Raw genomic sequence first — 55,926 nt, forward strand, 5'->3', positions numbered from 1 at the left:
CGGCGTGCGCCTGTACGTCGACGGCATTCCGGCCACCTTGCCCGACGGCCAGGGACAGACCTCGAACATCGACATCGGCTCGGTCGACCGCGTCGAAGTGCTGCGCGGGCCGTTCTCGGCGCTGTACGGCAATTCGTCGGGCGGCGTGGTGCAGGCGTTCACGGCCTCGGGGGAGGGCGCGCTGCGCCTGTCGTACTCGCTGGCGGGCGGCAGCTTCGGCAGCTGGCGCCAGTCGCTGCAGCTGAGCGGTTCGCAGGGCGCGGTCGACTACCTGCTCGGCGCGAGCCACTTTCGCACCGACGGCTGGCGCGAACAGAGCGCCGCGCGGCGCAACATCGCGAACGGCAAGCTGGGCATCGCACTGGACAACGGCGACAAGCTCACGCTGGTGTTCAACAGCGTGCGCATCGAGGCACAAGACCCGCTGGGCCTGACGGCCGAGCAGGTCGCGCAGTCACCGCGCAAGGCACCGCTGGCGCTGCAGTACGACACGCGCAAGACGGTCGAGCAGACGCAGGTCGGCCTGCGCTACGAGCGGCGCCTGAATGCCGAGCAGGCGCTGCAGTTCATGGTCTATGGCGGCGAGCGAAAGACCGTGCAGTTCCAGTCGATCCCGCCGTCGGCGCAGCAGAGCCCGCTGCACGCGGGCGGCGTGATCGACCTCTCGCGCCAGTACGGCGGCGTCGACCTGCGCTGGACCGCCGCGCTGCAGCTGGCCGACCGGCCCTTCGACCTCGTGGCGGGCCTGGGCTACGACAGCCTGCGCGAGCGCCGCCGCGGCTACGAGAACTACCAGGGCCCGGTGGCCGCGCCCCTGCTGGGCGTGCAGGGGCGGCTGCGCCGCAACGAGCGCAACGAGGTCTGGAACCTCGACCCCTATGCGCAGGCCGCCTGGCGCTTTGCCGAGCGCTGGACGCTTGAGGCTGGCGTGCGCCGCAGCCGCGTGCACTTCGATTCGCACGACCTGTACATCGGCGGAGCGAACCGCGACGACAGCGGCAGCGCGAGCTACAGCAAGACCTTGCCCGTGGCCTCGCTGCGCTACCAGGCCACGCCCGATCTCGCGGTGTACGGCTCGGTCGGCCGGGGCTTCGAGACACCGACGCTCAACGAGCTGTCGTACCGTCCGGGCGGCGCCAGCGGGCTCAACTTCGGGCTGCGGCCTTCGGTGAACGACAGCCTCGAAGTGGGCGCGAAGGCGCGGTTGGGCGGCGGCCTGCTGACGGCGGCGCTGTTCCACACGCGCACGCGCGACGAGATCGTGACCGCCACCAACAGCGGCGGTCGCGCCACCTTCCAGAACGCCGGGCGCACGCGGCGCAACGGCTTCGAGCTGGGCTGGCAGCACGAGACGGCCGACCACTGGCGCACGCAGGTGGCCTACACCTGGCTGGACGCGACCTACCGCGATGCGTTCTGCTCGCCGTCGCCCTGCGCGGGCGGCAACGCGGTGAACGCGGGCAACCGCATCCCGGGCATCGCGCGGCAGTCGCTGTTCGCGTCGCTCGGCTGGGTGCCGCCCGAGGGCTGGCGCGCGGGTGTCGAGATGCGCGCGCTGAGCCACATCCAGGCCAACGACCTGAACACCGCGAGCGCGCACGGCTACGCCGTGGCGGCGCTGTACGCCGGCTACCTGAAGAAGTGGGAGCGCTGGGACTTCAACGCCTTCGCGCGCGTCGACAACCTGTTCGACCGGCGCTACATGGGCTCGGTCATCGTCAACGAAGGCAATGCGCGCTTCTACGAGCCCGCGCCGGGCCGCAACTGGACGCTGGGCCTGAGCGGCGCGTACCGCTTCTGAAGAACGCGCCACGAAAAGAAAAAGGCCCGCCGCCCCGAGGGGACGGCGGGCCTCGAGACCCGGTATCGCGGTGCTTACTTGAGGCCGGCCGCAGCGCGCAGTGCAGCGGCTTGCGTCGTGGCTTCCCAGGTGAACTCGGGCTCTTCGCGGCCGAAGTGGCCGTAGGCGGCGGTCTTCTGGTAGATCGGGCGCAGCAGGTCGAGCATCTGGATGATGCCCTTCGGGCGCAGGTCGAAGTGCTCGCGCACGAGCTCGGCGATCTTCTCGTCGGGGATCACGCCGGTGCCTTCGGTGTAGACCGTGATGTTCATCGGCTGGGCCACGCCGATGGCGTACGCCACCTGGATCTGGCACTGGCGCGCCAGGCCGGCGGCCACGATGTTCTTGGCCACGTAGCGCGCGGCGTAGGCGGCCGAGCGGTCGACCTTCGACGGGTCCTTGCCGGAGAACGCGCCGCCGCCGTGCGGGCAGGCGCCGCCGTAGGTGTCGACGATGATCTTGCGGCCGGTGAGGCCGCAGTCGCCCTGCGGTCCGCCGATGACGAAGCGCCCGGTCGGGTTGATCAGGTAGCGCGTGTTCTGCAGCCATTCCTTGGGCAGCACGGGCTTGATGATCTCTTCGATGATGGCTTCGTTGAACGAGGCCTTCATCTTGGTCGGCGTTTCGCTCTGGTCGGGGCTGTGCTGCGTGGAGAGCACCACGGTGTCGATGCTGTGGGGCTTGCCGTCCACGTAGCGCATCGTGACCTGGCTCTTGGCGTCGGGGCGCAGGAAGGGCAGGCGGCCGTCCTTGCGCAGTTGGGCCTGGCGCTCCACGAGGCGGTGGGCGTAGTAGATCGGCGCGGGCATCAGCTCGGGCGTCTCGTCGCAGGCGTAGCCGAACATCAGGCCCTGGTCGCCGGCGCCGGTGTTCAGGTGGTCGTCGGACGCGTGGTCCACGCCCTGGGCGATGTCGTTGGACTGCTTGTCGTAGCAGACCATCACCGCGCAGCCCTTGTAGTCGATGCCGTACTCGGTGTTGTCGTAGCCGATGCGCTTGATGGTGTCGCGCGCGACCTGGATGTAGTCGACGTGCGCGTTGGTCGTGATCTCGCCGGCGAGCACCACGAGGCCGGTGTTGGTCAGCGTTTCGGCGGCGACGCGGCTGCGGGGGTCTTGTTCGAAGATCGCGTCGAGGATCGCGTCCGAGATCTGGTCCGCGACCTTGTCGGGATGGCCTTCGGAAACCGATTCGGAAGTAAAGAGAAAGTCGTTCGCCACTGTAGTCACTCCTTGAGTTCAATTGGCGCGTTGCCAACTCTGCGGAGCCCTGGCGAACGCTTTAGCAGATGTCGACGTATCGACGGGACACAATCGCATTCGCGCTTGTGGGTGTCGCCCTGCAAGTTGTTCCGTAACTCGGCGACAATTTGCATTCTATTCGAGCCGCGCAATACCATGCGCGCGCCTCCGTCTTTTGACGCTCCCTGACTCTCTCTCCCTCCCCGCTCAATGATCACCCTGTTCCGCCTGCTTGCCCGCTTGCCGATGCCATTGATGCATCGGCTCGGCGCCTTGCTGGGGTGGCTGGTCTGGTGGTGCGCGCCGGACTACCGCCGCCGCTTCAAGGCCAACGCCGAGAGCGCCGGTTTCTCGCCCGCGCAGTACCGTCCCGCCATCGCCGCCGCCGGCCACATGGCGTCCGAGTTGCCCTGGCTGTGGTTGCGCCCGCAGGGCGAGAGCGTGCTGACGCGCGTGGTGCGCTGGGAAGGCGTCGAGGCCTTCGAGGCCGCGATGCGCGCGAAAAAGGGCGTGATCCTCGTGGCGCCGCACCTGGGCAGCTGGGAAATGTGCGGCCAGGCCATCGGCGAGCGCTTTCTCGCGGACTTCGGGCCGATCACCGCGCTGTTCCGTCCGGCGCGCAAGAAATGGATGGCCGACCTGATCGCCGCGGGTTCGCGCGACCGGCCCGGCCTGCAGACCCTGCCGACCAACAACACCGGCGTGCGCGGCCTGATCCGCACGCTGCGCAGCGGCGGCTACACCGGCATCCTGCCCGACCAGGTGCCGCCGCTGGGGCAGGGCGTGTGGGCGCCTTTCCTCGGCCGCCCTGCCTACACCATGACCCTGCTTCCCCGTTTGGCCCAACAGACCGGCGCCGCCTGCTTCCTCAGCGTGTGCGAGCGCCTGCCGCGCGGCGCGGGCTACGTGATCCGCTTCGAGCCGATCGTCGGCACAGCGCTCACCGACCCCGATGCGTCCATCGAGGACGCCGCCGCCGCCATGAACGACGGCATCGGCCGCCTGATCCACAGCCTGCCCGGCCAGTACGTGTGGGACTACGCGCGCTACAAGGAGCCGCGCGGCGAACCCGCCGTGGTGGCCAACGCTGCCGGAGGGGCTGCGCCATGAGCCTTAGCTCCCGACTCGGTATCGGCTTCATGCGGGTGCTGGCACCGCTGCCCCTGCCGCTCGTGCGCGGCTTCAGCAGGGTCCTCGGCCGCCTGCTGCACACCATCGCCGTGCCGCGGCGGCGCGTGGTCGACCGGAATCTGGCCTTGTGCTTCCCCGGGAAATCGGAGGCCGAGCGCCGCGCCATCGCGCGCGAGACCTTCGTCTTCGTCGCGCAGTCGTGGCTGGACCGCAGCTGGCTCTGGCATGCGCCCGAGCAGGTGGTGAAGAGCCGGCTGAAGATCGTCGGTTCTGCGCCGGAAATCCGCGAGATCGCCGAAGGCGACGCGCCGATGATCCTGTTCGCGCCGCACTTCTACGGCTTGGACGCTGCGGCCACTGCGCTCACCATGCACACGGCGCGCCCGTCGGCCACGATCTACACGACGCAGCGCGACCCGATGGTCGACGCCTGGATCCGCGAAGGCCGCACGCGCTTCGGCGACGTGGCGGCGCTCAACCGGGTGGACGGCATCAAGCCCATCCTCTCGGGGCTGCGCAAGGGCGGTTTGTTGTACCTGCTGCCCGACATGGATTTCGGGCGCGACCAGACCATCTTCGTGCCCTTCTACGGCGTGCAGGCGGCCACCGTGCCCTCGCTGTCGCGCTTTGCGCGGCTGGGCAAGGCCAAGGTGGTGCCGGTGGTGGCGAAGCTCACGCCCGGCGGCTACGAGATTCAGGTGCTGCCGGCGTGGCAGAACTTCCCGACCGACGACGTCGAGGCCGACACGGCGCTCATGAACGAGCGCCTGCAGGGCTACATCGACACGATGCCGTCCCAGTACTACTGGGTGCACCGGCGCTTCAAGACCCGCCCCGAAGGCGAGCCTCCCATCTACTGATTGCGGGCCAGGAAGCCCTCGATCTCGCGCGCGACCAGCTGCGGCTGCTCGTGCACGATCCAGTGGGTTGCGTTCGGCACCTTCTTGACCTCGAGCTTCGGCACGTACTCTTCCAGCCCCTCGAGCAGGCCCGGCAGCAGCGCGGCGTCGTCGAGCGCCCAGAACACGAAGGTCGGCATGGCCACCGTGAGGCGTTCGCGCGGCAGCACCGGAATGCTGTCGACGGTCTGGCCCGGCAGCGGCGGCTTCATCGGCGTCACGCGGTACAGGTTGCAGGCGCCCGTGAGGCCCGCGCTCCAGACCTCGCGGTACTGTTGCTTCACCTCTTCAGTGAGCCAGCCGAAGCCGTCCGGGCCGGCCTTCATCAAGAGGAAGAAGGGCCACATGCGCTTGAAGTCGTCGGCCGCGAGCAGGGCTTCGGCGTCGGGACGCGCCAGGAAGTGCATGTAGGCGCTGGCCTGCTGCTGCGCCGGGTTGTTGCGCAGTTCGCGCGTGAAGGTGCCCGGGTGCGGCGAATTGATGATGACCAGCTTGCCGACCTGCTGCGGGAAGGCGTTGGCGTAGCCCCAGGCGAAGGCGCCGCCCCAATCGTGGGCCACCAGCGCGGCCATCGTGCCGTCAGCGCTCTCGGTGGCCACGAGCTGCTGGATGTCCTGGATCAGCAGGTGGGCCTTGTAGTCGGCCACTTCCGTGGGTGCGCTGGACTTCTCGAAGCCGCGCAGGTTGGGCGCCACGCAGCGGTAGCCGCCGTGGGCCGGGTCCGAGAAGTAGGCGAGCAGTTCGTCCCAGATGAACGCGGCTTCGGGAAAGCCGTGCAGGAACACCATCAGCGGCTGGCCCGGCTTGCCGGCGGCGCGGCAACTCAGGGTGGTGCCGTTGGGCAGGCTGCGTTGGAAGGTCTCGATCATGCTTCGTGTCTCCTTGGGTTGACTGTCGCTATTGTTTTGATAGTGAACTTCGCAGGCGGGACGCTCGATGCAGCCGGTTCCTCTAGCGCATCAGGCGTCTTCGGCCGGTGGTGGCGCGGGCGCTGCCGGTGCTGCTGCGGCGTCGTCGGGATGCACCCAGCGCCACAGCAGTTCGGCCGCCTCGCCGACCCCTTGCTTCTTCAGGGCCGAGAACAGTTTGACCTCGCCGCCGCCGGCGTTCAGTCGCGTAATCGACAGCACCTTGGCAGCTTCGGTGCGCGTGAGCTTGTCGGACTTGGTCAGCAGCACCAGGAATTTCAGGCCTTGCTCGACACGCGGACGGATCACGTCGAGCAGGATCTCGTCGAGCTCGGTCAGGCCGTGGCGCGGATCGCACATCAGGACAACCCCGCGCAGACTTTCGCGCGTCATGAGGTAGTTGCCCATCACGCGCTGCCAGCGCAGCTTGGCTTCCTTCGGCACGGCGGCATAGCCGTAGCCGGGCAGGTCGGCCAGCACGGCGTCGTCGACCTTCTGCTTGCCGATGCCGAACAGGTTGATGTGCTGCGTGCGGCCGGGCGTCTTCGAGGCAAAAGCCAGGCGCGTCTGCTGCGTCAGCGTATTGATGGCGGTCGATTTGCCGGCGTTGGAACGGCCCACAAAAGCGATCTCGGGCAGGTCGACCGGAGGCAGGTGTTCCAGCTGCGGAGCGCTGGTCAGGAAGTGGGCGGTGTGCAGCCAACCCAGGGCCACGCGCTCGCGTTCAGCGACCTGCGGGTCCACGGCAGGGGCCGCGCGGGGAGGATAAGCGGCGGACTTGGCGCGCGGGGAGGTCATCTATGGGCTTTCGGAACGGGGCGCCATTGTAGAATCGCGGGGTTTTGCGCCATAAATTCGAAGCCCCCGATATGAAGTTGTTTGCCAATATTCTGCTTGCAGCCCTCATGGGCGTCGCAGCCAGCGCGAGTTTTGCAGCCGATGAGCATGCCGCTGCCCCCGCAGCGGCAGCCGCCAAGCCGGCCAAGCCCGATCCCGCCAAGGGCGACACGCTGTTCAATGCGACGCCGGCCAACAGCCAAAGCTGTGCTTCGTGCCACAACGCGGACGGCAACTCGGCCATCGCAGCCAACCCCAAGCTGGCGCAACAACACCCCGAATACATCCTCAAGCAGCTGCAGGACTTCAAGTCCGGCAAGCGCAAGAGCGCCATCATGAAGCCGCTGGCGTCGGCGCTGTCCGAAGACGACATGCGCAACATCGCCTGGTTCGTCGGCTCCAAGAAGATCAAGCCGGGCTTCTCGAAAGAGAAGGACACGGTCGCCCTCGGCGAAAAGATCTACCGCGGCGGCATCGGCGATCGCCAGATCCCCGCCTGCGCCGGCTGCCACAGCCCGAACGGTGCCGGCCTGCCGGCCCAGTACCCGCGCCTGGGCGGTCAGCACGCCGACTACACCGTGACCCAGCTCGTGGCCTTCCGCGACAACGTCCGCCTGAACAGCTCGCCCATGAACGGCGTGGCCGCCAAGCTCAACGACCGCGAAATCAAGGCTGTCGCCGACTACATCGCCGGCCTGCGCTGATTTCCGCTGTCGCGCTGTCCAGCGTGAACTAACCGCCGATAAAAATCCCAAACAAAGGGCGGGCCGATCCAGGAGGATGGCCCGCCCTTTTGTTTTTTTCTCCTTTCCTGGTTCCCTTCCGATGACCGTTTCCACCCATGGCCTTCGCGTGCATCGCGGCCCGCAGCTGCTTCGCGCCGCGGTGGAACTGCTGTCGTCGATGCGCTTCGCGATCGCGCTGCTGACGGTCATCTGCATCGCCTCGATCATCGGCACCGTGCTCAAGCAGCACGAGCCGATCAACAACTACATCAACCAGTTCGGGCCCTTCTGGGCCGAGCTGTTCCGCGCGGCCCGGCTCGACTCGGTCTACAGCGCCTGGTGGTTCATGCTGATCCTGCTGTTCCTGGTGATCAGCACGTCGTTGTGCGTCGCGCGCAACACGCCGCGCATCCTGATCGACCTGCGCACCTTCAAGGAAGACATCCGCGCGCAGAGCCTCAAGGCCTTCGGCCAGCGCGCCGAAAACCGCCTGGCGGAAACGCCCGACATGGCGGCCAACCGCATCGGCCAGTTGCTCGTGAGCGGCGGCTGGAAGGTCAAGCTGCAGCAGCGTCACGCCAGCGCCGACGGCAAGGCGGCGGCCGGCTGGATGGTCGCGGCGCGCGCCGGCGGCGCCCACAAGCTGGGCTACATCGCGGCCCACAGCGCGATCGTGCTGGTGTGCATCGGCGGCCTGCTCGACGGCGACCTCGTCGTGCGCGCCCAGACCTGGTTCAACGGCAAGAGCGTGTTCACGGGCGGCGGCATGATCGCCGACGTGGCGCCCGAGCACCGCCTGTCGACCGCCAACCCGACCTTTCGCGGCAACATCCTCGTGCCCGAGGGCGGGCGGGGCAACGTGGCCATCCTGAACCAGGCCGACGGCGTGCTGCTGCAGGAGCTGCCGTTCACCATCGAGCTGAAGAAGTTCATCGTCGACTACTACTCGACCGGCATGCCCAAGCTGTTCGCCAGCGAGGTGGTGCTGCACGACCGCGAGAGCGGCGAGCAGGTGCCCGCGCGCATCGAGGTGAACCATCCGGCCAGCTACAAGGGCGTGGAGATCTACCAGTCGAGCTTCGACGACGGCGGCTCCACGGTGAAGCTCAAGGCGGTGCCGATGGCGGCCGCGGCCAAGCCCTTCGAGGTCGAGGGCATCATCGGCGGCCCGAGTACCGAGATCACCAACGGCAAGGACAAGCTCACGCTCGAGTACGCCGCGCTGCGCGTGATCAACGTCGAGAACTTCGCCGACGGCGGTGCGATGGGCAGCGGCGCCGACGTGCGCAAGGTCGACCTGCGCCACGGCCTCGAGTCGCGTCTGGGCGCCGCCAACAAGACCAACAAGCCCAAGGTGCTGCGCAACATCGGCCCCAGCATCGGCTACAAGCTGCGCGACGCGGCCGGCCAGGCGCGGGAGTACCAGAACTACATGGTGCCGGTCGACGCCGGCGACGGCCAGCCGGTGTTCCTGCTGGGCATGCGCGAGAAGCCCGAGGAGCCGTTCCGCTACCTGCGCGTGCCGGCCGACGAGCAGGGCTCGATGGACGGCTTCGTGCGCATGCGCACCGCGTTGGGCGATCCCGCCACGCGCGAGCGTGCCGTCGAGCGCTACATCGCCAAGGCGACCGACCCGAAGCGCCCGGAGATGGCCGAGCAGCTGCGCGTGTCGGCCGCCCGCGCGCTGGCGCTGTTCTCGGGGGCCGAGCGCGCCAAGGCCGACGCCGCGTCGCAGGGCGGCTGGCAGGCGATTGCCGAATTCATGGAGGCCAACGTGCCTGAAGCCGAGCGCGAGCGCGCCGGCACGGTGCTGGTGCGCATCCTCAACGACGTGCTGTTCGAAGTGCTCAACCTGAGCCGCGAAGGCGCCGGTCTGGCCGCGCTGCCGAACGACGAGAAAACCCAGGGCTACCTGACGCAGGCCGTGCTGGCGCTGAGCGACGCGCACTTCTACCCGGCGCCGGTCGCGATGATGATGACCGACTTCACCCAGGTGCAGGCCAGCGTCTTCCAGGTGGCGCGTGCCCCTGGCAAGAACATCGTCTATCTGGGGTGTCTGTTGCTGATCATCGGTATTTTTGCCATGCTGTACGTGCGCGAGCGCCGTTTGTGGGTGTGGCTGACACCCGGCGGCGGCGCCTCTGGAGACAACGACGGCCGCGACACCAGCGCAACCGTCGCCACGATGGCGTTCTCGGTCAACCGCAAGACCCTGGACAGCGATCGCGAATTCGAGCATCTGAAGCACAAGCTGCTCGCCCTGAAGAAAGAAGAACCGGCGTCACCATGAACACCACGACCCTCACGCTCCACGAAAGCTGGCTCTCCCGCCGCAACCTGTTCGACTGGGTGTTCGCGGCGCTGGTGCTGGCCGGCGGCGCGTTCGCCTTCATGCGCCACGCCGGCTCGATGGACAGCTACGAAAAGCCGATCCTCGTGGCGGCGCTGGTCTCGGTCATCGGCATCTGCTGGTTCTGGCGCCCGCTGCGGGTGCTGGCGCTGGTGGTGGCCGCGGCCTCACTGCTGGCCATCAGCTCCTACCAGGGCGACCTGGCGCGCGCCGATTCGGTGTTCTGGCTCAAGTACTTCCTGTCGAGCCAGTCGGCCATCCTCTGGATGAGCGTGCTGTTCTTCATGAGCACGCTGTTCTACTGGATCGGTTTTGTCGCCGGCAAGCAGCAGGCCGACACCTTCGACCTGATCGGTTCCCGCCTGGCCTGGGCGGCCGTGACCATGGCGCTGATCGGCACCATGGTGCGCTGGTACGAAAGCCACCAGCTCGGCCCGGACATCGGCCACATCCCGGTGAGCAACCTGTACGAAGTGTTCGTGCTGTTCTGCTGGCTGACGGCCGCGTTCTACCTGTACTTCGAAGAGCGCTACAACACGCGCGCCCTGGGCGCCTTCGTGATGCTGGTGGTCAGCGCGGCGGTCGGCTTCCTGCTCTGGTACACGATCGTGCGCGAGGCGCATGAGATCCAGCCGCTGGTGCCCGCGTTGCAGAGCTGGTGGATGAAGCTGCACGTGCCCGCCAACTTCATCGGCTACGGCACCTTCGCGCTCGCAGCCATGGTGGCCTTCGCCTACCTCATCAAGGAACAGGCCGACGAGACCCGCTGGTACAAGCTCACGCCGATCTGGCTGCTGGGCGCGGCGCTGTGCTTCGTGCCGGTGGCCTTCCGCCAGCGTGTGCAGGAAGCCGGCGGCAGCTACTGGGTGGTCTACGCGGGCATCTCGGCGCTGATCGCCGCGGGCATCCTGCTGGGGCGCAAGCGCATCGCGGCGCGCCTGCCGGCCAACGAGGTGCTCGACGATGTCATGTACAAGTCGATCACCGTCGGCTTCGCCTTCTTCACCATCGCCACCGTGCTGGGCGCCCTGTGGGCGGCCGATGCCTGGGGCGGCTACTGGAGCTGGGACCCGAAGGAAACCTGGGCGCTGATCGTCTGGCTCAACTACGCGGCCTGGTTGCACATGCGCCTCGTGAAGGGCCTGCGCGGCACCGTCGCCGCCTGGTGGGCGCTGGCCGGCCTGGCCGTGACCACCTTCGCCTTCCTTGGCGTGAACATGTTCCTGAGCGGTCTGCACAGCTACGGCACGCTCTGAGCGCAGGTTCTGCGCCTTTCGCGAAGAATTGAAACCACGCGCCGCCATGGCGCGTAACCAAACCAGGGCATGTCACGAACTACCCTGAGCACAACGATTCACGCGAAAGGCCTGTCATGTCGTTCCCTTCCCGTTCGCACCGTCGCGACACCCGCGGTTTTGTCCATCCGCTGTCGAGTGAGATCACGCCGCGCGCGGCCTACGAAGGCCGGCGCGACCTGCTCAAGCTGATGGCCGGCGGTGCCGCGGGCGCGGCGCTCGCCACCTTCGCCGGGCGCGAGGCCTTCGCCCAGGCGACCGGCCCGCACAAGCTGGCCTTGCTGCCGGGCGCCAAGTCGGCCGTGCCGGGCGCGCAGACCATGGAAAAGCTCACCGACTACAAGGACGCGAGCAGCTACAACAACTACTACGAGTTCGGCGTCGACAAGGGCGATCCGGTGAAGAACGCCGGCACCCTCAAGACGCGGCCGTGGACCGTGGAGGTCGAGGGGCTGGTCAAGAAGCCAGGCAAGTACGGCATCGAAGACCTGCTCAAGCTCAGCGCGCAGGAAGAGCGCATCTACCGCCTGCGCTGCGTCGAAGGCTGGTCGATGGTGATCCCGTGGATCGGCTATTCGCTGGCCGAGCTCATCAAGAAGGTCGAGCCGCAGGGCAATGCCAAGTTCGTCGAGTTCGTGACGCTGGCCGATCCGAAGACCATGCCCTTCGTCGGCTCGCGCGTGCTCGACTGGCCCTACACCGAAGGCCTGCGCATGGACGAGGCGATGCACCCGCTCACGCTGCTGGCCTTCGGCATGTACGGCGAGGTGTTGCCCAACCAGAACGGCGCGCCGGTGCGGCTCGTGGTGCCATGGAAGTACGGCTTCAAGTCGGCCAAGTCGATCGTCAAGATCCGCTTCGTCGAGAAGGAGCCGAGCACGGCCTGGAACAAGGCCGCGGCGCAGGAGTACGGCTTCTATTCGAACGTGAACCCGAACGTCGACCACCCGCGCTGGAGCCAGGCGACCGAGCGTCGCATCGGCGACGGCGGCGGGCTGTTCGCGAAGCGGCGCAAGACCGAGATGTTCAACGGCTACGAGGCGCAGGTCGGCCAGCTCTACGCCGGCATGGACCTGAAGAAGAACTACTGAGCGGGCGCGTTCGCCCGGTCGTTGCGCCATGCTGAACAAGCTGCTCATGCACTCGGCGACCAAGCCGGTCGTCTTCCTGCTGTGCCTGCTGCCGTTCGCGCGGCTGGCCTTCGGCGCCTTCACCGACGGGTTGGGCGCGAACCCGGCCGAGTTCCTGATCCGCGCGACGGGCGACTGGACCTTGCGCTTCCTGTGCATCGTGCTGGCGGTGACGCCGCTGCGCGTGATCGCCAAGCTCAATGCGCTGGCGCGGCTGCGCCGCATGCTGGGCCTGTTCGCGTACTTCTACGTGGTGCTGCACCTGCTGTGCTACAGCTGGTTCGACATGGGCTTCGAGTGGGGCGAAATCGCCAAGGACATCGCCAAGCGGCCGTTCATCCTGGTGGGCTTCTCGGCCTTCGTGCTGCTGACGCCGCTGGCCGCCACATCATTCAATCGCGCGATCAAGGCGATGGGCGCCAAGCGCTGGCAGCTGCTGCACAGGCTGGTCTACGTGATCGCGGGGCTCGGGCTGCTGCACTTCTTCTGGATGCGCGCGGGCAAGAACAACTTCGCCGAGGTGTTCGTCTACGCCGCAATCATCGGGGTGCTGCTGGCGTGGCGCGTCTGGAATTTCGCGCGCAAGCGCCAGGCCAGGCCGGCGGTGGCCGTGCGCGGCAGCGAGAAGCCGCTGCGCACCGGCTGAGACCGGATCAGCCGTCGATCTCGGCGCGCAGCTGGTCTTCCATCGTCTCGCGACGGCGGATCAGTTTCGCGCTGGCGCCGCTCACCAGCACCTCGGCGGCCCGGCCGCGCGTGTTGTAGTTGCTGGCCATGCTCATGCAGTACGCACCCGCCGACAGCACGGCCAGCAGGTCGCCGGCCACCACGTTGAGCGCGCGGTCGCGGCCGATCCAGTCGCCGCTTTCGCAGACCGGGCCCACCACGTCGTAGGTCGGCGCGTCGCCGGCGCGCTCGCGCAGCGGCACGATCTTCTGGAAGGCCTGGTACATCGCGGGGCGCGGCAGGTCGTTCATGGCCGCGTCGACGATGCAGAAATTCTTGTCCTCGCCGGGCTTGGTGTAGAGCACCTCGGTCACGCAGACGCCGGCATTGCCGACCAGCGAGCGGCCGGGTTCGATCACCAGCTTGCGCTGGCCGAAGCCGCGCGCGTCGAGCTTGGCGAGCAACTGCTGCCACAGCGCATCGGCCTTGGGCGGCACTTCGCCGTTGTAGTCGATGCCCAGGCCGCCGCCGAAGTCCAGGTGATGGATCGGCACGCCGGCCGCCTCGATGGCTTCCACCAGGTCGAGCACGCGGTCACAGGCGTCCAGGTAGGGCGAGGCTTCGGTGATCTGCGAGCCGATGTGGCAGTCGATGCCGACCACTTCGAGGCCCGGCAGCCGGGCGGCGTGCTGGTAAGCCTGCACCGCACGGTCGTGCGCGATGCCGAACTTGTTGCCCTTGAGGCCCGTGGAAATGTACGGGTGCGTCTTCGGGTCGACGTTCGGATTGATGCGGATGCTGATCGGTGCGCGCACCTTCTCGGCCAGCGCCACCTCGTTGAGCACGTCGAGCTCGGCTTCGCTCTCGACGTTGAAGCAGGCGATGCCGGCCGCCAGGGCCTGGCGCATCTCGGCGCGCGTCTTGCCGACGCCCGAGAAGATGATCTTCTTGGGATCGGCACCCACGGCCAGCACGCGCGACAGTTCGCCGCCCGAGACGATGTCGAAACCGCAGCCGGCTTCGGCGAACACGCGCAGCACGCCGAGCGACGAATTGGCCTTCATGGCGTAGCAGATCAGCGCCTCGCGGCCCTCGAAGCCACGCTGGTACGCGGCCAGGGCGTCGAGCATCCACTGCTTCGAATAGACGAACAGCGGCGTGCCGTGCGTGCGTGCCAGCGCGTCGAGCGCGACGCCTTCGACGTGCAGGGCGCCGTCGCGGTGGGCGATGTGGGGGTGGCCGGGCAGGGAGGTGTTCGTCGTCATTTCTGGGGGGAGGCGGGGGCGCTGCTGGCTGCGGCGGGCTTGGGGGCCGCTTCGTTGTCGGCGGCTTTGGAGCCGCCGGGGGTGAGCAATTGGGGCAAGGTGGCGCGCTGGGCGGCCGCCGGATCGGTCGGCAGATAGAGCGCGCCGCGCTGTCCGCACGCCGCAAGGCCGGCCGCGCTGGCGGCAAGGCAGACCATGAGCGCGGTGCGGGCGCGAGCGCTCACTAGAATTTGGCGAACATTCAACATGCTGAAATTGTAATGACCGACACCGAGTACATGGACCGCGCCGAGGCGGCGCTTGCTGCCATCGAGCAGGGCTGCGACCGCATCAACGACGCGACCGACGCCGACATCGACAACCAGCGGGTCGGCGGGATGATCACGATGTCGTTTCGCAACGGCAGCCAGCTGATCGTGAACCTGCAGAAGCCGCTGCAGGAAATCTGGCTGGCGGCACGCTCCGGCGGCTACCACTACCGGCACGACGGCCGGGTGTGGGTGGACACCAAGACCGGGGAAGAGTTCTTCGGCAACCTGTCGCGCGAAGCGACCCTGCAGGCGGGGCAGCCGCTGATGTTCGCGGCGGCCTGAGCCGCCGCTTTCCCGCTTTCTTGATCAGTTCCTGAACAGGTCGAGGATGCGGTTGCGCTCCTCGGGCGGTGCAGGCGCGCTGATCGCCGGGCCACTCAGGGCTTCGGCCGGGGCCACCGGCGCGGAGGATTCCACGCCCAGGCTCGACACGCCGCGGCCCGGCGCGTAGTCGTCGTAGTACCACTCGCCGCCGACGCTCACGATGCCCGAGGGCGGCGTGGTCGACAGGTCGGTCACGGGCACGCCCTTGAGGGCGGTTTCCATGTAATTGATCCAGATCGGCAGGCTCAGGCCGCCGCCGGTTTCGCGGTCGCCCAGGTTGCGCGGCGTGTCGTAGCCGATCCACGAGATCGCCGTCATGGTGGGCTGGAAGCCCGCGAACCAAGCGTCGAGCGAGTCGTTGGTGGTGCCGGTCTTGCCGTAGAGGTCGGGGCGCTTGAGCATCGCCTGCGCCTTCGCTGCCGTGCCGGCGCGCGTGATGGACTGCAGCAGCGTGTCCATGATGAAGGCGTTGCGCTGCGGGATGGCGCGCGACGTTTCATTCAGCAGCGGCGGCTGGACGTCGACCAGCACGCGGTCCTTGTGGTCGGTGATGCGGGTCACGAGGTACGGATTCACGCGGTAACCGCCATTGGCGAACACCGAGTAGCCCACCGCCATCTGCATCGGCGTGACGGCACCGGCGCCGAGCGCCATCGGGAGGTAGGCGGGGTGCTTGTCCTTGTCGAAGCCGAAGTTGGTGATCCAGTCTTGCGCGTAGCGCGTGCCGATGGATTGCAGGATGCGGATCGATACGAGGTTGCGCGACTTCATCAGCGCCGTGCGCATCGACATCGGGCCGTCGAAGCCGCCGCCGTAGTTCTTGGGCTCCCAGGGCTGGCCGCCGGTGGTGCCGGCGTCGAAGAACAGCGGGCCGTCGTTGATGACTGTGGCGGGGGTGAATCCCTTTTCGAGCGCGGCCGAGTAGATGAAGGGCTTGAAGCTCGAGCCCGGCTGGCGCCAGGCCTGCGTGACGTGGTTGAACTTGTTCTTGCCGAAGTCGAAGCCGCCGACCAGGGCCTTGATGGCGCCGTCGCGCGGGTCCATGGCGACGAACGCACCCTCCACCTCGGGCAGCTGGGTGATTTCCCAGGTGTTCTTGGGTGTCTTCGCGACACGGATCACGGCACCGCGGCGGATCTTGATGTTGGGCGGTGCCTTGTCCGACAGGCCGGACTGCGCGGGCTTGAGGCCGTCGCCCGTGATCTGCACGGCGTCGCCGTTGGCGCGGATGGCCTGGATTTCCTTGGGCGTGGCCTTGAGCACCACGGCTGCCATCACGTCGCCGTTGTCCGGGTGGTCGTTCAGCACGTCGTCCACGGCTTCGTCGAGCTCCTTCGGGTCGTTCGGCAGGTCGATGAACTTCTCGGGGCCGCGGTACACCTGACGGCGCTCGTAATCCATGATGCCCTTGCGCAGGGCCTTGTAGGCAGCGGCCTGGTCGGCTGCGACCAGCGAGGTGTAGACCTTGAGGCCGCGCGTGTAGGTGCTGTCGCCGTACTGCGCGTACATCAGCTGGCGCACGGTTTCGGCGACGTATTCGGCGTGCAGGCGGTTCGGGTCGGCGGCGTCGCGCAGGTGCAGCTGCTCTTTCTTGGCCTCGGCCGCTTGCTCGGCGGTGATGAAGCCGGCTTCCTGCATGCGGTCGATCACGTAGAACTGGCGTCCGCGCGCGCGCTGCGGGTTGTTGACCGGGTTGTTCGCGCCGGGCGCCTTCGGCAGGCCGGCGAGCATGGCGGCCTCGGCGATCGTCATCTCGGACAGCGGCTTGCCGAAGTAAGCCTCAGAGGCGGCTGCGAAACCGTAGGCGCGGTTGCCCAGGTAGATCTGGTTCAGGTAGATCTCGAAGATCTGGTCCTTGCTGAGCAGGTGCTCCAGCTTGAAGGTCAGCAGCACCTCGTAGATCTTGCGGGTCAGCGTCTTCTCGGAGCTCAGATAGACGTTGCGGGCCACCTGCATGGTGATGGTCGACGCGCCCTGGCTCTTCACGCGATTCAGATTCGCGAGGCCGGCGCGGACCAGGCCCTTGTAGTCGACCCCGCCATGGTCATAGAAGCGGGCGTCTTCGGCGGCGAGGACCGCGTCCTTCACGACCTTGGGGATCGCGGCGATGGGGGTGAGGTTGCGTCGCTCTTCCCCGAATTCGCCGATCTGCGTGCCTTCGGCGGAGAACACCCGCAGCGGCAGCTTGGGGCGGTAGTCGGAGAGCTCCGAGATGTCCGGCAGGTTGGGATAGGCCACCGCCAGCGCCACGGCCACCACGCACAGGATGGAAAGCAGGCCCGCCGCAGCGATGCCCGCGCCCCAGAACACGAAACGCAACAGCCATTTGAGCCAGAAGGGGCGTTCGGGGGGAGGGGTCTTGGCGCGCCCCTTGGGGCTGGAAGTTTCTTGCATGGGGGCCCGGAGAGTCACCGGACATTATAAAAAGCCGCCCCCTCGGCGCGCCCGGATCTTTGTTACCTCGCGCATTCCCTCCCCCGGGGCTAAGCAGAAAGTTACAGAATGCGGCTTTGACGTCACGTTTTGACAACGGTTGCCGGTTTCGGTCTTTCGGCGCGCTTGGTTGGCGCTGTGCCTGCTGCTAGCATGCAACCGAACGCATATTTTTCCATTGGTTACAAATAACAGGGGGAGAGGGACCTAACTTGGCTGCTCTTGGATCATTGTTTCGTCGTCAGAACGCCCCCCTGCTGGGACTGGACGTCAGTTCGTCCAGCGTGAAGCTGGTGGAGCTCGGCCGCGAGGCCAGCGGCAAGCTGGTTCTGGAGCGCTGCGCCATCGAGCCGCTCGAACGCGGCTGGATCACCGACGGCAACGTCGAAAAATTCGACGAAGTGGCCGAAGCCGTGCGTCGTGTGGTGCGCAAGAGCGGCACCAAGACCCGCAACGTCGCGCTGGCGCTGCCGCCCTCGGCGGTGATCACCAAGAAGATCATTCTTCCGGGCGGCATGAGCGAGCAGGAGCTCGAGATCCAGGTCGAGTCCGAAGCCAACCAATACATCCCGTTCTCGCTCGATGAAGTGAGCCTCGACTTCTGCGTGACGGGCCCGAGCACGACGTCCGTCGGCGACGTGGAAGTGCTGATCGCCGCCTCCCGCAAGGAGAAGGTGCAGGACCGCGAAGGCCTGGCGGAAGCCGCCGGCCTCAAGGCGATGATTCTCGATGTCGAGTCCTATGCTTCGCGCCTGGCCACGGCACGGCTGATCGAGCAGCTCCCCGGCAAGGGCGTGGACGCCATCGTGGCGCTGTTCGAGGTGGGCGCCTTCACGACCAGCATGCAGGTGCTGCGCAATCAGGAAGTGCTGTACGACCGTGACCAGGCCTTCGGTGGCGCGCAGCTCACTCAGCTCATCGTGCGCCAGTACGGCTTTTCCGCCGAAGAGGCCGAGGCCAAGAAGCGCAGCGGTGACCTGCCCGACGACTACGGCTCGGGCGTGCTCAAACCCTTCGTCGAAAGCATCGCGCAGGAAATCGCGCGGGCACTCCAGTTCTTCTTCACCAGCACGCCGCACAACCGCGTGGACTACGTGCTGTTGGCGGGCGGATCGTCGTCATTGCCGGGGCTGACGAACGCCGTGACCCGCCAGACTTCGTTCGCCTGCTCGCTTGTGAACCCGTTCGACGGCATGGATTTCGGTCCCAGCATCCGTGAGAAGAAGGTACGCCGCGAAGCGCCTTCCTATCTGACCTCGTGCGGCCTGGCCATGCGGAGGTTCCTGCAGTGATCCTGATCAATCTGCTCCCGCACCGCGAAGCCGCGCGCAAGCGTCGCCGCGAGGCCTTTTACGGCACCCTGGGTGGCGCCGCGCTGCTCGGCGTCCTGATCGCTGGCCTGGGCTACCTCTGGTTCGAAGCCCAGATGTCGGCCCAGCGTTCGAAGAACGGCTTCCTGCAGGCCGAGATCAAGAAGCTCGAAGTCGAGATCAAGGAAATTTCGACGCTGCAGGAAGAAATCGCAGCCTTGCGCGCGCGCCAGCTGGCCGTGGAAGATCTGCAAGGCGACCGCAACCTGCCCGTGCACCTGCTCAACGAACTCGTCCGGCAACTGCCCGACGGCGTCTACCTCACCAGCATGAAGCAGGAGAACCAGACCGTGACCCTGCAAGGCATGGCGCAGTCGAACGAGCGCGTGTCGGAGCTGCTGCGCAACCTCGGCAACAACAGCCCTTGGCTGGTCAAGCCCGAACTGGTCGAAATCACCTCGGCCAACGTGAGCCTGAGCCAGCGCGACCAGCGCCGTGTGGCGAACTTCACGATGCGCATCGGCCTCAAGCGGCCTACCGACGCCCAGAAGGCGGAGGCCGACAAGGCCCTGGCCGCCAAGGCGCAGGCGAAGGGGTAACCGATCATGGCCATCAGCAAGCGATCCCTCCCCAAAGTCGACGTCGCGACCGCACTGCGGAACTTCGGCGACCAGTTCCGTGGACTGAATCCGAACGACCCTTCCATGTGGCCGGCGGTGCCGCGCTACGCGCTGTGCCTCGCTGTGACCGCATTGGCGTTGGCGGGCCTGTGGTTTGTCTGGCTCACGAATTCCAACGACGAGCTCGAAGCCGAGCGCGCCAAGGAAGTCACGCTCCGAGCCGACTACAAGAAGAAAGTGGCGCAAGCAGCCAACCTCGACCTGTTGAAGAAGCAGCGCGAGCAAGTGCAGCAGTACGTGATCCTGCTCGAGAAGCAGCTGCCCAGCAAGGCAGAAATGGATGCGCTGCTTTCGGACATCAACCAGGCCGGCCTCGGCCGCAGCCTGCAGTTCGAGCTGTTCCGCCCGGGCCAGGTCTCGGTCAAGGACTACTACGCCGAGCTGCCGATCGCCGTGCGCGTCACGGGCCGCTACCACGACATGGGTGCCTTCGCAGCCGACGTGGCCAGCCTGTCGCGCATCGTGACGCTCAACAACGTGACCGTCACACCGCAGAAGGACAAGGACGTGCTGACGATGGACGCCACCGCGCGCACCTACCGCTACCTCGACGAAGACGAGCGGGCCGCCCAGAAACGCGCCACGGCGCCGAAGGCGAAGAAATGAAGCCGGTCGCGAAAGTTCTGTGGCTGGCACTGGCCGCGCTGGGCCTGAGTGCCTGCGGCGATTCCGACCAGGAAGACCTGCAGCGCTGGATGGTCGAGGAGCGCGCCCAGGTCAAGCCTTCGGTGCCGCCGATCTCGGAGCCCAAGAAGTTCACGCCGCAGGCCTACACCGAGGCATCGTCGTTCGAACCCTTCAACATGCTGAAGCTGACCCAGGCGCTGCGCCGGGAGTCGAACCAGCCGAGCACGTCCGAACTGATCGCGCCCGAGCTGGCGCGCCGCAAGGAAGCGCTCGAAGCGTTCCCGCTCGACACGATGGCGATGGTCGGCAGCATGAACCGCAACGGCCAGCCGGTGGCGCTCGTGCGTGTGGACAAGCTGCTCTACAAGGTGCGCGTCGGCGAATACCTGGGGCTCAACTACGGGCGCATCACCCGTATCAACGAAACCGAAGTCGCCCTGCGCGAGATCGTGCAGGACGCCGCGGGCGAATGGATCGAACGCGTAGCCACGCTGCAGTTGCAAGAGAGTGCGAAATGAACCAAAAAAAATCAACGATGGCACAGTGGCTGCGCGCCGCCGGGCTGGGTCTGCTGGCTTTCGGTGCCCTGGCCGTCGCCCATGCGCAAAACGCGATCGAGTCGGTAACGAGCTCGACCCAGTCGGGCGCGGAAGTGATCCGCATCGACCTGGCCCAGCCGCTCACGGCCGTGCCCGCCGGGTTCTCGGTGCAGACGCCGGCGCGCATCGCGCTTGATTTTCCGGGCGTGACGAACGCCATCGGGCGTTCGGCCATCGAAGTGAACCAAGGCAACCTGCGCTCGGTCAACGTGGTGCAGGCCGGTGACCGCAGCCGCGTGGTGCTGAACCTGAAGCAGGCTACGGCGTACAAGGCCGAGATCCAGGGCAAGTCGCTGCTGGTGGTGCTCGAGCCGGTGGCTGGCACGGCGCTCGTCGCTTCCGCGGCGACCACTTTTGCCGAGAACCGCAACCGCGACACGCTGCCGCTGCGCGACGTCGATTTCCGCCTTGGCGCCGACAACACGGGCCGCGTGCTGGTCGACCTGCCGAACAACCAGGTCGGTGTCGATGTGAAGCAACAGGGCAAGAGCCTGGTCGTGGAGTTCACCAAGTCGACGCTGCCCGAAGGCCTGCGCCGCCGCCTCGACGTGGCCGACTTCGGCACGCCCGTGCAACTGATCACCTCGCAGCAGTCGGGCGACCGCGTGCGCATGACGATCGATGCCAAGGGCGACTGGGAACACAGCGCCTACCAGAGCGAAAACCAGTTCGTGGTGGAAGTTCGCGCTCGCAAGGTCGATCCGAGCAAGCTGACGCAGGGGGTGGGCTACAACGGCGAGAAGCTGTCGCTCAACTTCCAGAACATCGAGATCCGCTCGCTGCTGCAGGTGATCGCCGACTTCACGAACTTCAACATCGTGACCTCCGACTCGGTCAATGGTGCCCTGACGCTGCGGCTGAAGGACGTGCCTTGGGACCAGGCGCTCGACATCATCATGCAGGCGAAGAACCTGGGCATGCGCAAGAACGGCAGCGTGCTCTGGATCGCACCCAAGGATGAGATCAACGCCAAGGAAAAGCTCGAGTTCGAAGCCAAGGCGGCGATCGAGAACCTGGAGCCGCTGCGCACGCAGTCGTTCCAGTTGAACTACACGAAGGCCATTGCCATTGCGCAGGGGCTGACGGGGACCGGTGCCTCGGCAGGTGGTGGCGGCAGCGGTGGTGCGACCTCGCGCATTCTGAGCCCCCGCGGCAGCGTGATCGCCGAATCGCGGACCAACCAGCTGTTCGTTTCCGACATTCCTTCGCGCCTGGCGCAGGTCACCGATCTGATCCAGAAGCTGGACATTCCAGTCCGCCAAGTGCTGATCGAAGCGCGGATCGTGGAAGCCTCGGACACCTTCGGCAAGTCGCTCGGCGTGCGGATGGGCGGCGGTATCTCCCGCGAACGCGTCGCATCGGCCAACGGCAATCCGGCCTACGGCACCATCGGCGTCATGCCCACCACCACCAACGGCGGCGGCGTTGGCGGCGCAGCAGCCACCTGGACCAACTCCAACTTCATCAACCTGCCCGCCGGCGACGCTGGCGGCACCGGCAACGCCGCAGGCGCCTTCGCGATCTCGCTGTTCAACTCGAGCTTGTCGCGCATGCTGAACCTCGAAATCTCGGCGCTCGAAGCCGATGGCAAGGGCAAGCTGGTCTCCAGCCCCCGCGTCATCACGGCCGACCAGACCAAGGCACTGATCGAGCAGGGCGAGGAAATCCCCTACCAGCAAGCCACGTCGAGCGGCGCCACCTCGATCTCGTTCCGCAAGGCGGTGCTCAAGCTCGAAGTCACGCCGCAGATCACGCCCGAGGGCAACATCATCCTCACGCTGGACGTGAGCAAGGACGCCCGCGGCGTCAACACCTCGGCGGGCCCGGCCATCAACACCAAGCACGTGCAGACCGAGGTGCTGGTCGAGAACGGCGGCACGGTCGTCATCGGTGGTATCTTCGAGCTCACCGAAACCAATGACGAATCGCGCGTGCCGGTGCTGGGTGAAATCCCCTACATGGGGGCATTGTTCCGCAAGCGCGAACGCGTTGCCAACAAGACCGAAATGCTCGTCTTTATCACCCCGAAGATGATTACCGACCGCAACGCCGCGCGCTGACGCGCGGGCGTAGCAGCCACCGCGTGGCGGTCGCACTTGTCGGGTTGCCCGGCGCCGGAAAGTCCGCAGTGGGCCGGCGCCTGGGCGCTCGGCTGAACACTCCCTTCATCGACACCGATCACGTGATCGAGCAGCGCATCGGCTGCACAATCCGTGATTTCTTCGACCGCGAGGGCGAAGCCGCCTTCCGCGACATCGAGCAGGCGGTCATCGCCGACCTGGCCGCCCACCCCCACGGCGTGCTGGCGACCGGCGGCGGCGCCGTGCTGCGCGAGGCCAATCGCCAGCAGTTGCGCGGCCATTTCCACGTCATCTACCTGCGCTCCTCGCCCGAAGACCTGTTCAGGCGGCTGCGCCACGACGTCAAGCGCCCGCTCCTGCAGGTGGCTGATCCGTTGGGCCGGCTGCGCGAACTGCATGACGCACGCGACCCGTTCTATCGGGAAACGGCCCATGACGTGGTCGATACCGGCCGCCCGTCGATTGCCGTGCTCGTCAACCTCATCGTGATGCAGCTCGAACTGGCCGGCGTGGTCGAACCCGGTGCCCACCCGGAAGAGCCCTCCGACTGACCCCGGCAGGCCCGAGCGCCTAAACTCGCGGCCATGTCCCTGTCCGTTTCGCCCGCACTTTCCGCCCCGCCACAGCCCGAACGCGTCGAGATCCAGCTCGGCGAGCGCAGCTACCCGATCCTGATCGGCGGTGGCCTGCTGGAAAACCCCGCCAGCTTCGGCGTCGTTCCTGCGGCCGCGAGCGCATTGATCGTCAGCAACACCACCGTGGCGCCGCTCTACGCCCAGGCCCTGCGAACCGTGCTGGCCGACCGTTTTCGCACGGTCCACCTGCTCGAGTTGCCCGACGGCGAGGCGCACAAGAACCTTGAAACCCTCAACCTGATCTTCGACGCTCTCCTGGGCCACGGCAGCGACCGCAAGACGGTGCTGTTCGCGCTCGGCGGCGGGGTGGTGGGCGACATGACCGGCTTCGCGGCCGCCAGCTACATGCGCGGCGTGCCTTTCGTGCAGGTGCCGACCACGCTGCTGGCGCAGGTCGATTCCTCGGTGGGTGGCAAGACGGCCATCAACCACCCGCTGGGCAAGAACATGATCGGCGCGTTCTACCAGCCGCAGCTCGTGCTGTGCGACCTCGACACGCTGCAGACGCTGCCGCCGCGCGAACTGAGCGCCGGCTTGGCCGAGGTCATCAAGTACGGCCCGATCTACGACATGGCTTTCTTCGACTGGATCGAAGCGAACATCGAGGCGCTGGTGGCGCGCGACCCGGCCGCGCTGGCCCATGCCGTCAAGCGCAGCTGCGAGATCAAGGCACTGGTCGTCGGCCAGGACGAGCGCGAGACCGGCCTGCGGGCGATCCTCAATTTCGGCCACACCTTCGGCCATGCCATCGAGTCGGGGCTGGGCTACGGCGAATGGCTGCACGGCGAGGCCGTCGGCTGCGGCATGGTCATGGCAGCGCAGCTGTCGCAGCGCCTCGGCGGCGTCGACGCGGCCTTTGTCGCGCGGTTGACCCGCCTGATCGAGCGCGCCGGCCTGCCCACCGTGGGACCGGCGCTGGGCGCCGAGCGCTACCTCGAGCTGATGCGCGTCGACAAGAAATCGGAGGCCGGCGAGATCCGCTTCGTGGTGATCGACCGGCCCGGCTCCGCCGTCGTGCGCAGCGCGCCCGACGCGATGGTGCGCGACGTGCTCGCGCAGTGCTGCGTGGCATGAGCCTTGCGGCGTACGCCTGCCACCCCGCGCGCTCGCGCGGACGGCGCCACGCGGAGCCGCCCGCGCCCACGCGCGACGCCTTCCAGCGCGACCGCGACCGCATCGTCCATTCCACCGCCTTCCGCCGGCTGGTCTACAAGACCCAGGTCTTCCTGAACCACGAAGGTGACCTGTTCCGCACGCGGCTCACGCATTCGCTCGAAGTCGCCCAACTGGGTCGTTCCATCGCGCGCGCGCTGCGCCTCAACGAAGACCTGGTCGAAGCGATCGCGCTGGCCCATGACCTCGGTCACACGCCCTTCGGCCACGCAGGACAGGACGCGCTCAATGCCTGCATGGCCGAACACGGCGGCTTCGAGCACAACCTGCAGAGCTTGCGCGTGGTCGATGCGCTGGAGCACCGCTACCCGCAGTACGACGGCCTGAACCTCAGCTTCGAGACCCGCGAAGGCATCCTCAAGCACTGCTCGCGCGCCAACGCCGAGCGTATCGAGGCCGCCGAGCCGCAGGGCGTGGCCCGCCGCTTTCTCGACCGCACGCAGCCGGGGCTGGAGGCACAGTTGTGCAACCTCGCCGACGCCATCGCCTACAACGCCCACGACATCGACGACGGCGTGCGCTCGGGCCTCATCAGCGTCGAGCAGCTGGCCGATGTCGAGCTGTTCGAGCGCTACCGCCGCGAGGCGCTGGCCGAGCATCCGCACCTGCAGGGCCAGGGCCGGCGCGTGCTCTACGAAACCATCCGCCGCATGCTCAGTGCACAGGTCTACGACGTGATCGACACCACGCGCGCGGCCATCGAGGCGCTGGGCCCCGTCGATGCCGACGCGGTGCGCCAGGCGCCGCCGCTGGTGGCCTTCAGCGGCGCCATGCAGGCGCAGTCGGAGGCGCTCAAGCAGTTCCTGTTCCGCAACCTCTACCGCCATCCGCAGGTCACGCAGACCACCGACCAGGCGAGCGAGGTCGTGCGCGGGCTGTTCGATGCCTACCTCGCGCGCGGCACCGAGATGCCCACGTCGTACGCTGAGCGCCGCGACCGGCACCGCGCCGTGGCCGATTACATCGCTGGCATGACCGACCGTTTCGCCATGCGCGAGCACGAGCGGTTGACCGGCCGCCGGGGCATCGCATGACGGCAGCCGTGCGCTCGAACAGCACGTCGGCCCGCGTGCCCGCCGCCGCCTTCGCCGTCGTGTTGGGCGGCGTCAGCGCCGCGTTGCACCTGGGCAAGTTGCCGCCCGCCGTGCCGGCGCTGCAGGCGTCGCTCGGCATCGACCTGGTCGAGGCGGGCTTCCTGCTCTCGCTGGTGCAGGTGGCGAGCATGACCCTGGGGCTGATGGCCGGGCTCGCGGCCGACACCATCGGCCTGCGCCGCAGCATGCTGACCGGACTGGCGGTGCTGACAGTGGCCAGCTTGCTCGGGGGCGCCGTCGGCGCCGGCCTGCTGGGCGGGTCGCATGCGGTGCTGTGGTTGTTCGTGTTGCGTGCGGCCGAAGGCATCGGTTTCCTGATGGCGGTGATGCCCGGCCCGGGACTCATCCGCGCACTGACACCGGCGGGCGCCGACAAGGCCGCGCTGGGCCTGTGGGGCGCCTACATGCCGCTCGGCGTGGCGCTGGCGCTGCTCATCGGCCCGGCCCTCATCGCCTGGGGCGGATGGGCCGACTGGTGGTGGACGCTGTCGCTGGTGTCGGCGGGCGCGGCGCTCTGGGTATGGCTGGCGGCGCCGCGCGACCGGGCCCGCGTGGCCGGGGCGAGCCTGCAGCCCGCATCGTCCGGCTGGGCGTCGCGGCTGCGCGAGACGGTCGGTGCGCGCGCGCCGTGGCTGATCGCGCTGACCTTCGCCGTGTACTCGTCCCAGTGGATGTCCGTGATCGGTTTTCTTCCCGCCATCTATGCCGATGCGAAGGTGCCGGCCGCCTGGAGCGCGGTGCTGACCGCGCTGGCCGCGGCGATGAACATCGTCGGCAACCTCATGGGCGGCCGCTGGCTGCAACGCGGCGTGGCGCCCGAGCGCCTGCTGCAATGGGGCTTCATGGCCATGGCGCTGGGCGGTGTCGCCGCCTTCGCGCAGGCGGGGCAGGGGGCCGAGGCGCTGGGCCTGCCGCCCGCGTTGCGCTACGCCGCGATCTGTGCTTTTTCGCTCGGCGGCGGCATGGTGCCGGCGACGCTGTTCCTGCTGGGCGTGCGGCTGGCGCCGGGGCCGAGCACCGTCTCGACCACTGTCGGTCTGATGCAGCAGGCGTCGTCGCTCGGCCAGTTCCTGGCGCCGCCCGCGGTGGCCTGGGTGGCGCACCGCGTCGGTGGCTGGCACTGGACCTGGACCGCCACGCTGGCCTGCTCGCTCGCGGGCATGGCGATCGCCACGCGGCTCGGGCGCATTCGCAAGCTCGCGGAGGCCACGCCATGAACGAGCCAACCATCATCGAAACCGCACAAGCTGAAGCCGACACCCGTCGCTGGCTCGAACGCGCCGTGATCGGCCTCAACCTGTGCCCCTTCGCCAAGGCGGTGCATGTGAAGGGCCAGATCCACTACGTCACCTACCTCGACACCCACGAAGGCCGCCTGATCGATGCGCTGCTGGCCGAAGCTCGCGCGCTCGTGGCGCTCGACGCCGAGGTGCGCGACACCACCTTGCTGATCGTTCCCCACACCCTGGCGGACTTTCTCGACTTCAACGATTTCACGGAGCGCGCCGAGCGCAAGCTGGCCCGCGCGGGCTTCGACGGCGTGCTGCAGCTCGCCAGCTTTCACCCGCATTTCCAGTTCGGCGGCACCGAGGCCGACGACATCACCAACGCCACCAACCGCGCGCCGTACCCCACGCTGCACCTGCTGCGCGAAGACAGCATGGACCGCGCGGTCGAGGCCTTTCCCGAGGCCGAGGCGATCTTCGAGCGCAACATCGAGACGCTCGAAGCCCTGGGCCCGGCCGGCTGGACCGCGCTCGATGTCGGCCCGGGAAGCGCCACGCCATGAACAACAAGAACACCATGCCCCGTCCCGTGAAAGCCCATCCCACCCAGAAAGCTGCGAAGGCCGAAGCCGAGCTGGCCGAAGTCCTGCGGCCGGGTCAGTCCGTCGAGCTGCTCAAGGAGCTGCACATCCTCACGCGCGAAGGCCGGCTCAACCAGGATTCGCGGCGCAAGCTCAAGCAGGTCTACCACCTGTTCCAGTTCATCGAGCAGCTGCTGCGCGAGCTGCCGGGCGAGGGCGCCGAGGCCACGCTGGCCGACCACGGGGCGGGCAAGTCGTACCTCGGCTTCATCATCTACGACCTGTTCTTTCGCGCGCGGCAGGGCGGGCATGTCTACGGCATCGAGACGCGCAGCGAACTGGTCGAACGCTCCCGCGCGCTGGCGCAGCAGCTGGGCTTCGGGCGCATGTCGTTCCTGAACCTCACCGTCGCCGAGTCGGCGCAGGCGAGCGAACTGCCGGCGCAGATCGACGTGGTCACCGCGCTGCACGCCTGCGACACCGCCACCGACGACGCCATCGCCTTCGGCCTGGCCAAGAAGGCGCGCTGCATGGTGCTCGTGCCCTGCTGCCAGGCCGAAGTGGCGGCCTGCCTGCGCGAGACCAAGGCGCTGGCCCTGTCGCGCACGCCGCTGGCCGAGCTGTGGCGCCATCCGCTGCACACGCGCGAGATCGGCAGCCAGCTCACCAACGTCCTGCGCTGCCTGTACCTGGAAGCCAACGGCTACAGCGTGACGGTCACCGAGCTCGTCGGCTGGGAGCACAGCATGAAGAACGAGCTGATCCTGGCGCGCTACACCGGCCAGCGCAAGGCGAGTGCCGCGACGCGGCTGCGCGAGCTGCTGGTGCAGTTCGGGCTCGACACGCTGGGCGACACGCGCTTCCGCCTCGCGGACTAAGAAGGTGTGAACGAAGCCGTCATGCCCGCTCATCCCGCCCAGGCACGCCCCCTCGGCGTTGCAAATGCTCGCCGTAGCGTCTGCTACGGCTGTGCTTTGCGCCTTGAGGGGGCGCGCCTGGGCGGGCTGCTCGGCCACGCCGGATTCATTCACACCTTCTGACCTCGGACGGCGTCGTCCACGTCCCTATGGCCCGTCTCCCCCGTCTCACGCTGGCCGGCATGCCGCACCACGTGATCCAGCGCGGCAACAACCGCCAGCCGATCTTCGTCGACCGCGCCGACCACGAGAAGCTGCTCGGCCTGCTGGCCGAGAATGCCGCGCGCTTCGGCATTGCGCTGCACGCCTACGTGCTGATGGACAACCACTTCCACCTGCTGGCCACCCCCGACAGCACCACGGGCCTGCCGCAGTTCATGCAATCGGTCGGGCGCAGCTACGTGCGCTACTTCAACGACCGCCACGGCCGCAGCGGCACCTTGTGGGAAGGGCGCTACAGATCGACCCTGATCCAGACCGAGCGCTACCTGCTGACCTGCATGGCCTACATCGACCTGAATCCGGTGCGTGCCGGCATGGTCACCGAGGCGCGCGACTTCCCGTGGTCCAGCCACGGCCACTACGCCGGCCTGCGGCAGGACCGGCTGCTGACGCCGCATCCGCTGTACTGGGAGCTCGGCAACACGCCCTTTGCGCGGGAGGCGGCGTATGCCGAACTGGTGCGTGGCGGTGTCCGCGCAGCCGATCAGCAGGCCCTGACCGACGCCACGCTGCGCGGCTGGGCGGCCGGCGATGGTGACTTTTTGGACACGTTGCAGAAGTCCACCGAGCGCCGCGTCATCAAGGCCAAGGCCGGCCGGCCGCCTGCATCCCCCAAAGATCAAGACTGAAAACGGCGGAGTACCGCATATGTGTTGGAGTTTGTGCTTCTATTTTTGATGTGTCCCCAATTTAATTCTGACAAGAAAACTCAAGATTTAATAAGAATCTGACCCCTATTAAAGTGTTTGGCATTCTTTGTGCATCGCAATATGCTCCCTTTCCCTGCGAAAACTGAAGGAGCGCGCCATGACGACGGCTGCCGAGATTCAACACCTCCAAGAACACGGTCTGTATTCCGGTGCCGATGAGCACGACGCCTGCGGCGTCGGCTTCGTCGCCCACATCAAGGGCGAGAAGAGCCACGCCATCGTGCTGCAGGGCCTGAAGATCCTCGAGAACCTCGACCACCGCGGCGCCGTCGGCGCCGACAAGCTGATGGGCGACGGCGCCGGCATCCTGATCCAGCTGCCCGACCTGCTGTACCGTGAAGAAATGGCCAAGCAAGGCGTCACGCTGCCCCCGCCCGGCGAATACGGCGTCGGCATGATCTTCCTGCCGAAGGAGCACGCCTCGCGCGAAGCCTGCGAACAAGAGATGGAACGCGCCATCAAGGCCGAAGGCCAGGTGCTGCTCGGCTGGCGCGACGTGCCGGTCAACCGCGACATGCCCATGTCGCCCACCGTGCGCGAAAAGGAACCGCTGCTGCGCCAGATCTTCATCGGCCGCGGCAACGACGTGATCGTGCAGGACGCGCTGGAGCGCAAGCTGTACGTGATCCGCAAGACCGCCAGCGCCAACATCCAGCGCCTGAAGCTCAAGCACAGCAAGGAATACTACGTTCCGAGCATGTCCAGCCGCACCGTGGTCTACAAGGGCCTGCTGCTGGCCGACCAGGTCGGTACCTACTACCTCGACCTGCAGGACAAGCGCTGCGTCTCGGCCCTGGGCCTGGTGCACCAGCGCTTCTCGACCAACACCTTCCCCGAGTGGCCGCTGGCCCACCCGTACCGCTACGTCGCGCACAACGGCGAAATCAACACGGTCAAGGGCAACTACAACTGGATGAAGGCGCGCGAAGGCGTCATGTCGTCGCCCGTGCTCGGCGCCGACCTGCAGAAGCTCTACCCGATCAGCTTCGCCGGCCAGTCCGACACCGCCACCTTCGACAACTGCCTCGAGCTCTTGACGATGGCCGGCTACCCCATCAGCCAGGCCGTGATGATGATGATTCCCGAGCCCTGGGAACAGCACGCCACCATGGACACGCGCCGCCGCGCGTTCTATGAGTACCACGCCGCCATGCTCGAGCCGTGGGACGGCCCGGCTTCCATCGTGTTCACCGACGGCCGCCAGATCGGCGCCACGCTCGACCGCAACGGCCTGCGCCCCTCGCGCTACTGCGTGACCGACGACGACCTGGTCATCATGGCCTCCGAGTCGGGCGTGTTGCCCGTGCCCGAGCAGAAGATCGTGCGCAAGTGGCGCCTGCAGCCCGGCAAGATGTTCCTCATCGACTTGGAGCAGGGCCGCATGATCGACGACGAGGAGGTCAAGTCCACCCTCGCCAACAGCAAGCCCTACAAGCAGTGGATCGAGAACCTGCGCATCAAGCTCGACAGCGTCAAGGCCGAGCCGGCCGCGATCCCCGTGAGCCAGGTGGCGCTGCTCGACCGCCAGCAGGCCTTCGGCTACACCCAGGAAGACATCAAGTTCCTGATGAGCCCGATGGCGCAGGCCGGCGAAGAAGGCATCGGCTCCATGGGCAACGACAGCCCGCTGGCCGTGCTCTCCAGCAAGAACAAGCCGCTGTACAACTACTTCAAGCAGCTGTTCGCGCAGGTCACGAACCCGCCGATCGACCCGATCCGCGAAGCGATCGTGATGTCGCTCGTGTCCTTCATCGGCCCCAAGCCGAACCTGCTGGACATCAACCAGGTCAACCCGCCGATGCGGCTCGAAGTGAGCCAGCCCATTCTCGACTTCGCCGACATGGCGAAGCTGCGCGACATCGGCACCTACACGCAGGGCAAGTTCAAGAGCTACGTGCTCGATATCACCTACCCGCTGGGCTGGGGCGATGAAGGCGTCGAAGCCAAGCTGGCCTCGCTGTGCGCCGAAGCGGTCGATGCCATCAAGGGCGGCCACAACATCCTGATCGTGAGCGACCGCGGCGTGGGCCCGACGCAAGTGGCGATCCCCGCCGTGCTGGCCCTCTCGGCCGTGCACCAGTACCTCGTGCGCGAGGGCCTGCGCACCACCGCCGGCCTCGTGGTCGAGACTGGCTCGGCGCGCGAAGTGCATCACTTCGGCGTGCTTGCCGGCTACGGCGCCGAAGCCGTGCACCCGTACCTCGCCATGGAAACGCTGGCGGCCATGCACGCCGACCTGCCGGGCGACCTGAGCGCCGACAAGGCGGTCTACAACTACGTCAAGGCCATCGGCAAGGGCCTGTCGAAGATCATGTCGAAGATGGGTGTCAGCACCTACATGAGCTACTGCGGCGCCCAGCTGTTCGAAGCCATCGGCCTGAACACCGAAACGGTGAACAAGTACTTCACCGGCACGGCCAGCCGCGTGGAAGGCATCGGCGTCTTCGAGATCGCCGAAGAAGCCATCCGCATGCACAAGGCCGCCTTCGGCGACGACCCCGTGCTCGCCCACATGCTGGACGCCGGTGGCGAATACGCCTGGCGCACGCGCGGCGAAGAGCACATGTGGACGCCCGACGCCATCGCCAAGCTGCAGCACAGCACGCGTTCCAACAACTGGAACACGTACAAGGAATACGCGCAGCTCATCAACGACCAGAACCGCCGCCACCTCACGCTGCGCGGCCTGTTCGAGTTCAAGATCGATCCGGCCAAGGCCATCCCGGTCGACGAAGTCGAAGCCGCCGCCGAGATCGTCAAGCGCTTCGCTACCGGCGCGATGTCGCTCGGCTCGATCAGCACCGAGGCGCACGCCACGCTCGCCATTGCCATGAACCGCATCGGCGGCAAGAGCAACACGGGCGAAGGCGGTGAAGACCCGGCGCGCTACCGCAACGAACTGAAGGGCATCCCGATCAAGCAGGGCGACACGCTCAAGAGCGTGATCGGCGCGGCCAACGTCGAGGTCGACCTGCCGCTCAACGACGGTGACTCGCTGCGCTCGCGCATCAAGCAGGTCGCGTCGGGCCGCTTCGGCGTCACCGCCGAGTACCTGCACTCGGCCGACCAGATCCAGATCAAGATGGCGCAAGGTGCCAAGCCGGGCGAGGGCGGTCAGCTGCCCGGCGGCAAGGTCACCGAGTACATCGGCAAGCAGCGCTATGCCGTGCCGGGCGTGGGCCTCATTTCGCCCCCGCCGCACCACGACATCTACTCGATCGAAGACCTGGCCCAGCTGATCCACGACCTGAAGAACACCGCGCCGCACGCCAGCATCAGCGTGAAGCTGGTGAGCGAGATCGGCGTCGGCACCATCGCGGCCGGCGTGGCCAAGTGCAAGAGCGACCACGTCGTGATCGCGGGCCATGACGGCGGCACGGGCGCTTCGCCCTGGTCGTCGATCAAGCATGCGGGCAGCCCGTGGGAAATCGGCCTGGCCGAGACGCAGCAGACGCTGGTGCTCAACCGCCTGCGCAGCCGCATCCGCGTGCAGGCCGACGGCCAGATGAAGACCGGCCGCGACGTTGCCATCGGCGCGCTGCTGGGCGCGGACGAATTCGGCTTTGCCACCGCACCGCTGGTGGTCGAGGGCTGCATCATGATGCGCAAGTGCCACCTGAACACCTGCCCGGTGGGCGTGGCCACGCAAGACCCGATCCTGCGCAAGAAGTTCTCGGGCAAGCCCGAGCACGTCGTCAACTACTTCTTCTTCGTTGCAGAAGAAGTGCGCCAGATCATGGCCCAGCTGGGCATCCGCAAGTTCGACGACCTGATCGGTCGCGCCGATCTGCTCGACATGCGCAAGGGCATCGAACACTGGAAGGCTTCGGGCCTCGATTTCAGCCGCCTGTTCGCGCTGCCGATCGTGCCGGCCGACGTGCCGCGCTTCCATGTCGAGAACCAGGACCACGGCCTTGAGCGTGCGCTCGACGTGAAGCTCATCGAGAAGTCGCGTCCCGCCATCGACAAGGGCGAGAAGGTGCAGTTCATCGAGGTGGCGCGCAACGTCAACCGCTCGGTGGGTGCCATGCTCTCGGGCGCGCTGACCAAGGTGCACCCGCAGGGCCTGCCCGACGATTCGATCCGCATCCAGCTCGAAGGAACGGGCGGCCAGTCGTTCGGCGCCTTCCTGGCACGCGGCATCACGCTGTACCTGATCGGCGACGCCAACGACTACACCGGCAAGGGCCTCTCGGGCGGCCGCGTGGTGGTGCGACCCAGCCTCGACTTCCGCGGCGAAGCCGTGCGCAACACCATCGTCGGCAACACCGCGCTGTACGGTGCGACGACCGGCGAGGCCTACCTGTGCGGCGTGGCCGGCGAGCGCTTCGCGGTGCGCCTCTCGGGCGCCACGGCGGTCATTGAAGGCACCGGCGACCACGGCTGCGAATACATGACGGGCGGCACGGTGGCCGTGCTCGGCAAGACGGGCCGCAACTTCGCGGCCGGCATGAGCGGCGGTGTCGCCTTCGTCTACGACGAAGACGGCCAGTTCGCCTCGCGCTGCAACCTCTCGATGGTGTCGCTCGACAAGGTGCTGACCTCGGCCGAGCAAACCGCCAGCGTGCATCGCAAGATCTGGCACGGCGGCGAGACCGACGAAGCGCAGCTCAAGAAGCTGCTCGAAGAGCACCACCGCTGGACCGGCAGCAAGCGCGCGCGCGAACTGCTCGACCACTGGGCCGAGTCGCGCACCAAGTTCGTCAAGGTGTTCCCGAACGAGTACAAGCGCGCCCTGGCCGAGCTGCACGACCGCCAGGTCGAGCTGGCCAGCAGCGGCAACAACGCCCACGTGGGCCTCGAGCCGCACGCACTGGCCGCGCCCGCCACGGCCGCCGTCTGAGCGCGCCATAGATACGAAGAACAGAGGACAGCACGATGGGAAAAATCACCGGCTTCATGGAGCATGAGCGTGTCGAAGAGGGCTACAAGCCCGTCGAAGAACGCGTCAAGCACTACAAGGAATTCGTGGTCGGCCTGAACACCGACCAGGCCAAGGTGCAGGGCGCACGCTGCATGGACTGCGGCACGCCGTTCTGCAACAGCGGCTGCCCGGTCAACAACATCATTCCGGACTTCAACGACCTCGTGTACCGCGACGATTGGCAGAACGCCTTCGCGGTGCTCGACTCGACCAACAACTTTCCCGAGTTCACCGGCCGCATCTGCCCCGCGCCTTGCGAGGCTGCCTGCGTGCTCAACGTGAACGACGACGCGGTCGGCATCAAGTCGCTGGAACACGCGATCATCGACCGCGCCTGGGACGAAGGCTGGGTGGCGCCGCGCGTCGCCAAGCACAAGACCGGCAAGAAGGTGGCCGTGGTCGGGGCCGGCCCCGCCGGCATGGCGGCGGCTCAGCAACTGGCGCGCGTCGGTCACGACGTGACCCTGTTCGAGAAGAACGACCGCATCGGCGGCCTGCTGCGCTACGGCATCCCCGACTTCAAGATGGAGAAGACGCACATCGATCGCCGCGTCGAGCAGATGAAGGCCGAGGGCGTGACCTTCCGCACCGGCGTGATGGTCGGTGCCGCGAAAGATCCGCTGGGCAAGGGCTCCAAGGTCACCAACCTGGCCAAGGAAACCATCACGCCCGAGCAGCTGCAGAAAGAGTTCGACGCCGTGGTGCTCACCGGTGGCGCCGAGCAGTCGCGCGACCTGCCCGTGCCCGGCCGCGACCTCGACGGCATCCACTTCGCGATGGAGTTCCTGCCGCAGCAGAACCGCGTCAACGCGGGCGACAAGGTCAAGGGCCAGCTGCGCGCCGACGGCAAGCACGTCATCGTGATCGGTGGCGGCGACACCGGCTCCGACTGCGTGGGCACCAGCAACCGCCACGGCGCCGTGAGCGTCACGCAGTTCGAACTGATGCCGCAGCCGCCGGAAGAAGAGAACCGTCCGCTGACCTGGCCCTACTGGCCGATCAAGCTGCGCACCAGCTCCAGCCACGAAGAAGGCTGCGAGCGCGAGTTCGCCATCTCCACCAAGGAGTTCATCGGCGAAAAGGGCAAGGTCACCGGCCTGAAGACCGTTCGCGTCGAATGGAAGGACGGCAAGATGCAGGAAGTGGCCGGCAGCGAGCAGATCCTCAAGGCCGACCTCGTGCTGCTCGCCATGGGCTTCATCAGCCCCGTGGCCACCGTGCTCGACGCCTTCGGTGTCGAGAAGGACGCCCGCGGCAACGCGCGCGCCACGGTCGACTTCATCGGCGGCTATGCAACGAATGTGCCCAAAGTGTTTGCAGCCGGCGACATTCGCCGCGGCCAGTCGCTGGTGGTGTGGGCAATTCGCGAAGGACGTCAAGCGGCGCGCGCGGTCGACGAATTTTTGATGGGATTCAGCGACTTACCGCGCTGATTTTTGTTTCAGTGAAGCGGCGCCGTTCGTGGCCCCGTTATCATCCGCGGAAACCGCATGCCGGGATGCCTGAGAAGGCGCCCGGCTTTTTTATTGTGATGGACCCAGCCACACCACCGTCTTCCTCCTTCGTCGAATTCCGCGATGTCACGTTCGGCTACGGCGCGCGCGCGATCCTCGACGGCGTGTCGTTTTCCGTGCCGCGAGGCAAGGTGACGGCACTGATGGGGGCGTCGGGTGGTGGCAAGACCACCGTGCTGCGCCTCATCGGCGGCCAGCAGCGCGCGCAACGCGGCGAGGTGCTGTTCGATGGCAAAGACGTCGGCCGTTTCGATGTTTCGACGCTGTATGCGGCGCGGCGTCGCATGGGCATGCTGTTCCAGTTCGGCGCGCTGTTCACCGACATCAGCGTGTTCGACAACGTGGCCTTCCCGCTGCGCGAGCACACGCAGCTGTCGGAAGCGCTGGTGCGCGACATCGTGCTCATGAAGCTCGATGCCGTCGGCCTGCGCGGTGCGCGCGACCTGATGCCTAGCGAGATCTCGGGCGGCATGGCGCGGCGCGTGGCGCTGGCGCGCGCGATCGCGCTCGACCCCGACCTCGTCATGTACGACGAGCCCTTTGCGGGGCTCGATCCGATCTCTCTCGGCACGGCCGCGCGGCTGATCCGCCAGCTCAACGATGCGCTCGGTCTCACCAGCATCATCGTGTCGCACGACCTCGAAGAAACCTTCCGCATCGCCGACCACGTGATCGTTCTGGCCAACGGTGGCATCGCCGCGCAGGGGCGGCCCGAGGAGGTGCGCGAAAGCGCCGATCCGTTGGTGCACCAGTTCGTCAACGCACTGCCTGACGGGCCTGTGCGCTTCCACTACCCGGGCGTCAGCATCCAAGACGATTTCGGGAACAGGGAAGGGGGGCGCTCATGAGCTGGTGGAAGCCCGCCGACATCGGCTTTGCCGTGCGCAGTCAATTGGCTGGCATGGGCCATGCCGCCAAACTCTTCCTGCGGCTGCTCGGCCCGGGCGCGCAGATCATGCGCCGCTTCGGGCTGGTGCGTGACCAGGTCCATTTTCTGGGCAACTACTCGCTCGCGATCATCGGCGTGTCGGGGCTGTTCGTGGGCTTCGTGCTCGGGCTGCAGATGTACTACGCGCTGCAGCGCTACGGCTCGTCCGAAGCGCTCGGCCTGCTGGTCGCGCTGAGCCTCGTGCGCGAACTCGGTCCCGTGGTGGCGGCTCTGCTGTTCACCGGCCGGGCCGGCACCTCGCTGACGGCCGAGATCGGCCTCATGAAAGCCAACGAGCAGTTGAGCGCCATGGAAATGATGGCGGTCGATCCGGTGCAGCGCATCCTTGCGCCGCGCTTCTGGGCTGGCGTCATCACCATGCCGCTGCTGGCGGCCGTGTTCAGCGCGGTCGGCATCATGGGCGGCTACGTCGTGGGCGTGATGATGCTGGGCGTCGACCCGGGCGCGTTCTGGGGCCAGATGCAGGGCGGCGTCGACGTCTGGCGCGACGTCGGCAACGGCGTCATCAAGAGCATCGTGTTCGGTTTCACCGTGACCTTCGTCGCGCTGCTGCAGGGCTTCGAAGCCCAGCCGACGCCCGAGGGCGTGTCGCGCGCGACCACGCGGACCGTGGTGATGGCGTCGCTGGCGGTGCTGGGGCTGGACTTCCTGCTCACCGCCATGATGTTCAGTATCTAAAGGGGCCCCGGCTCCATCGTTCTAGACAGAGAGTGCAAACCATGCAACGTTCCACCAACGACATCTGGGTCGGCCTGTTCGTGCTGATCGGCGGCGCCGCCTTGCTGTTCCTGGCACTGCAGTCGGCCAACCTGCTGAGCCTGAACTTCCAGAAGACCTACACGGTCACCGCGCGTTTCGACAACATCGGCGGGCTCAAGCCCCAGACGGCGGTCAAGAGCGCTGGCGTGGTCGTTGGTCGTGTGGAATCCATCGCGTTCAACGACAAGGCCTTTCAGGCCGACGTGACGCTGGCGCTGCAAAACCGTTACAGTTTTCCCAAGGACAGTTCGCTCAAGATCCTGACCAGTGGCCTGCTCGGCGAGCAGTACATCGGGATCGAGGCGGGCGCCGAGGAAAAGAACCTGCAAGCCGGCGACACCATCACCGCGACCCAGTCGGCCGTGGTGCTGGAGAACCTGATCAGCCAGTTCCTGTACAGCAAGGCCGCCGAGGGGAATACGGCGCCGGGAACAGCCAACAAGAAATGACCACACGACTTTTTTCGTCGAATGCTATTAAAAGTGTAGCGAAATCCGCCCGCTGGGCTGGCGCAACCGTCGGGTTCGCGCTGGTGGCCGGATGCGCCACCGGACCCGGGACGAGCCCGACCGACCCTTTCGAGCCATTCAACCGCGGCGTGACGCGCTTCAACGACACCGTCGACGAAGCGGTGCTCGAGCCCGTGGCCAGCACCTACCAGAAGGTGGTGCCCTCGCTGGTGCGCCAGGGTGTGACCAACTTCTTCAGCAACATCGGCGACGTCTGGAGCCTGGCCAACAACGTGGCGCAGCTCAAGCTGCAGAACAGCGCCGAGACCTTCATGCGGCTGAACGTCAACACGTTCTTCGGCTTGGGCGGGCTGCTCGACGTGGCCACGGAAGCAGGCATTCCGCGCCACGAAGAAGATTTCGGCCAGACGCTGGGCTACTGGGGCGTGGGCGCTGGTCCTTATGTCGTGCTGCCTCTGCTTGGACCGTCCACGTTGCGTGACACAGTGGCCAAGCCGCTTGAACTCTATGGCGATGCACAGGGCTACATCCACGATGTCGCCTGGCGCAATTCGCTGTCGGTCCTGCGTATCGTGGACACCCGCTCGCGTTACCTCGGCGCGACCCGCCTGCTCGACGAAGCCGCGCTCGACAAGTATTCGTTCACCCGCGACGCGTTCCTGCAGCGCCGCCGCAACCAGGTCTACGACGGCAATCCGCCGGACGACGACAACGCCGGCAAGTGATGGCGGCGCAGCGGACGGGAAGCCTGCTTGCATCCGGTTGCAGGCTTCACCTCCGCTTCAGGAACCCGGTCGGCCTGGCGCCTGTCGAAACCGTTCCTGTCTCAGCACGGGGCCATTGGCTGCACCGTGCAGGGAAGACAATTCAACCTGAGGGACTCACCATGAACAACAAGATCTTGCTGCAACGACGCGACCTGGGCCGACTGGCATTGGCCGGCGCGCTGCTGTTCGGCGCCGCCACCGCCTTCGTGCACCAGCCCGCATACGCGGCGGATGAAGCTCCCGACGCACTCGTCAAGCGCCTGTCGACCGACGTGCTCGAGACCATCAAGGCCGATTCGTCGATCAAGGCCGGTGACATCAACAAGATCATGCTGCTGGTCGACAGCAAGATCATGCCCAACGTCAACTTCCAGCGCATGACCGCCTCGGCCGTCGGCCCGGCCTGGCGCCAGGCCACGCCCGAGCAGCAAAAGCGCCTGCAGGACGAGTTCAAGACCCTGCTGGTGCGCACCTACGCGGGCGCGCTCGACCAGGTGAGCGACCAGACCGTCACCATCCGTCCGTTCCGCGGCGCGCCCACCGACACCGACGTGCTCGTGCGCACCGAGGTCAAGGGCCGCGGCGATCCGGTGCAGCTGGACTACCGCCTCGAAAAGACCCCGGGCCAGGGCGCCGGCTGGAAGGTCTACAACCTGAACGTGCTGGGCGTGTGGCTGGTCGATACCTACCGCACCCAGTTTGCGCAGGAAATCAACAAGAGCGGCATCGATGGCCTGATTGCCGCGCTGGCCGCGCGCAACAAGGGCAACGGCAAGGGCTGACGGGCGCACGCCATGCTGGTCCTTCCCTCCCGACTCACCCACGACGAGGCTCCTGCCTGCATGCGCATGCTGCAGCAGGGGCTCAAGGGCCAGACCGACTCGACCTCCACTGTGGTCGACGCCACGGCGCTGGCTCAGTTCGATTCCTCCGCGCTGGCGGTGCTGCTTGAGTGCCGGCGCGAATCGAGCGCGCTGGGCCGGGGGTTCTCGGTCAAGGGCCTGTCGCCGCGCCTGCGCGAGCTGGCCGCGCTGTACGGCATCGCGGGCCTCTTGCCCGCCGCGCCCTGACACCCTAGCGCGTGCGTGGCACTGCTGCGGTCAGCAGCGCGAGTGCCTTGTTCAGGGTCGGGGTCGCGAATCGCTCCCCCTTGGAGTGGCCGATGCGCACGACCACAAGATCGTGCGACGGAATCACGAGCACGAACTGGCCCCCTGCACCGAGCATGTAGTAGGCCGTCGTCGGTGCCGCCAGTGCCCCCGTTCCATTGATCCAGAAGAATCCCCCGTAGATGGGGCGCTGGTCTGCGGCCCAGGCCGGTGCGGCCGTGCTCACGAAGTTGACGAACCCCTCGGGAAGAATGCGCTCCCCGTTCCACACGCCGTCCTGCAGGTAGAGATTGGCCAGCCGGGCCCAATCGCGGGCCGACATGAAGTCGTAGCCTTGCGTGAGGAAGTTGCCGTAGGGATCGGTCTCGATCACCATGGAGCGGATGCCGATCTTGTCGAAGATGGCACGCTGCGGGAACGAGAGGTACTCTTCGCCGCGCTTCTCGACTCCAAGGCGGACCAGGTAGTTGGCAAGCACCGGATCGGTGTTGCGGTAGCGGCCCACCGTATTGGGCGGCCATTGTTGCGGTCGGGTCGCGGCGTAGTTGAATGCGTTGATCCGGCCCGTGTAGTAGTAGATGTGATCGGGGTAGGTGCCGTTGGGATCGAAGTCCGGATCGTCCGGGGCCTTGATGCGCAGCCCGCTGGACATGCGCAGGATGTCGGCAATACGGATCTGCTGCCGGCCGTCGCCGGCACCTTGCCATTCGGGAATCGGCGCGGGCTGGTCGAGCTTGTACACACCCTGCTTGATCAGCACGCCCATCATCGTGGCCACGACGCTCTTGCCCATCGACCATGATTCGAGCGGCGTTGTCGCGCTGATGTCGCTCATGTAGCGCTCGCCGATGAGCCGCCCCTTGTGCGTGACCACGAAGGCGGCGGTGTAGGCCTCCGTGGTTTCGAAGGCGGCGCCGAGGGCCTGGTTCACCTTGGCCATGTCGACGTCGGCGGGCGGCGGGTCGTTCGGCAGCACATCCCCCATGGGCCAGGGCACGGTCGTGGGGTCGGCCAGCGCGCTCTTGACATTGACGGGTGTGAAGAAAACGTCGTCCTTGCCGGGCGGCAGCGTGATGCAACCCTGCGATCCGAAGTGGCGGGCCACCAGCGTCGGGCCGCCGTTGGGCATCGTGATGCGGACCTCCTTCTTGGCGCGGTCGACCACCGGCGCACCCACCTTCTTGCGCTGTTCGTACGGCCCCGTGAAGTACCCGATGGTTTCGGCGGCGACTGCAGGATCGAGTCCGGTGATGAAGACCGCCGAGCACATGGCCTTGGCATAGCCGGAAGTGTTGTGCTCCAGCACATCGCCGGGTGGTGGCACGTAGGGCGTGTCCAGCTCCAGGCACTTGGCGCGCGCAATGAGTGCATCGCGGGCCGGCAGTTGGGCCGAACCTGCAGATGAGGCGCAAGGTGGAGCGGTGCCACCCCCTGCGCCAGCGCCAGCACCGCCGCCGAGGCCAAGGCCGATACCGCCACCTCCGCCGCCACCACCACCTCCTCCTCCCCCGCAAGCGGACAGCACCATCGCCAGGAGCAGGGCGGCAACGGTTGGGAGGGGGCTGCGGGTCAAACACTTCATGGGCGTTCCTCGCGATGGGCGGTTGCGGTGCGCAGAATCGGCACCGGCGGGATTGTGGGTGAACTCCGGGCCGATGCCTAGCGCGGCCGGCTCCCCGCGTTCACCCCTGAACAGCGCCGAAAAACCCATCGCCCGTAAAATCGCGGGCTCCCATGCCCGCGATCTCATTCCAGTCGGTCTCCAAGACCTACCCTCCCTCCCGTCAGCAACGCGCCCAAGGCAAGCAGGGGCTGCGTGCGGTCGACGAGGTTTCCTTCCAGATCGAGCCGGGCGAGTTCTTCGGCCTGCTCGGCCCCAACGGCGCGGGCAAGACCACCCTGATCAGCATGCTGGCGGGCCTGTCGCGGCCCACGGCGGGCGCGATCAGCGTGCACGGCTTCGACGTGCAGCGCGACTACGCCGAAGCCCGGCGCCAGCTCGGCATCGTGCCGCAGGAGCTGGTGTTCGACCCCTTCTTCAACGTGCGCGAGTCGCTGCGCATCCAGTCGGGCTACTTCGGCATCAAGAACAACGAAGCCTGGATCGACGAGTTGCTGCAGAGCCTGGGCCTGGCCGACAAGGCCACCGCCAACATGCGCCAGCTCTCGGGCGGCATGAAGCGCCGGGTGCTGGTGGCGCAGGCGCTGGTGCACAAGCCACCGGTCATCGTGCTCGACGAGCCCACGGCCGGTGTCGACGTCGAATTGCGCCAGACGCTCTGGCAGTTCGTCGCCAAGCTCAACAAGCAGGGCAGCACCGTGCTGCTCACCACCCATTACCTCGAAGAGGCCGAGGCCCTGTGCAGCCGCATCGCGATGCTCAAGCTCGGCAAGGTGATCGCCCTGGACCGCACCAGCGAGCTGCTGAAGTCGGCCGCGAGCAACGTGCTGCGCTTCAAGACCGATGCCATGCTGCCCTGGGCCATCGCCCAGCATGCGCGCATCACCGGGCGCATCGTGCAGCTGCCGGCGCAGAACGCGCATGAAGTCGAACAACTGCTGGCCGCGATCCGCGAAGCCGGCGTCGCGGTGGAAGACGTGGAAATGCGCAAGGCCGACCTGGAAGACGTGTTCATCGACCTGATGGCGGGCGAGCAGACGCCGCTGGAGGTGTCGCGATGATGGCCGTGACTGGGTGGCGCGCGCTTCTGTACAAGGAAACGCTGCGCTTCTGGAAGGTCGGTTTCCAGACCGTCGGCGCGCCGGTGCTCACCGCGCTGCTGTACCTCATGGTGTTCGGGCATGTGCTCGAAGGCCGCGTGACGGTCTACGGCTCCGTGGGCTACACCGCCTTCCTGATCCCCGGCCTCGTGATGATGAGCGTGCTGCAGAACGCGTTCGCGAACAGCTCGTCCTCGATCATCCAGAGCAAGATCATGGGCAACCTCGTGTTCGTGCTGCTCACGCCGCTGTCGCACTGGGGCTGGTTCTTCGCCTACGTGGGCTCCTCGGTGATCCGCGGGCTGGCGGTGGGCGTGGGCGTGTTCGCCGTGACCCTCTTCTTCGCCGTGCCGAGCTTCGTGGCGCCGGTGTGGATCCTGGTGTTCGCGCTGCTGGGCTCGGCCATGCTGGGCACGCTGGGCCTCATCGCCGGGCTCTGGGCCGAGAAGTTCGACCAGATGGCCGTGTTCCAGAACTTCCTGATCATGCCCATGACCTTCCTGTCGGGCGTGTTCTATTCGATCGGCTCGCTGCCGCCGTTCTGGCAGAGCGTGAGCCACCTGAACCCCTTCTTCTACATGATCGACGGCTTCCGCTACGGCTTCTTCGGGGTGAGCGACGCTTCGCCCTGGCTGAGCTTCGGCATCGTCGGTTCCGCTTGGCTGGTGGTGAGCGCGATTGCCGTTCACCTCCTGCGCATCGGCTACAAAATCCGCGGCTGATCCCGCCTTCCAAGACCCCATGACCGCTGACGAACTCCAAGCCATCATCGCTGCCCATCTGCCGTGCGAGCACATCACGCTCGAGGGCGACGGCCGACATTGGTACGCGACCATCGTCTCGGCCGAATTCGAGGGCAAGCGCGCCATCCAGCGCCACCAGCGGGTCTACGCCACCCTCGGTGCGAAAATGCACACCGACGAGGTGCATGCACTCTCGATGAAGACCTACACGCCGGCCGAATGGGCCGCCGTGGACAAATGACTTTCCGGCCCCTGCGGGCCTCCTGATTTCGCTGGATCCTTCATGGACAAACTTCTGATTCGCGGCGGGCGTGAGCTTCGCGGCGAAGTGCTCATTTCCGGCGCCAAGAACGCCGCGCTGCCCGAGCTGTGCGCGGCGCTGCTGACCGACCAGCCCGTGGTGCTGCACAACGTGCCGCGCCTGCAGGACGTGTCGACCATGCTCAAGCTGGTGCGCAACATGGGCGTGACGGCCGAGGCCGACGACAACGGCACCGTGCGCCTGAACGCCGGCGAGCTCGGCAACCCCGAGGCCCCCTACGAACTGGTGAAGACCATGCGCGCCTCGGTGCTGGCGCTGGGCCCGCTGCTGGCGCGCTTCGGCCATGCCAAGGTCTCGCTGCCCGGCGGCTGCGCCATCGGCTCGCGGCCGGTCGATCAGCACATCAAGGGCCTGCAGGCGATGGGCGCCGAGATCGTGGTCGAGCACGGCTACATGGTCGCGCGCCTGCCCGAGGGCCGCACGCGGCTGAAGGGCGCGCGCATCCTGACCGACATGGTCACCGTCACCGGCACCGAGAACTTCCTCATGGCCGCCGCGCTGGCCGAGGGCGAGACGCTGCTCGAGAACGCCGCGCAGGAGCCCGAGATCATCGACCTGGCCGAGATGCTGATCCGCATGGGCGCGAAGATCGAAGGCCACGGCACCAGCCACATCCGCATCCAGGGCGTCGAGAAGCTGCACGGCTGCGAGCATGCCGTGGTGGCCGACCGCATCGAGGCCGGCACCTTCCTGTGCGCCGTGGCGGCCACGGGCGGCGAGGCCTTCCTGCGCCACGCGCGCGGCGACCACCTCGACGCCGTGATCGACAAGCTGCGCGACGCCGGCTGCACCGTCGTGACCGAACCCGACGGCATCCGCATCGGCTCGCTGGGCCCCGCGTACGACCACCTGAAGGCGCAGAGCTTCAGCACCACCGAATACCCCGGCTTCCCGACCGACATGCAGGCCCAGTTCATGGCCCTGAACGTGATCGCGCGCGGCGCCTCGATGGTCACCGAGACCATCTTCGAGAACCGCTTCATGCACGTGAACGAGATGGTGCGCCTGGGCGCGCGCATCCACGTCGAAGGCAAGGTCGCGATGGTCGAGGGCGTGCAGCAGCTCTCGGGCGCCACCGTGATGGCCACCGACCTGCGCGCTTCCGCCAGCCTCGTCATTGCCGGCCTCGTGGCCGAGGGCGAGACGCTGGTCGACCGCATCTACCACCTCGACCGGGGTTACGACCGAATGGAATCGAAACTGCGCGGCCTCGGTGCCGACATTGAACGCATCGCATGACGCACACCCCCAGTCTTCGCGCACTTCGTGTCGCTTCGCCAACCCCCTTGCAGGGGGCAACACCAGCGGCCCGGCAAAGCCGGTTCCGCGGTGTTTCCCGCTTGAAGGCATCCCAATGATCACGCTTGCTTTATCCAAAGGCCGCATCTTCGAAGAGACGATGCCCCTGCTGGCCGCCGCCGGCATCGAGGTCACCGAAGACCCCGAGAAATCGCGCAAGCTCATCCTCGACACCACCCGCCCTGACGTGCGCGTGGTGCTGGTGCGCGCGTCCGACGTGCCCACCTACGTGCAGTACGGCGGCGCCGACCTGGGCGTGACCGGCCTGGACGTGCTGCTCGAGCACGGCAACCAGGGCCTGTATCAGCCGCTGGACCTGCGCATTGCCGCCTGCCGCCTCAGCGTGGCCGTGCGCGCCGACTACGACTACGCCTCGGCCGTGAAGCAGGGCTCGCGCCTGCGCGTGGCCACCAAGTACGTGGGCCTGGCGCGCGACTTCTTCGCCAGCAAGGGCGTGCACGTCGACCTGATCAAGCTCTACGGCAGCATGGAGCTGGCGCCGCTCACGGGCCTGGCCGACGCCATCGTCGACCTGGTCTCGACCGGCAACACGCTCAAGGCCAACCACCTCGTCGAGGTGGAGCGCATCATGGACATCAGCGCCCGGCTGGTCGTCAACCAGGCCGCGCTCAAGCTCAAGCGCGAACCCATCCGCCGCATCATCGACGCCTTCGCGTCCGCCATTCCCTCCGCCTGAACCTCAAGCCCATGACTCTGCAAGCAGCCCCCGCCCGACTGTCCACGAACTCAGCCAGCTTCGATGCTGAATTCAAGGCGCGGCTGCATTGGTCCGCGGACGCGGATGCGGCGATCGAGAAGGTGGTGGCCGACATCCTGGCCGACGTGCAAAAGCGCGGCGACGAGGCGGTGCTGGAATACACGAACCGCTTCGACAAGCTCGATGCGAAGACGCTGCCCGAGCTGGAGCTGACGCAGGCTGAACTGAAGGCCGCCTTCGAGGCGCTGCCCGCCGCGCAGCGCGACGCGCTCGAGGCCGCCGCACGCCGCGTGCGCAGCTACCACGAGGCGCAGAAGAAGGCCTCGGGCGAAAGCTGGAGCTACCGCGACGCCGACGGCACGCTGCTCGGCCAGAAGGTCACGCCACTCGACCGCGTCGGCATCTACGTGCCGGGCGGCAAGGCCGCGTACCCGTCGAGCGTGCTGATGAACGCCATTCCCGCGCACGTCGCCGGTGTGGGCGAGATCATCATGGTCGTGCCCACGCCGAAGGGCGAGAAGAACCAGCTCGTGCTCGCCGCCGCCTACGTGGCCGGCGTGACGCGCGGCTTCACCGTCGGCGGTGCGCAGGCCGTGGCCGCGCTGGCCTACGGCACGGCCACCATCCCGGCCTGCGACAAGATCACCGGCCCCGGCAACGCCTACGTGGCTGCCGCCAAGCGCCGCGTGTTCGGCACCGTGGGCATCGACATGATCGCGGGCCCGAGCGAAATCCTGGTGCTGGCTGACGGCTCCACGCCGCCCGACTGGGTGGCCATGGACCTGTTCAGCCAGGCCGAGCACGACGAGCTGGCGCAAAGCATCCTGCTGTGCCCCGACGCCGCCTACATCGACCGCGTGCAGGCCGAGATCGACCGCCTGCTGCCGACCATGCCGCGCGCCGAGATCATCGCCGCCTCGCTCAACGGCCGCGGCGCGCTGATCCACACGAAGAGCATGGAAGAGGCCTGCGAGATCAGCAACCGCATCGCCCCCGAACACTTGGAAGTCAGCAGCAGCGAGCCGCACCGCTGGGAACCGCTGCTGCGCCACGCCGGCGCGATCTTCCTGGGCAACTTCACCAGCGAGAGCCTGGGCGACTACTGCGCCGGCCCGAACCACGTGCTGCCGACCAGCGGCACGGCGCGTTTCTCGAGCCCGCTGGGCGTGTACGACTTCCAGAAGCGCTCCAGCCTCATCGAGGTGAGCGAGGCCGGCGCGCAGGTGCTGGGCCCGATCGCGGTCACGCTGGCCGAAGGCGAGGGCCTGCAGGCCCACGCCGAAGCCGCGCGCATGCGCCTGCGTAAGATCTGAGGCTCCAACAACCCCGCTTCAGGGAGGAGCACGCCAGATGATTCAACGCCTCTATCGTTCGCGATTTTTCCGCTTCGCCACCGGCCTCGTTGCCGGTGCCGCCTTGCTGGCCGCCTGCACCCAGATGCCGCAGAACCGCGCCGAGACCACGGCGATGGCGGCCACGTCCAGTGCTGCAAAGCCCGCACCGGCGCCGGCCCAGCTCGGCACGCAATGGGGCGAGGGCATCGAGTCGAAGACCCGCACGGTGGCTGCCAAGCGCCTGTCCGACCAGCCCGACGACGTGGCCTCGATCGGCTACAACGACGCGGCCAGCGTGCGCCGCGATACGGGCAGCAACCCCGAGCGCCGGCTGAACCTGCAGCTGGCCCAGGGCGACATCGAATGGTCGGTGCTCGACGAGAACGACCGCCCGCTGCCGTTGCAGCGCGCACGCCGAAGCGGCAATGACATGTTCCGCCTCGCCGGCGTCGAAGGCGCGCGCTACACGCTGCGCTTTCGCAACCTGAGCGACCGCAGCTACGAGGTGATCGCCACCGTCGACGGCCTGGACGTGCTCAACGGCAAGCCCGGCAGCCTGCGCAACGGCGGCTACGTGCTGCGCCCGCAGCAGACCCTGAACATCGAAGGCTTCCGCAAGAGCCAGAGCGAAGTGGCCGCCTTCCGTTTCGCCACGCCGGGCCGTGCCTACGCCGCGAACACCGAGGCCGGTGATGTGCGCAACATCGGCGTGATCGGCGCCGCGCTGTTCGAACTCGAAGAGCCGAACGCCCCGCGCCGCACCCGCCGCGACGCTTCGCCGTCGCAGCCCAGCGCCTTCCCGGCCGACGGCGCGTACGCGCCGCCGCCGCGCTACCGCAAGTAAGCCGGCGAGGCCATGCAACGCGCCGCCGTCCTGCTGTTGCCGCGCCTGCCGGCGCTGCTGCTCGCCCTGGCGGCCGGTGCGATCGGCGTCGGCGCGCAGGCCATGAGCATTCGCGAGCTGCGCACGCTCGAAGCCAACGAGAAGGACGGCAAGGCCTACGCCAGCTACTACCTCGTCGGCGTGCTCGAAGGCCTGCGCGAGGGCGTCGAATCGTCGCAGCGCAACGGCCAGGTGCCGCCGTTCTGCATCGAGGGCCGCCGCCTCGAACCCTCGATGGCCCGCTCGCTCTACCAGACCGAGCTGAGCCGCAACGCCGACAGCTACGAAGCCGACATGCCCGTGCAACTGGTCATGGCCGGCGCCCTCCGCAACAGCTACCGCTGCACCCGATGACCGTTTCCGATTCTTCTGCCTCCGACAACCGCCTGCCGCTCGACCGCATCCGCGCCGACGTGCGCGCCATGCACGCCTACGCGGTGCAGGACGCGCGCGGCTTCCTCAAGCTCGACGCGATGGAGAACCCCTACGGCCTGCCGCCCGCGCTGCAGGCCGAACTGGGCGCGCGCCTGGGTGCGCTCGCACTCAACCGCTACCCCGGCGACCGCGGCGCCGACCTGCAGCGCGCGCTGGCCGCCCATGCGGGCCTGCCCGAAGGCTTCGGGCTGATGCTGGGCAACGGCTCGGACGAACTGATCTCGCTGCTCGGCATCGCCTGCGACCAGCCCGGCGCCGCCGTGCTGGCGCCCGTGCCCGGCTTCGTCATGTACGCGATGAGCGCCCAGCTGCAGGGCCTGCGCTTCGTGGGCGTGCCGCTGACGGCCGATTTCGAACTCGACGAGGCCGCCATGCTGGCCGCCATCGCGCGCGAGAAGCCCGCCATCGTCTACCTCGCCTACCCGAACAACCCGACCGCCAACCTCTGGGACGACGCCGTCATCGAGAAGATCGTGCAGGCCCAGGGCGCGCAGAGCGGCCTGGTGGTGATCGACGAGGCCTACCAGCCCTTTGCCGCCCGCAGCTACATCGACCGGCTCGCGAACCACCGCCACGTGCTGCTGATGCGCACCCTGAGCAAGTTCGGCCTGGCCGGTGTCCGCCTGGGCTACCTCATGGGCCCCGCCGCGCTGGTCGCCGAGATCGACAAGGTGCGCCCGCCGTACAACATCAGCGTGCTCAACTGCGAGGCCGCGCTGTTCGCGCTGGAGCACGCGGCCGTGTTCGAAGCCCAGGCGGGCCAGATCCGCGAGGGGCGCGACCAGCTCATGGCCGCGCTGGCCCGGCTGCCGGGCGTGAAGACCTGGCCCAGCGACGCCAACATGATCCTGCTGCGCGTGCCCGATGCCACCCGTACCTTCGAGGGCATGAAGGCCCGCGGGGTGCTGGTGAAGAACGTTTCTAAAATGCATGAACTGCTCGCCAACTGCCTGCGCCTCACCGTCGGAACGGCCGACGAGAACACGCAGATGCTGGCGGCGCTCGAAGCCTCACTATGACCACCCCCACGACCCCGGGCAGCACCGATCGCATCGCGACGGTCACCCGCCACACCGCCGAGACGAAGATCACGGTCAGCGTCAACCTCGACGGCACCGGCAAGGCCAAGCTCTCCACGGGCATCGGCTTTTTCGATCACATGCTCGACCAGATCGCCCGCCACGGGCTGATCGACCTGGACATCGACTGCGAGGGCGACCTGCACATCGACGGCCACCACACGGTGGAAGACGTGGGCATCACGCTCGGCCAGGCCGTGGCCAAGGCCATCGGCGACAAGAAGGGCATCCGCCGCTACGGCCATGCCTACGTGCCGCTCGACGAGGCGCTGAGCCGCGTCGTCATCGACTTCTCGGGCCGCCCCGGCCTCGTGATGCACGTGCCCTTCACCAGCGGCATGATCGGCACCTTCGACAGCCAGCTCACCTACGAGTTCTTCCAGGGCTTCGTGAACCACGCCTTCGTCACGCTGCACATCGACAACCTGAAGGGCGTGAACGCGCACCACCAGTGCGAGACCGTGTTCAAGGCCTTCGCGCGCGCCATGCGCGGCGCGCTGGAGCTCGATCCGCGCTCCGTGGGCGTCATTCCCTCAACCAAAGGTTCGCTCTGAAACTCCCCGGCGAACAGCTATGAAATCTGTAGCAAAGAATTCCGTCGCGGTCGTCGACTACGGCATGGGCAACCTGCACTCCGTGTCGCAGGCCGTGCGCCATGCGGCCGACCAGGTGGGCGTGGAGGTGTTCGTCACCTCCGACCCGGACGTGGTGCGAAAGGCCACCCGCGTGGTGCTGCCGGGGCAAGGCGCCATGCCCGACTGCATGCGCGAACTGCGCGACTCGGGCCTGCTCGAGTCGGTGCTCGAGGCGGCGGCCAGCAAGCCGCTCTTCGGAGTGTGCGTGGGCATGCAGATGCTGCTGTCGCGCAGCGACGAGGGCCCGACCGACGGCCTGGGGCTCATTCCCGGCGAGGTCGTCAAGTTCGACCTGGCGGGCCGCCTGCAGCCCGACGGCAGCCGCTTCAAGGTGCCGCAGATGGGCTGGAACCAGGTGCGCCAGGCCCAGCCGCACGCGGTGTGGGCGGGCATTCCCGACCAGAGCTACTTCTATTTCGTGCACAGCTTCTACGCGTGCCCGGCGGATGCCCGGCACAGCGTGGGCGAGGCCGATTACGGGGCATGCTTTACCGCGGCCATCGCACGCGATAACATTTTTGCCACCCAGTTCCACCCGGAGAAGAGTGCGGACCATGGGCTGCAGCTGTATCGCAACTTCCTCCATTGGAACCCCTGACCTTATATTCCCGCCCGGGCCGCACCGTTCGCAGCCCGGCTTTCGCACACTCGCGTCACTTCCATGCTCCTCATTCCCGCCATTGATCTCAAAGACGGCCACTGCGTTCGCCTCAAGCAGGGCGACATGGACCAATCCACGGTCTTCAGCGAAGACCCCGCCGCCATGGCCCGCAAATGGGTCCAGGCCGGCGCGCGCCGGCTGCATCTGGTCGACCTGAATGGCGCCTTCGCCGGCAAGCCGCAGAACCACGCAGCGATCAAGGCGATCCTGAAGGAAGTCGGCGAGGACATCCCCGTGCAGCTCGGCGGCGGCATCCGCGACCTCGACACCATCGAGCGCTACATCGACGACGGCCTGCGCTACGTGATCATCGGCACCGCCGCGGTCAAGAACCCCGGCTTCCTGAAGGACGCCTGCAGCGCCTTCGGCGGCCACATCATCGTGGGCCTGGACGCCAAGGACGGCAAGGTCGCCACCGACGGCTGGAGCAAGCTCACGGGCCACGAGGTGGCCGACCTGGGCAAGAAGTTCGAGGACTACGGCGTCGAATCGATCATCTACACCGACATCGGCCGCGACGGCATGCTCTCGGGCATCAACATCGACGCCACCGTCAAGCTCGCGCAGGCGCTGACCATTCCGGTGATCGCCTCGGGCGGCCTGTCGAACATGGCCGACATCGACCAGCTCTGCGCGGTCGAGTCCGAAGGCGTCGAGGGCGTGATCTGCGGCCGTGCCATCTACTCGGGCGACCTCGACTTCGCCGCCGCCCAGGCGCGCGCGGACGCGCTGGCCGGCGCCTGACGCTTTTCCCCAGCAGCGCGTGCTCTCCGCGCTCGCCATTGCCAACTACCGCTCGCTGCGCCAGCTGACGGTGCCGCTGGGTCGCCTCACGGTGGTCACCGGCGCCAACGGCAGCGGCAAGTCGAGCGTGTACCGCGCGATGCGCCTGCTGGCCGACATCGCCAACGGCGGCGTGATCCGCTCGCTGGTGCGCGAGGGCGGGCTGTCTTCCACGCTGTGGGCCGGGCCCGAGCGCTTTTCGGCGGCCATGCTGCGCGGCGAGCAGCCGGTGCAGGGCACCACGCGCAGCGAGCCGGTGGCGCTGAAGCTGGGCTTTGCCGGCGCCGAGGCCGACGATTTCGGCTACGCCATCGACATCGGCCTGCCGCCGCCGATCCCGTCCTCGGCCTTCTCGCACGACCCGCAGATCAAGCACGAGGCGATCTGGAGCGGCCCGCTGCTGCGCCCTTCCACGCACCTGGTCGACCGCAAGAGCGCCGCGCTGCGCCTGCGCGACGGCAAGGGCTGGCAGGCCGTCGGCCGGCCGATCCCGGCCTTCGCCAGCATGATGACCGAGCACGCCGACCCGCGCGACGCGCCCGAGATGCTCACGCTGCGCGAGCAGATGCGCTCCTGGCGCTTCTACGACCACTTCCGCTCCGATGCCGACGCCCCGGCGCGTCAGCCGCAACTGGGCACCTACACGCCCGTGCTCGCCAACGACGGTGCCGACCTGGCCGCCGCCCTGCAGACCATTCGCGAGATCGGCGACGGCGAGGCGCTCGACAGCGCCGTGGATGACGCCTTCCCGGGCGCCCGCATCGAGGTGCAGGCGAACGGCGACCGCTTCGAGACGCTGATGCACCAGCACGGCCTGCTGCGGCCCCTGACGGCCGCCGAACTGTCGGATGGCACCCTGCGCTACCTGCTGTGGATCGCGGCGCTGCTGACGCCCCGTCCGCCCGCGCTGCTGGTGCTCAACGAGCCCGAGACCAGCCTGCACCCCGACCTGCTGCCCGCGCTGGGCCGCCTCATCGCGCAGGCCGCGCGGTCGTCGCAGGTGATCGTGGTGTCGCACGCGGCGCGCCTGATCGCCGCCCTGGACGACAGCGAAGGCCTGCAGCCGGTGGTGCTCGAAAAGCGCTTCGGCGAGACCCGCATCGCGAACCTCGACATGAGCGAGATTCCGCGCTGGGAGTGGCCGGCGCGGTAGAGAAGGGCGGGCGGGCCTACTCGGCCTTCACCGCCATCGTCTGGATGATCGTTTCCAGCTGCGCGCTCATCGGCAGGTTGAGGCTTTCCCCCGAGGGCAGCTTGCGCATGAACCAGCGCTTGTACTGCCGGTGGATCTCGCCGTCTTCCGCCAGCACCTGGAAGGTGTCGACCACCACCTTGTTCAGCTGCGGGTCGCCCTTGCGGTACATGACCGCGTACGGGTCGTAGGAGAGGAAGTCGCCCACCACCTCGTACTGCGCCTTGGCGGCGTCGCGGGCGATCAGGCCGTAGAGCAGCACGTCGTCGGTGGCGAAGGCGTCGGCCTGGCCTTCTTTCACGAGCGCGAACGACTCGGCATGGTCGCGCGCCACCTTCAGTTCGATGTTCAGCTTGAACTTCTGCGACAGGTCGCGCAGCGTCTTCTCGTTGGTGGTGCCGGCCGTCACCGCTACCTTCTTGCCGGCCAGGTCGCGGAACGACTGGATCGGCGCGCCCTTCTTCACCAGCACCTTGGTGCCCGAGACGAACATCGTCGGCGAGAAGGCCACGCGTTTCTGGCGCTCGAGGTTGCTGGTGGTGGAGCCGCACTCGAGGTCGACCTGGCCGCTCACGACCGCGTCGATGCGCGAGTCGGAGGTGACGGGCACCCACTTGATCGTGAGGCTCTTGTTGACCGTGTCCTCGATGGCCGTGACGAGCGCGCGGCACAGCTCGATGGAATAGCCGATCGGTTCCTTGCGTGCATTGAGGTAGGAGAAAGGCACCGAGGCTTCGCGGTGGCCGATGGCGATGGTGCCGCTCTCGCGCACCTTGGCCAGCGTGCCGGTGAGGAGCTCCTGCGCCTGCGCGGGGCCGGCCGGCAAGGCCAGGGCCACGCCCGCCAGCAGCCATGCGGCGACGGCGGAGGGCAGCGTGGCGATGCGCGTCATGGCGTGGCGCCTCACGCGTGCGCCGGGTGGGCGAGGGTGGCGGCGGCTTCCTCGTCGAGCGCCTTGGCGTTGGCCTCGGCATCGCTCTCGGACAACAGCTCGCCCTCCCACTTGGCGACCACGGCCGTGGCGATGGAGTTGCCCACCGCGTTGGTGGCCGAGCGGCCCATGTCCAGGAAGGTGTCCACGCCCAGGATCAGCAGCAGGCCGGCCTCGGGAATGTCGAAGTGGTTCAGCGTGGCGGCGATCACCACCAGCGAGGCGCGCGGCACGCCGGCCATGCCCTTGGAGGTGAGCATCAGGATCAGCAGCATGGTGATCTGCGTGCTGATCGGCATGTGGATGTCGTAGGCCTGCGCGATGAACAGCACGGCAAAGGTGCAGTACATCATCGAGCCGTCGAGGTTGAACGAGTAGCCCATCGGCATCACGAAGCTGGAGATCTTGCGCTTCACGCCGAAACGGTCGAGCGCCTGCAGGATCTTCGGATACGCGGCTTCAGAGCTTGCGGTGGCGAACGAGAGCAGGAACGCCTCCTTGATGAGCACCAGCAGCTTGAACACGCGCGGCCCCAGGAACAGCAGGCCGGCCATGATCAGCACGCCCCACAGCACGAACAGGCCCAGGTAGAAGTCGCGCATGAACACGGCGAACTTGATGAGGATGCCGAGGCCATTCACGGCCACGGTGGCGGCCATGGCGGCCAGCACCGCCAGCGGCGCGAGCTTCATGACGTAGCCCGTGATCTTGAGCATGGCGTGCGACAGCTCCTCGATGGCGGCCACCAGCGTCTTGGCCTTGTCGCCGAGCGAGGCCAGGGCCACGCCGAAGAACATCGAGAACACCACGATCTGCAGGATCTCGTTGTTGGCCATCGCCTCCACGAACGACTTGGGCACCGTGTGGCTCACGAAGTCCTTGAAGGTGAACTTGTTGGTCGCCAGGTTGGCCGAGGCGCCGATATCGGGCAGCGGCAGGCCCAGGTTCTCGCCGGGCTTGAGCAGGTTGGCCATCACCAGGCCGATCACCAGCGAGATCAGCGAGGCCGTGAGGAACCAGCCGATGGCCTTGCCGAACACGCGGCCCACCGACTTGGCGTCGCCCATGTGCGCGATGCCCACCACCAGCGTGGAGAACACCAGCGGGCCGATCAGCATCTTGATCAGGCGCAGGAAGACGTCGGAGACGATGGAGACGTAGTCCGCGATCTCCTTGGCGGCCTTCTTGTCGGGAAAGCTGGTGAAGATCATGTAACCGACGATGATGCCGAGCACCATGGCGATCAGGATCCAGGCGGCCATGGGCAGCTTTTTCTTCATGCGTATCCCCTTTGTCGTGTGAGAGTGGTTCTTTTCGAGTGCACGGGACCGACCCGGCACAGGGTATCCAAGAAAGGCGGATGCACGCAATGGCCCGCTGCCAGGATGCGGCGGCTGCCTACAATTCCTCACATGGATATCCGCTCGATCGAGTTTCGAGGCCAGCCGGCGTTGCACGCCGTGGCGGCCGATGGCAGCACGCTGACGGTGGCGCTGCATGGCGCCCAGGTGCTTTCCTGGGCCCCGGCCCGCGGTGGGGAGCGACTGTATCTGAGTCCGAAGGCCGTTTTTGACGGCCAAACCGCCATCCGTGGCGGCATTCCCCTGTGCTGCCCCCAGTTCAACCAGCGCGGCATGCTCCCCAAGCATGGCTTCATGCGCAATCTGCCTTGGATTCGCGAGGATTCGGGCGCGCCCGACACGCTGCGGCTGGTGCTGCGCGACAACGACGCCACCCGCCGGCTCTGGCCGCATGCCTTCGAAGCGCGGATGGACGCCACGCTCGCCGCCGGCCGGCTGCGCACCGCGCTCACCCTGACCAACACCGGCGACGCGCCCTGGCCGTTCTCGGCCGCGCTGCACACGTACCTGCGCGTGGACGACATCGCCGCGGTGCGCCTCGAAGGCCTGCAGGGCGCCGCCCGCTGGGACGCGGTGCGCGACGTGCGTCAGACCGAAACCGCCGCCGCGCTGCAGTTCGAGGCCGAGTTCGACAGCGTCTACACCGCCCCGGCGCAGCCGCTGCGGCTGGTGCAGCCCGACGGCACGCTCGAAATCACCCAGAGCGAAACCTGTACCGAAACCGTGGTCTGGAACCCCGGTGCCGCGCTCGGTGCGACACTCGCGGACATGCCCGCAGAGGGCTTTCGCCACATGCTCTGCGTCGAGGCGGCCCGCATCGACGAACCCGTCGTGCTGGCGCCCGGCGCCCAATGGCAGGGCTGGCAACAGCTTTGCGTTCTCTGATTTCTCCCTGGTTCACCACCCCATGCTTGCCAAACGCATCATTCCCTGCCTTGACGTCACCGGCGGCCGCGTCGTCAAGGGCGTCAACTTCCTCGAGCTGCGCGATGCCGGCGACCCGGTCGAGATTGCCGCGCGCTACAACGCGCAGGGCGCCGACGAACTCACCTTTTTGGACATCACCGCCACCAGCGACGGCCGCGACCTGATCCTGCCGATCATCGAGGCGGTGGCCTCGCAGGTCT

53 protein-coding genes (2 of these 53 only partly in view) are annotated in these 55,926 nt (G+C 67.3%); 44 read left to right on the forward strand and 9 right to left on the reverse strand.

All coding sequences use genetic code 11. The features are described 5' to 3' along the window. On the forward strand, positions 1–1,801 hold the 3' portion of the coding sequence (locus AC07OH_RS18845; protein ID WP_495301721.1) for a TonB-dependent receptor domain-containing protein. Its footprint begins 326 nt before the window's first position; 1,801 of the gene's 2,127 nt are visible here — the last part of the coding sequence; its start codon lies beyond the left edge, outside the window; its stop codon occupies positions 1,799–1,801. Positions 1,802–1,875: 74 nt separating this feature from the next. Here AC07OH_RS18845 and metK read toward each other — a convergent pair whose 3' ends face one another. Then, positions 1,876–3,060, reverse strand: coding sequence for a methionine adenosyltransferase (gene metK / locus AC07OH_RS18850; protein ID WP_062471813.1), 1,185 nt, complete (start codon positions 3,058–3,060; stop codon positions 1,876–1,878). A 231-nt stretch (positions 3,061–3,291) separates the two neighbouring features. Between metK and AC07OH_RS18855 the strand changes: the two genes are divergently transcribed. After that, a complete protein-coding gene (locus AC07OH_RS18855) occupies positions 3,292–4,191 on the forward strand; it encodes a lysophospholipid acyltransferase family protein (RefSeq protein WP_495301722.1) in 900 nt (299 codons plus the stop codon). Next, positions 4,188–5,072 (forward strand): LpxL/LpxP family acyltransferase, encoded by an 885-nt coding sequence (locus AC07OH_RS18860; RefSeq protein ID WP_495301723.1) that lies wholly within the window; start codon positions 4,188–4,190, stop codon positions 5,070–5,072. Before AC07OH_RS18855 ends, AC07OH_RS18860 begins: the two co-directional genes overlap by 4 nt. On the opposite strand, the gene AC07OH_RS18865 is transcribed toward AC07OH_RS18860, so the two are convergent. Both AC07OH_RS18865 and yihA read right to left on the reverse strand, forming a co-directional pair. Continuing rightward, positions 5,066–5,980, reverse strand: coding sequence for an alpha/beta fold hydrolase (locus tag AC07OH_RS18865; protein ID WP_495301724.1), 915 nt, complete (start codon positions 5,978–5,980; stop codon positions 5,066–5,068). The two genes, AC07OH_RS18860 and AC07OH_RS18865, sit on opposite strands and share 7 nt — an antisense overlap. Before the next feature lie 90 nt (positions 5,981–6,070). Next, complete coding sequence (gene yihA / locus AC07OH_RS18870; RefSeq protein WP_492679557.1) at positions 6,071–6,817, reverse strand: ribosome biogenesis GTP-binding protein YihA/YsxC; 747 nt, start codon at positions 6,815–6,817, stop codon at positions 6,071–6,073. 71 nt (positions 6,818–6,888) lie between these two features. Here yihA and AC07OH_RS18875 point away from each other — a divergent pair, with 71 nt between their 5' ends. From AC07OH_RS18875 to msrQ, 5 genes are all read left to right on the forward strand, one after another. Continuing rightward, complete coding sequence (locus AC07OH_RS18875; RefSeq protein ID WP_070059954.1) at positions 6,889–7,560, forward strand: c-type cytochrome; 672 nt, start codon at positions 6,889–6,891, stop codon at positions 7,558–7,560. A gap of 121 nt (positions 7,561–7,681) precedes the next feature. Further along, the gene (locus tag AC07OH_RS18880; RefSeq protein WP_495301725.1) at positions 7,682–9,871 is read left to right on the forward strand and encodes a cytochrome c biogenesis protein ResB; all 2,190 of its coding nucleotides are present in this window, start codon (positions 7,682–7,684) and stop codon (positions 9,869–9,871) included. Continuing rightward, positions 9,868–11,187 (forward strand): c-type cytochrome biogenesis protein CcsB, encoded by a 1,320-nt coding sequence (gene ccsB, locus AC07OH_RS18885; RefSeq protein WP_495301726.1) that lies wholly within the window; start codon positions 9,868–9,870, stop codon positions 11,185–11,187. The genes AC07OH_RS18880 and ccsB overlap by 4 nt, the downstream gene beginning before the upstream one ends. A 116-nt stretch (positions 11,188–11,303) precedes the next feature. Further along, complete coding sequence (gene msrP, locus AC07OH_RS18890; RefSeq protein ID WP_495301727.1) at positions 11,304–12,317, forward strand: protein-methionine-sulfoxide reductase catalytic subunit MsrP; 1,014 nt, start codon at positions 11,304–11,306, stop codon at positions 12,315–12,317. Between the two features lie 31 nt (positions 12,318–12,348). Beyond that, positions 12,349–13,002 (forward strand): protein-methionine-sulfoxide reductase heme-binding subunit MsrQ, encoded by a 654-nt coding sequence (gene msrQ, locus AC07OH_RS18895; protein ID WP_495301792.1) that lies wholly within the window; start codon positions 12,349–12,351, stop codon positions 13,000–13,002. A 7-nt stretch (positions 13,003–13,009) separates the two neighbouring features. On the opposite strand, the gene lysA is transcribed toward msrQ, so the two are convergent. Both lysA and lptM read right to left on the reverse strand, forming a co-directional pair. Next, a complete protein-coding gene (gene lysA / locus AC07OH_RS18900) occupies positions 13,010–14,287 on the reverse strand; it encodes a diaminopimelate decarboxylase (RefSeq protein ID WP_495301728.1) in 1,278 nt (425 codons plus the stop codon). After that, entirely contained in the window at positions 14,284–14,535 is a 252-nt protein-coding gene (gene lptM / locus AC07OH_RS18905) for an LPS translocon maturation chaperone LptM (protein ID WP_495301729.1), read from the reverse strand. The genes lysA and lptM overlap by 4 nt, the downstream gene beginning before the upstream one ends. 12 nt (positions 14,536–14,547) lie before the next feature. Between lptM and cyaY the strand changes: the two genes are divergently transcribed. Next, a complete protein-coding gene (gene cyaY / locus AC07OH_RS18910; protein ID WP_495301730.1) occupies positions 14,548–14,880 on the forward strand; it encodes an iron donor protein CyaY in 333 nt (110 codons plus the stop codon). A gap of 24 nt (positions 14,881–14,904) precedes the next feature. Here cyaY and AC07OH_RS18915 read toward each other — a convergent pair whose 3' ends face one another. Continuing rightward, positions 14,905–17,316, reverse strand: a complete 2,412-nt coding sequence (locus AC07OH_RS18915; RefSeq protein ID WP_495301731.1) for a penicillin-binding protein 1A — start codon at positions 17,314–17,316, stop codon at positions 14,905–14,907. 251 nt (positions 17,317–17,567) lie between these two features. Here AC07OH_RS18915 and AC07OH_RS18920 point away from each other — a divergent pair, with 251 nt between their 5' ends. The 20 genes from AC07OH_RS18920 (at position 17,568) to AC07OH_RS19015 (ending at position 39,663) form a co-directional block, all read left to right on the forward strand. Continuing rightward, positions 17,568–18,647: a pilus assembly protein PilM gene (locus AC07OH_RS18920; RefSeq protein WP_489059002.1), complete on the forward strand. Its 1,080-nt coding sequence runs from the start codon at positions 17,568–17,570 to the stop codon at positions 18,645–18,647. Continuing rightward, positions 18,644–19,264: a PilN domain-containing protein gene (locus AC07OH_RS18925; protein ID WP_495301732.1), complete on the forward strand. Its 621-nt coding sequence runs from the start codon at positions 18,644–18,646 to the stop codon at positions 19,262–19,264. The genes AC07OH_RS18920 and AC07OH_RS18925 overlap by 4 nt, the downstream gene beginning before the upstream one ends. A gap of 6 nt (positions 19,265–19,270) precedes the next feature. After that, positions 19,271–19,951 (forward strand): type IV pilus inner membrane component PilO, encoded by a 681-nt coding sequence (locus AC07OH_RS18930; RefSeq protein ID WP_492679565.1) that lies wholly within the window; start codon positions 19,271–19,273, stop codon positions 19,949–19,951. Continuing rightward, on the forward strand, positions 19,948–20,490 hold the full coding sequence (locus tag AC07OH_RS18935; protein ID WP_489058997.1) for a pilus assembly protein PilP: 543 nt from the start codon (positions 19,948–19,950) through the stop codon (positions 20,488–20,490). The genes AC07OH_RS18930 and AC07OH_RS18935 overlap by 4 nt, the downstream gene beginning before the upstream one ends. Then, positions 20,487–22,631, forward strand: coding sequence for a type IV pilus secretin PilQ (locus AC07OH_RS18940; RefSeq protein ID WP_495301733.1), 2,145 nt, complete (start codon positions 20,487–20,489; stop codon positions 22,629–22,631). The genes AC07OH_RS18935 and AC07OH_RS18940 overlap by 4 nt, the downstream gene beginning before the upstream one ends. Before the next feature lie 23 nt (positions 22,632–22,654). Beyond that, complete coding sequence (locus AC07OH_RS18945) at positions 22,655–23,203, forward strand: shikimate kinase (protein ID WP_119554249.1); 549 nt, start codon at positions 22,655–22,657, stop codon at positions 23,201–23,203. Between the two features lie 33 nt (positions 23,204–23,236). Beyond that, a complete protein-coding gene (aroB, locus tag AC07OH_RS18950) occupies positions 23,237–24,361 on the forward strand; it encodes a 3-dehydroquinate synthase (RefSeq protein WP_495301734.1) in 1,125 nt (374 codons plus the stop codon). Further along, positions 24,358–25,494, forward strand: a complete 1,137-nt coding sequence (locus tag AC07OH_RS18955; RefSeq protein WP_495301735.1) for a deoxyguanosinetriphosphate triphosphohydrolase — start codon at positions 24,358–24,360, stop codon at positions 25,492–25,494. Before aroB ends, AC07OH_RS18955 begins: the two co-directional genes overlap by 4 nt. Then, positions 25,491–26,771 (forward strand): MFS transporter, encoded by a 1,281-nt coding sequence (locus AC07OH_RS18960; RefSeq protein WP_495301736.1) that lies wholly within the window; start codon positions 25,491–25,493, stop codon positions 26,769–26,771. The genes AC07OH_RS18955 and AC07OH_RS18960 overlap by 4 nt, the downstream gene beginning before the upstream one ends. Beyond that, entirely contained in the window at positions 26,768–27,343 is a 576-nt protein-coding gene (locus AC07OH_RS18965; RefSeq protein WP_495301737.1) for a DUF1415 domain-containing protein, read from the forward strand. Before AC07OH_RS18960 ends, AC07OH_RS18965 begins: the two co-directional genes overlap by 4 nt. Continuing rightward, complete coding sequence (locus AC07OH_RS18970; RefSeq protein WP_495301738.1) at positions 27,340–28,239, forward strand: class I SAM-dependent methyltransferase; 900 nt, start codon at positions 27,340–27,342, stop codon at positions 28,237–28,239. Before AC07OH_RS18965 ends, AC07OH_RS18970 begins: the two co-directional genes overlap by 4 nt. 188 nt (positions 28,240–28,427) lie before the next feature. Continuing rightward, positions 28,428–29,129: a transposase gene (locus AC07OH_RS18975; protein ID WP_495301739.1), complete on the forward strand. Its 702-nt coding sequence runs from the start codon at positions 28,428–28,430 to the stop codon at positions 29,127–29,129. Between the two features lie 178 nt (positions 29,130–29,307). Beyond that, complete coding sequence (locus AC07OH_RS18980; RefSeq protein ID WP_489058983.1) at positions 29,308–34,053, forward strand: glutamate synthase-related protein; 4,746 nt, start codon at positions 29,308–29,310, stop codon at positions 34,051–34,053. Positions 34,054–34,088: 35 nt separating this feature from the next. After that, positions 34,089–35,567 carry a glutamate synthase subunit beta gene (locus AC07OH_RS18985; RefSeq protein ID WP_495301740.1) on the forward strand — a complete coding sequence of 493 codons (1,479 nt, stop codon included), beginning with the start codon at positions 34,089–34,091 and terminating at the stop codon, positions 35,565–35,567. A 65-nt stretch (positions 35,568–35,632) separates the two neighbouring features. Then, a complete protein-coding gene (locus AC07OH_RS18990) occupies positions 35,633–36,496 on the forward strand; it encodes an ABC transporter ATP-binding protein (RefSeq protein WP_495301793.1) in 864 nt (287 codons plus the stop codon). Further along, complete coding sequence (mlaE, locus tag AC07OH_RS18995) at positions 36,493–37,275, forward strand: lipid asymmetry maintenance ABC transporter permease subunit MlaE (protein ID WP_495301741.1); 783 nt, start codon at positions 36,493–36,495, stop codon at positions 37,273–37,275. The genes AC07OH_RS18990 and mlaE overlap by 4 nt, the downstream gene beginning before the upstream one ends. Positions 37,276–37,316: 41 nt before the next feature. Then, positions 37,317–37,805, forward strand: a complete 489-nt coding sequence (mlaD, locus tag AC07OH_RS19000) for an outer membrane lipid asymmetry maintenance protein MlaD (RefSeq protein ID WP_062471729.1) — start codon at positions 37,317–37,319, stop codon at positions 37,803–37,805. Beyond that, entirely contained in the window at positions 37,802–38,551 is a 750-nt protein-coding gene (locus tag AC07OH_RS19005; protein WP_492679575.1) for an MlaA family lipoprotein, read from the forward strand. The genes mlaD and AC07OH_RS19005 overlap by 4 nt, the downstream gene beginning before the upstream one ends. Positions 38,552–38,712: 161 nt before the next feature. Next, positions 38,713–39,375: an MlaC/ttg2D family ABC transporter substrate-binding protein gene (locus AC07OH_RS19010; protein ID WP_354347910.1), complete on the forward strand. Its 663-nt coding sequence runs from the start codon at positions 38,713–38,715 to the stop codon at positions 39,373–39,375. Positions 39,376–39,387: 12 nt separating this feature from the next. Beyond that, entirely contained in the window at positions 39,388–39,663 is a 276-nt protein-coding gene (locus AC07OH_RS19015) for an STAS domain-containing protein (protein WP_119554261.1), read from the forward strand. 4 nt (positions 39,664–39,667) lie between these two features. Here AC07OH_RS19015 and AC07OH_RS19020 read toward each other — a convergent pair whose 3' ends face one another. After that, positions 39,668–41,284: a serine hydrolase domain-containing protein gene (locus AC07OH_RS19020; RefSeq protein WP_495301742.1), complete on the reverse strand. Its 1,617-nt coding sequence runs from the start codon at positions 41,282–41,284 to the stop codon at positions 39,668–39,670. A 152-nt stretch (positions 41,285–41,436) separates the two neighbouring features. On the opposite strand from AC07OH_RS19020, the gene AC07OH_RS19025 reads away from it, so the two are divergent. From AC07OH_RS19025 to AC07OH_RS19085, 13 genes are all read left to right on the forward strand, one after another. Next, positions 41,437–42,384 carry an ABC transporter ATP-binding protein gene (locus AC07OH_RS19025; RefSeq protein ID WP_070059934.1) on the forward strand — a complete coding sequence of 316 codons (948 nt, stop codon included), beginning with the start codon at positions 41,437–41,439 and terminating at the stop codon, positions 42,382–42,384. A gap of 5 nt (positions 42,385–42,389) precedes the next feature. Then, positions 42,390–43,145 carry an ABC transporter permease gene (locus tag AC07OH_RS19030; RefSeq protein ID WP_489059448.1) on the forward strand — a complete coding sequence of 252 codons (756 nt, stop codon included), beginning with the start codon at positions 42,390–42,392 and terminating at the stop codon, positions 43,143–43,145. 19 nt (positions 43,146–43,164) lie between these two features. After that, entirely contained in the window at positions 43,165–43,407 is a 243-nt protein-coding gene (locus AC07OH_RS19035; RefSeq protein WP_062471708.1) for a BolA family protein, read from the forward strand. Between the two features lie 42 nt (positions 43,408–43,449). Next, entirely contained in the window at positions 43,450–44,727 is a 1,278-nt protein-coding gene (gene murA / locus AC07OH_RS19040) for a UDP-N-acetylglucosamine 1-carboxyvinyltransferase (RefSeq protein ID WP_495301743.1), read from the forward strand. Positions 44,728–44,842: 115 nt separating this feature from the next. Further along, positions 44,843–45,484 carry an ATP phosphoribosyltransferase gene (gene hisG / locus AC07OH_RS19045; RefSeq protein ID WP_062471702.1) on the forward strand — a complete coding sequence of 214 codons (642 nt, stop codon included), beginning with the start codon at positions 44,843–44,845 and terminating at the stop codon, positions 45,482–45,484. Positions 45,485–45,495: 11 nt separating this feature from the next. Beyond that, positions 45,496–46,818: a histidinol dehydrogenase gene (gene hisD, locus AC07OH_RS19050; RefSeq protein WP_495301744.1), complete on the forward strand. Its 1,323-nt coding sequence runs from the start codon at positions 45,496–45,498 to the stop codon at positions 46,816–46,818. A 37-nt stretch (positions 46,819–46,855) separates the two neighbouring features. Beyond that, positions 46,856–47,683, forward strand: coding sequence for a hypothetical protein (locus AC07OH_RS19055; RefSeq protein WP_495262617.1), 828 nt, complete (start codon positions 46,856–46,858; stop codon positions 47,681–47,683). A 12-nt stretch (positions 47,684–47,695) separates the two neighbouring features. Continuing rightward, complete coding sequence (locus tag AC07OH_RS19060) at positions 47,696–48,076, forward strand: hypothetical protein (RefSeq protein ID WP_095743766.1); 381 nt, start codon at positions 47,696–47,698, stop codon at positions 48,074–48,076. After that, positions 48,073–49,176 carry a histidinol-phosphate transaminase gene (gene hisC, locus AC07OH_RS19065; protein WP_495301745.1) on the forward strand — a complete coding sequence of 368 codons (1,104 nt, stop codon included), beginning with the start codon at positions 48,073–48,075 and terminating at the stop codon, positions 49,174–49,176. Before AC07OH_RS19060 ends, hisC begins: the two co-directional genes overlap by 4 nt. Next, positions 49,173–49,790 (forward strand): imidazoleglycerol-phosphate dehydratase HisB, encoded by a 618-nt coding sequence (gene hisB, locus AC07OH_RS19070; protein ID WP_062471688.1) that lies wholly within the window; start codon positions 49,173–49,175, stop codon positions 49,788–49,790. Before hisC ends, hisB begins: the two co-directional genes overlap by 4 nt. 19 nt (positions 49,791–49,809) lie before the next feature. Beyond that, positions 49,810–50,469: an imidazole glycerol phosphate synthase subunit HisH gene (gene hisH, locus AC07OH_RS19075; RefSeq protein WP_307695396.1), complete on the forward strand. Its 660-nt coding sequence runs from the start codon at positions 49,810–49,812 to the stop codon at positions 50,467–50,469. A gap of 63 nt (positions 50,470–50,532) precedes the next feature. Further along, positions 50,533–51,276, forward strand: coding sequence for a 1-(5-phosphoribosyl)-5-[(5-phosphoribosylamino)methylideneamino]imidazole-4-carboxamide isomerase (hisA, locus tag AC07OH_RS19080; protein WP_489058963.1), 744 nt, complete (start codon positions 50,533–50,535; stop codon positions 51,274–51,276). Positions 51,277–51,295: 19 nt separating this feature from the next. Then, positions 51,296–52,468, forward strand: coding sequence for an AAA family ATPase (locus tag AC07OH_RS19085; protein ID WP_495301746.1), 1,173 nt, complete (start codon positions 51,296–51,298; stop codon positions 52,466–52,468). A gap of 16 nt (positions 52,469–52,484) precedes the next feature. On the opposite strand, the gene AC07OH_RS19090 is transcribed toward AC07OH_RS19085, so the two are convergent. Next, positions 52,485–53,399, reverse strand: coding sequence for an amino acid ABC transporter substrate-binding protein (locus AC07OH_RS19090; protein WP_495301747.1), 915 nt, complete (start codon positions 53,397–53,399; stop codon positions 52,485–52,487). A gap of 11 nt (positions 53,400–53,410) precedes the next feature. Continuing rightward, a complete protein-coding gene (locus tag AC07OH_RS19095; protein WP_495301748.1) occupies positions 53,411–54,718 on the reverse strand; it encodes a dicarboxylate/amino acid:cation symporter in 1,308 nt (435 codons plus the stop codon). Between the two features lie 132 nt (positions 54,719–54,850). On the opposite strand from AC07OH_RS19095, the gene AC07OH_RS19100 reads away from it, so the two are divergent. Both AC07OH_RS19100 and hisF read left to right on the forward strand, forming a co-directional pair. Next, on the forward strand, positions 54,851–55,684 hold the full coding sequence (locus AC07OH_RS19100) for a D-hexose-6-phosphate mutarotase (RefSeq protein WP_495301749.1): 834 nt from the start codon (positions 54,851–54,853) through the stop codon (positions 55,682–55,684). Positions 55,685–55,706: 22 nt separating this feature from the next. Next, a protein-coding gene (gene hisF, locus AC07OH_RS19105; protein WP_056572731.1) for an imidazole glycerol phosphate synthase subunit HisF crosses the window boundary here: on the forward strand, positions 55,707–55,926 show its beginning. It continues 566 nt past the right edge of the window; 220 of the gene's 786 nt are visible here — the first part of the coding sequence; it begins with the start codon at positions 55,707–55,709; the stop codon falls past the right edge of the window.

It is taken from the genome of Variovorax sp. GW821-FHT10C12 (assembly GCF_059415405.1).

What these genes read in the sequence shown, in the direction of transcription:
- AC07OH_RS18855 (WP_495301722.1), top strand. Translation starts at nt 3,292, where the DNA reads ATGATCACCCTGTTCCGCCTGCTTGCCCGCTTGCCGATGCCATTGATG.
- AC07OH_RS18860 (WP_495301723.1), top strand. Translation starts at nt 4,188, where the DNA reads ATGAGCCTTAGCTCCCGACTCGGTATCGGCTTCATGCGGGTGCTGGCA.
- AC07OH_RS18865 (WP_495301724.1), bottom strand. Translation starts at nt 5,980, where the DNA reads ATGATCGAGACCTTCCAACGCAGCCTGCCCAACGGCACCACCCTGAGT.
- yihA (WP_492679557.1), bottom strand. Translation starts at nt 6,817, where the DNA reads ATGACCTCCCCGCGCGCCAAGTCCGCCGCTTATCCTCCCCGCGCGGCC.
- AC07OH_RS18875 (WP_070059954.1), top strand. Translation starts at nt 6,889, where the DNA reads ATGAAGTTGTTTGCCAATATTCTGCTTGCAGCCCTCATGGGCGTCGCA.
- AC07OH_RS18880 (WP_495301725.1), top strand. Translation starts at nt 7,682, where the DNA reads ATGACCGTTTCCACCCATGGCCTTCGCGTGCATCGCGGCCCGCAGCTG.
- ccsB (WP_495301726.1), top strand. Translation starts at nt 9,868, where the DNA reads ATGAACACCACGACCCTCACGCTCCACGAAAGCTGGCTCTCCCGCCGC.
- msrP (WP_495301727.1), top strand. Translation starts at nt 11,304, where the DNA reads ATGTCGTTCCCTTCCCGTTCGCACCGTCGCGACACCCGCGGTTTTGTC.
- lysA (WP_495301728.1), bottom strand. Translation starts at nt 14,287, where the DNA reads ATGACGACGAACACCTCCCTGCCCGGCCACCCCCACATCGCCCACCGC.
- lptM (WP_495301729.1), bottom strand. Translation starts at nt 14,535, where the DNA reads ATGTTGAATGTTCGCCAAATTCTAGTGAGCGCTCGCGCCCGCACCGCG.
- cyaY (WP_495301730.1), top strand. Translation starts at nt 14,548, where the DNA reads ATGACCGACACCGAGTACATGGACCGCGCCGAGGCGGCGCTTGCTGCC.
- AC07OH_RS18915 (WP_495301731.1), bottom strand. Translation starts at nt 17,316, where the DNA reads ATGCAAGAAACTTCCAGCCCCAAGGGGCGCGCCAAGACCCCTCCCCCC.
- AC07OH_RS18930 (WP_492679565.1), top strand. Translation starts at nt 19,271, where the DNA reads ATGGCCATCAGCAAGCGATCCCTCCCCAAAGTCGACGTCGCGACCGCA.
- AC07OH_RS18935 (WP_489058997.1), top strand. Translation starts at nt 19,948, where the DNA reads ATGAAGCCGGTCGCGAAAGTTCTGTGGCTGGCACTGGCCGCGCTGGGC.
- AC07OH_RS18940 (WP_495301733.1), top strand. Translation starts at nt 20,487, where the DNA reads ATGAACCAAAAAAAATCAACGATGGCACAGTGGCTGCGCGCCGCCGGG.
- aroB (WP_495301734.1), top strand. Translation starts at nt 23,237, where the DNA reads ATGTCCCTGTCCGTTTCGCCCGCACTTTCCGCCCCGCCACAGCCCGAA.
- AC07OH_RS18955 (WP_495301735.1), top strand. Translation starts at nt 24,358, where the DNA reads ATGAGCCTTGCGGCGTACGCCTGCCACCCCGCGCGCTCGCGCGGACGG.
- AC07OH_RS18960 (WP_495301736.1), top strand. Translation starts at nt 25,491, where the DNA reads ATGACGGCAGCCGTGCGCTCGAACAGCACGTCGGCCCGCGTGCCCGCC.
- AC07OH_RS18965 (WP_495301737.1), top strand. Translation starts at nt 26,768, where the DNA reads ATGAACGAGCCAACCATCATCGAAACCGCACAAGCTGAAGCCGACACC.
- AC07OH_RS18970 (WP_495301738.1), top strand. Translation starts at nt 27,340, where the DNA reads ATGAACAACAAGAACACCATGCCCCGTCCCGTGAAAGCCCATCCCACC.
- AC07OH_RS18975 (WP_495301739.1), top strand. Translation starts at nt 28,428, where the DNA reads ATGGCCCGTCTCCCCCGTCTCACGCTGGCCGGCATGCCGCACCACGTG.
- AC07OH_RS18980 (WP_489058983.1), top strand. Translation starts at nt 29,308, where the DNA reads ATGACGACGGCTGCCGAGATTCAACACCTCCAAGAACACGGTCTGTAT.
- AC07OH_RS18985 (WP_495301740.1), top strand. Translation starts at nt 34,089, where the DNA reads ATGGGAAAAATCACCGGCTTCATGGAGCATGAGCGTGTCGAAGAGGGC.
- AC07OH_RS18990 (WP_495301793.1), top strand. Translation starts at nt 35,633, where the DNA reads ATGCCTGAGAAGGCGCCCGGCTTTTTTATTGTGATGGACCCAGCCACA.
- mlaE (WP_495301741.1), top strand. Translation starts at nt 36,493, where the DNA reads ATGAGCTGGTGGAAGCCCGCCGACATCGGCTTTGCCGTGCGCAGTCAA.
- mlaD (WP_062471729.1), top strand. Translation starts at nt 37,317, where the DNA reads ATGCAACGTTCCACCAACGACATCTGGGTCGGCCTGTTCGTGCTGATC.
- AC07OH_RS19005 (WP_492679575.1), top strand. Translation starts at nt 37,802, where the DNA reads ATGACCACACGACTTTTTTCGTCGAATGCTATTAAAAGTGTAGCGAAA.
- AC07OH_RS19010 (WP_354347910.1), top strand. Translation starts at nt 38,713, where the DNA reads ATGAACAACAAGATCTTGCTGCAACGACGCGACCTGGGCCGACTGGCA.
- AC07OH_RS19015 (WP_119554261.1), top strand. Translation starts at nt 39,388, where the DNA reads ATGCTGGTCCTTCCCTCCCGACTCACCCACGACGAGGCTCCTGCCTGC.
- AC07OH_RS19020 (WP_495301742.1), bottom strand. Translation starts at nt 41,284, where the DNA reads ATGAAGTGTTTGACCCGCAGCCCCCTCCCAACCGTTGCCGCCCTGCTC.
- AC07OH_RS19025 (WP_070059934.1), top strand. Translation starts at nt 41,437, where the DNA reads ATGCCCGCGATCTCATTCCAGTCGGTCTCCAAGACCTACCCTCCCTCC.
- AC07OH_RS19035 (WP_062471708.1), top strand. Translation starts at nt 43,165, where the DNA reads ATGACCGCTGACGAACTCCAAGCCATCATCGCTGCCCATCTGCCGTGC.
- murA (WP_495301743.1), top strand. Translation starts at nt 43,450, where the DNA reads ATGGACAAACTTCTGATTCGCGGCGGGCGTGAGCTTCGCGGCGAAGTG.
- hisG (WP_062471702.1), top strand. Translation starts at nt 44,843, where the DNA reads ATGATCACGCTTGCTTTATCCAAAGGCCGCATCTTCGAAGAGACGATG.
- hisD (WP_495301744.1), top strand. Translation starts at nt 45,496, where the DNA reads ATGACTCTGCAAGCAGCCCCCGCCCGACTGTCCACGAACTCAGCCAGC.
- AC07OH_RS19055 (WP_495262617.1), top strand. Translation starts at nt 46,856, where the DNA reads ATGATTCAACGCCTCTATCGTTCGCGATTTTTCCGCTTCGCCACCGGC.
- AC07OH_RS19060 (WP_095743766.1), top strand. Translation starts at nt 47,696, where the DNA reads ATGCAACGCGCCGCCGTCCTGCTGTTGCCGCGCCTGCCGGCGCTGCTG.
- hisC (WP_495301745.1), top strand. Translation starts at nt 48,073, where the DNA reads ATGACCGTTTCCGATTCTTCTGCCTCCGACAACCGCCTGCCGCTCGAC.
- hisB (WP_062471688.1), top strand. Translation starts at nt 49,173, where the DNA reads ATGACCACCCCCACGACCCCGGGCAGCACCGATCGCATCGCGACGGTC.
- hisH (WP_307695396.1), top strand. Translation starts at nt 49,810, where the DNA reads ATGAAATCTGTAGCAAAGAATTCCGTCGCGGTCGTCGACTACGGCATG.
- hisA (WP_489058963.1), top strand. Translation starts at nt 50,533, where the DNA reads ATGCTCCTCATTCCCGCCATTGATCTCAAAGACGGCCACTGCGTTCGC.
- AC07OH_RS19090 (WP_495301747.1), bottom strand. Translation starts at nt 53,399, where the DNA reads ATGACGCGCATCGCCACGCTGCCCTCCGCCGTCGCCGCATGGCTGCTG.
- AC07OH_RS19095 (WP_495301748.1), bottom strand. Translation starts at nt 54,718, where the DNA reads ATGAAGAAAAAGCTGCCCATGGCCGCCTGGATCCTGATCGCCATGGTG.
- AC07OH_RS19100 (WP_495301749.1), top strand. Translation starts at nt 54,851, where the DNA reads ATGGATATCCGCTCGATCGAGTTTCGAGGCCAGCCGGCGTTGCACGCC.